At 42.5% G+C, this 47900-nt stretch carries 43 protein-coding genes, 1 tRNA gene and 3 pseudogenes; 34 read left to right on the forward strand and 13 right to left on the reverse strand.

Annotation, left to right across the window (positions count from 1 at the left end; all coding sequences use genetic code 11):
- The 3 genes and pseudogenes from PJF56_RS11095 to era form a co-directional block, all read right to left on the reverse strand.
- Nucleotides 1-291: pseudogene (locus PJF56_RS11095) on the reverse strand (Uma2 family endonuclease); the annotation flags it as partial.
- Nucleotides 292-334: 43 nt separating this feature from the next.
- A complete protein-coding gene (locus PJF56_RS11100) occupies nt 335-904 on the reverse strand; it encodes a Uma2 family endonuclease (RefSeq protein ID WP_283762735.1) in 570 nt (189 codons plus the stop codon).
- Between the two features lie 95 nt (nt 905-999).
- Nucleotides 1000-1977, reverse strand: a complete 978-nt coding sequence (gene era, locus PJF56_RS11105) for a GTPase Era (RefSeq protein ID WP_283762736.1) — start codon at nt 1975-1977, stop codon at nt 1000-1002.
- Nucleotides 1978-2121: 144 nt separating this feature from the next.
- On the opposite strand from era, the gene PJF56_RS11110 reads away from it, so the two are divergent.
- A complete protein-coding gene (locus PJF56_RS11110) occupies nt 2122-3198 on the forward strand; it encodes an ATP-dependent 6-phosphofructokinase (protein ID WP_283762737.1) in 1077 nt (358 codons plus the stop codon).
- Between the two features lie 44 nt (nt 3199-3242).
- On the opposite strand, the gene folK is transcribed toward PJF56_RS11110, so the two are convergent.
- From folK to fabG, 3 genes are all read right to left on the reverse strand, one after another.
- The gene (gene folK, locus PJF56_RS11115; RefSeq protein ID WP_283762738.1) at nt 3243-3626 is read right to left on the reverse strand and encodes a 2-amino-4-hydroxy-6-hydroxymethyldihydropteridine diphosphokinase; all 384 of its coding nucleotides are present in this window, start codon (nt 3624-3626) and stop codon (nt 3243-3245) included.
- A gap of 89 nt (nt 3627-3715) precedes the next feature.
- The gene (folB, locus tag PJF56_RS11120) at nt 3716-4180 is read right to left on the reverse strand and encodes a dihydroneopterin aldolase (protein WP_283762739.1); all 465 of its coding nucleotides are present in this window, start codon (nt 4178-4180) and stop codon (nt 3716-3718) included.
- 147 nt (nt 4181-4327) lie between these two features.
- Nucleotides 4328-5074: a 3-oxoacyl-[acyl-carrier-protein] reductase gene (gene fabG, locus PJF56_RS11125; protein ID WP_283762740.1), complete on the reverse strand. Its 747-nt coding sequence runs from the start codon at nt 5072-5074 to the stop codon at nt 4328-4330.
- Nucleotides 5075-5174: 100 nt separating this feature from the next.
- On the opposite strand from fabG, the gene trxA reads away from it, so the two are divergent.
- Nucleotides 5175-5492: a thioredoxin gene (gene trxA, locus PJF56_RS11130; protein WP_283762741.1), complete on the forward strand. Its 318-nt coding sequence runs from the start codon at nt 5175-5177 to the stop codon at nt 5490-5492.
- A 104-nt stretch (nt 5493-5596) separates the two neighbouring features.
- A tRNA-Gly gene (locus tag PJF56_RS11135) sits at nt 5597-5667 on the forward strand.
- A gap of 109 nt (nt 5668-5776) precedes the next feature.
- Here the strand turns inward: PJF56_RS11135 and PJF56_RS11140 are convergent.
- Nucleotides 5777-7849: an ABC1 kinase family protein gene (locus PJF56_RS11140; RefSeq protein ID WP_430540884.1), complete on the reverse strand. Its 2073-nt coding sequence runs from the start codon at nt 7847-7849 to the stop codon at nt 5777-5779.
- Between the two features lie 125 nt (nt 7850-7974).
- Between PJF56_RS11140 and recN the strand changes: the two genes are divergently transcribed.
- The 7 genes from recN (at nt 7975) to PJF56_RS11175 (ending at nt 16913) form a co-directional block, all read left to right on the forward strand.
- The gene (recN, locus tag PJF56_RS11145; protein WP_283762743.1) at nt 7975-9702 is read left to right on the forward strand and encodes a DNA repair protein RecN; all 1728 of its coding nucleotides are present in this window, start codon (nt 7975-7977) and stop codon (nt 9700-9702) included.
- A gap of 303 nt (nt 9703-10005) precedes the next feature.
- Nucleotides 10006-13134: an adenylate/guanylate cyclase domain-containing protein gene (locus PJF56_RS11150; protein ID WP_283762744.1), complete on the forward strand. Its 3129-nt coding sequence runs from the start codon at nt 10006-10008 to the stop codon at nt 13132-13134.
- Between the two features lie 222 nt (nt 13135-13356).
- A complete protein-coding gene (locus tag PJF56_RS11155; RefSeq protein WP_283762745.1) occupies nt 13357-13947 on the forward strand; it encodes a hypothetical protein in 591 nt (196 codons plus the stop codon).
- 67 nt (nt 13948-14014) lie between these two features.
- The gene (locus PJF56_RS11160) at nt 14015-14470 is read left to right on the forward strand and encodes an ABA4-like family protein (protein ID WP_283762746.1); all 456 of its coding nucleotides are present in this window, start codon (nt 14015-14017) and stop codon (nt 14468-14470) included.
- A 142-nt stretch (nt 14471-14612) separates the two neighbouring features.
- On the forward strand, nt 14613-14798 hold the full coding sequence (locus tag PJF56_RS11165; RefSeq protein WP_283762747.1) for a TLTLP motif-containing protein: 186 nt from the start codon (nt 14613-14615) through the stop codon (nt 14796-14798).
- Nucleotides 14799-14944: 146 nt separating this feature from the next.
- Nucleotides 14945-15457 (forward strand): inorganic diphosphatase, encoded by a 513-nt coding sequence (locus PJF56_RS11170; protein ID WP_283762748.1) that lies wholly within the window; start codon nt 14945-14947, stop codon nt 15455-15457.
- Nucleotides 15458-16007: 550 nt separating this feature from the next.
- On the forward strand, nt 16008-16913 hold the full coding sequence (locus PJF56_RS11175) for an MBL fold metallo-hydrolase (RefSeq protein WP_283762749.1): 906 nt from the start codon (nt 16008-16010) through the stop codon (nt 16911-16913).
- A gap of 17 nt (nt 16914-16930) precedes the next feature.
- Here PJF56_RS11175 and PJF56_RS11180 read toward each other — a convergent pair whose 3' ends face one another.
- The 4 genes from PJF56_RS11180 to PJF56_RS11195 form a co-directional block, all read right to left on the reverse strand.
- The gene (locus PJF56_RS11180; RefSeq protein WP_283762750.1) at nt 16931-17653 is read right to left on the reverse strand and encodes a lysophospholipid acyltransferase family protein; all 723 of its coding nucleotides are present in this window, start codon (nt 17651-17653) and stop codon (nt 16931-16933) included.
- A 121-nt stretch (nt 17654-17774) separates the two neighbouring features.
- Nucleotides 17775-18920: a DUF819 family protein gene (locus tag PJF56_RS11185; protein WP_283762751.1), complete on the reverse strand. Its 1146-nt coding sequence runs from the start codon at nt 18918-18920 to the stop codon at nt 17775-17777.
- 12 nt (nt 18921-18932) lie between these two features.
- Complete coding sequence (locus tag PJF56_RS11190) at nt 18933-19985, reverse strand: N-acetyltransferase DgcN family protein (protein ID WP_283762752.1); 1053 nt, start codon at nt 19983-19985, stop codon at nt 18933-18935.
- The gene (locus PJF56_RS11195; RefSeq protein ID WP_283762753.1) at nt 19975-21030 is read right to left on the reverse strand and encodes a dipeptide epimerase; all 1056 of its coding nucleotides are present in this window, start codon (nt 21028-21030) and stop codon (nt 19975-19977) included. The genes PJF56_RS11190 and PJF56_RS11195 overlap by 11 nt, the downstream gene beginning before the upstream one ends.
- Nucleotides 21031-21205: 175 nt before the next feature.
- Here PJF56_RS11195 and PJF56_RS11200 point away from each other — a divergent pair, with 175 nt between their 5' ends.
- From PJF56_RS11200 to PJF56_RS11215, 4 genes are all read left to right on the forward strand, one after another.
- Nucleotides 21206-22036, forward strand: coding sequence for an ABC transporter permease (locus PJF56_RS11200; protein WP_283762754.1), 831 nt, complete (start codon nt 21206-21208; stop codon nt 22034-22036).
- A 21-nt stretch (nt 22037-22057) separates the two neighbouring features.
- Nucleotides 22058-23362, forward strand: coding sequence for an ABC transporter ATP-binding protein (locus PJF56_RS11205; protein ID WP_283762755.1), 1305 nt, complete (start codon nt 22058-22060; stop codon nt 23360-23362).
- A 93-nt stretch (nt 23363-23455) separates the two neighbouring features.
- On the forward strand, nt 23456-24127 hold the full coding sequence (locus PJF56_RS11210) for a class I SAM-dependent methyltransferase (protein ID WP_283762756.1): 672 nt from the start codon (nt 23456-23458) through the stop codon (nt 24125-24127).
- A 12-nt stretch (nt 24128-24139) separates the two neighbouring features.
- On the forward strand, nt 24140-24451 hold the full coding sequence (locus PJF56_RS11215; protein WP_283762778.1) for a glycosyltransferase: 312 nt from the start codon (nt 24140-24142) through the stop codon (nt 24449-24451).
- A 9-nt stretch (nt 24452-24460) separates the two neighbouring features.
- Here the strand turns inward: PJF56_RS11215 and PJF56_RS11220 are convergent, their stop codons facing one another.
- Nucleotides 24461-25447, reverse strand: coding sequence for a glycosyltransferase family 2 protein (locus tag PJF56_RS11220; protein ID WP_283762757.1), 987 nt, complete (start codon nt 25445-25447; stop codon nt 24461-24463).
- Between the two features lie 91 nt (nt 25448-25538).
- Here PJF56_RS11220 and PJF56_RS11225 point away from each other — a divergent pair, with 91 nt between their 5' ends.
- The 15 genes from PJF56_RS11225 to PJF56_RS11295 all read left to right on the forward strand — a co-directional run bounded on the left by PJF56_RS11225 (nt 25539) and on the right by PJF56_RS11295 (nt 42740).
- Nucleotides 25539-26402 (forward strand): FkbM family methyltransferase, encoded by an 864-nt coding sequence (locus PJF56_RS11225; RefSeq protein ID WP_283762758.1) that lies wholly within the window; start codon nt 25539-25541, stop codon nt 26400-26402.
- A gap of 256 nt (nt 26403-26658) precedes the next feature.
- Nucleotides 26659-27645 carry a glycosyltransferase family 4 protein gene (locus PJF56_RS11230; protein WP_283762759.1) on the forward strand — a complete coding sequence of 329 codons (987 nt, stop codon included), beginning with the start codon at nt 26659-26661 and terminating at the stop codon, nt 27643-27645.
- Nucleotides 27638-28579, forward strand: coding sequence for a hypothetical protein (locus tag PJF56_RS11235; RefSeq protein ID WP_283762760.1), 942 nt, complete (start codon nt 27638-27640; stop codon nt 28577-28579). The genes PJF56_RS11230 and PJF56_RS11235 overlap by 8 nt, the downstream gene beginning before the upstream one ends.
- A gap of 17 nt (nt 28580-28596) precedes the next feature.
- A complete protein-coding gene (locus PJF56_RS11240) occupies nt 28597-29466 on the forward strand; it encodes a glycosyltransferase family 2 protein (protein ID WP_283762761.1) in 870 nt (289 codons plus the stop codon).
- Between the two features lie 49 nt (nt 29467-29515).
- Nucleotides 29516-30514, forward strand: a complete 999-nt coding sequence (locus PJF56_RS11245; protein ID WP_283762762.1) for a glycosyltransferase family 2 protein — start codon at nt 29516-29518, stop codon at nt 30512-30514.
- Nucleotides 30507-31625 carry a glycosyltransferase gene (locus tag PJF56_RS11250; RefSeq protein ID WP_283762763.1) on the forward strand — a complete coding sequence of 373 codons (1119 nt, stop codon included), beginning with the start codon at nt 30507-30509 and terminating at the stop codon, nt 31623-31625. The genes PJF56_RS11245 and PJF56_RS11250 overlap by 8 nt, the downstream gene beginning before the upstream one ends.
- The gene (locus PJF56_RS11255) at nt 31618-32847 is read left to right on the forward strand and encodes a glycosyltransferase family 4 protein (protein WP_283762764.1); all 1230 of its coding nucleotides are present in this window, start codon (nt 31618-31620) and stop codon (nt 32845-32847) included. The genes PJF56_RS11250 and PJF56_RS11255 overlap by 8 nt, the downstream gene beginning before the upstream one ends.
- A complete protein-coding gene (locus tag PJF56_RS11260) occupies nt 32844-34262 on the forward strand; it encodes a hypothetical protein (protein ID WP_283762765.1) in 1419 nt (472 codons plus the stop codon). Before PJF56_RS11255 ends, PJF56_RS11260 begins: the two co-directional genes overlap by 4 nt.
- A complete protein-coding gene (locus PJF56_RS11265; protein WP_283762766.1) occupies nt 34216-35478 on the forward strand; it encodes a glycosyltransferase family 4 protein in 1263 nt (420 codons plus the stop codon). The genes PJF56_RS11260 and PJF56_RS11265 overlap by 47 nt, the downstream gene beginning before the upstream one ends.
- 4 nt (nt 35479-35482) lie before the next feature.
- Nucleotides 35483-36496 (forward strand): glycosyltransferase, encoded by a 1014-nt coding sequence (locus tag PJF56_RS11270; protein ID WP_283762767.1) that lies wholly within the window; start codon nt 35483-35485, stop codon nt 36494-36496.
- Between the two features lie 46 nt (nt 36497-36542).
- Entirely contained in the window at nt 36543-37022 is a 480-nt protein-coding gene (locus PJF56_RS11275; RefSeq protein ID WP_283762768.1) for a GtrA family protein, read from the forward strand.
- A 73-nt stretch (nt 37023-37095) separates the two neighbouring features.
- Nucleotides 37096-38637 (forward strand): hypothetical protein, encoded by a 1542-nt coding sequence (locus PJF56_RS11280; protein ID WP_283762769.1) that lies wholly within the window; start codon nt 37096-37098, stop codon nt 38635-38637.
- 122 nt (nt 38638-38759) lie between these two features.
- Nucleotides 38760-40202, forward strand: a complete 1443-nt coding sequence (locus PJF56_RS11285; protein ID WP_283762770.1) for an ArnT family glycosyltransferase — start codon at nt 38760-38762, stop codon at nt 40200-40202.
- A 61-nt stretch (nt 40203-40263) separates the two neighbouring features.
- Nucleotides 40264-41577, forward strand: coding sequence for a glycosyltransferase (locus PJF56_RS11290; protein ID WP_283762771.1), 1314 nt, complete (start codon nt 40264-40266; stop codon nt 41575-41577).
- 95 nt (nt 41578-41672) lie between these two features.
- The gene (locus PJF56_RS11295) at nt 41673-42740 is read left to right on the forward strand and encodes an NAD-dependent epimerase/dehydratase family protein (protein WP_283762772.1); all 1068 of its coding nucleotides are present in this window, start codon (nt 41673-41675) and stop codon (nt 42738-42740) included.
- A gap of 41 nt (nt 42741-42781) precedes the next feature.
- Here the strand turns inward: PJF56_RS11295 and PJF56_RS11300 are convergent, their stop codons facing one another.
- Nucleotides 42782-43603 carry an FkbM family methyltransferase gene (locus PJF56_RS11300; RefSeq protein WP_283762773.1) on the reverse strand — a complete coding sequence of 274 codons (822 nt, stop codon included), beginning with the start codon at nt 43601-43603 and terminating at the stop codon, nt 42782-42784.
- Nucleotides 43604-43674: 71 nt separating this feature from the next.
- Here PJF56_RS11300 and PJF56_RS11305 point away from each other — a divergent pair, with 71 nt between their 5' ends.
- The 5 genes and pseudogenes from PJF56_RS11305 (at nt 43675) to PJF56_RS11325 (ending at nt 47613) form a co-directional block, all read left to right on the forward strand.
- Nucleotides 43675-43935, forward strand: a complete 261-nt coding sequence (locus PJF56_RS11305; RefSeq protein ID WP_283762774.1) for a hypothetical protein — start codon at nt 43675-43677, stop codon at nt 43933-43935.
- A 42-nt stretch (nt 43936-43977) separates the two neighbouring features.
- Nucleotides 43978-44211, forward strand: a pseudogene (locus tag PJF56_RS11310) (glycosyltransferase); the annotation flags it as partial.
- A 2-nt stretch (nt 44212-44213) separates the two neighbouring features.
- A pseudogene (locus PJF56_RS11315) lies at nt 44214-44798 on the forward strand (glycosyltransferase family 4 protein); the annotation flags it as partial.
- Between the two features lie 364 nt (nt 44799-45162).
- Nucleotides 45163-46848, forward strand: a complete 1686-nt coding sequence (gene bicA, locus PJF56_RS11320) for a bicarbonate transporter BicA (RefSeq protein WP_283762776.1) — start codon at nt 45163-45165, stop codon at nt 46846-46848.
- 153 nt (nt 46849-47001) lie between these two features.
- Nucleotides 47002-47613: a Uma2 family endonuclease gene (locus tag PJF56_RS11325; protein ID WP_283762777.1), complete on the forward strand. Its 612-nt coding sequence runs from the start codon at nt 47002-47004 to the stop codon at nt 47611-47613.
- Nucleotides 47614-47900: the final 287 nt, after the last annotated feature.

Below are 47900 nucleotides of genomic sequence, written 5' to 3' on the forward strand. Positions count from 1 at the left end.
GTCATACAGGTGAGGCACTCCCACGACAGCATACCAATCCGGTCGCTTGTACCATAGGGTATGTTCGGGGTCATAGTACAGGTTTAAGTCACCGGCAACGAGGATTTGTTCGGGGGGATAGGTTGGGGGCTGAAATGTGGCACTACAGAGTTCGGCTTGCCACACATGATACAGGTCAGGCAATCCAGAATCTCCTATTTCTTCACTAGGTAAATCGTACATGGTGGGGAGGCTTTCTTTTTCGGGGAAAGGAGGAGAAACCCGTTTGAAAGCAATTTCGGTGGGAGACATAGCAATCGAGTTTTAGGTTGGGTAGTTGTATTGTAATAATGACTTACAATTGAAGATCGTCATATAAATCGGCTAAGGGTATCTCACAAGGTAGAGAACTTAAGTTTACTGAATCTTCTCTACTTTTGTATTCTGAAAATATCCATTGATTAACTTGTGCTTTATAATAATGCTCAACCTTGAATTGAGATTGATCGATTAACAGATACTCTTGAAAACTGGGAATACTGCGATAGGCCGCAAATTTTTCATCCTTATCATAATTTTTAGTGGATTTCGAGAGAACTTCAGCAATCATCAAGGGATTAGTTACGGTATCCTTACGCCCCTCTTGTAGTTGCACCGGACGAGAAATCACCATCACATCCGGGTAAGTGTAGATTTTAAACTCTGGAATCCACAACCGTTGATCGGCAATAAAAATACCATAAGATTGCCCTCTTAAGGCAACTCTCAAGAACGCATTGAGAATACTCATCAATTCATTATGGTTAGGAGTTCCTCCAGTCATGGGAATGATTTCTCCACTGCGATATTCATGGCGTTCTTGCGAGTTGATTTCTAGATCTAAATAGGCTTCAGGTGTATAGAGTGTGGCTTGAGTGGGTGTCATTCTATCTCAATTTTGCTTAGGCAATAGAGCGATCTAGTTCTTAGTGTAGCGAGTTTCTAGGGGTAGAAGGGAATGGGCGATCGCCCGATCGCCCCTTAATCCTCTCCCACCTGATAGCCAAACTGAGACAGACGAGCGCGAGATTGTCGCCATTTGGGCCTGACTTTAACAAATAACTCCAGATAAACCTGACCTAAAATCAGTTTTTGCATCTGTTCCCGTGCCGCCGTACCAATACTTTTGAGCATCGATCCCTTTTTGCCAATCAGAATCGCTTTTTGGGAATCTCGTTCCACATTAATTGCCGCAAAAACGCGGGTAATTTTCGGCGTTTCCTCCACTCGTTCAATCTCTACAGCCACCGAATGGGGAACTTCTTGGCGAGTGAGCAGTAAGATTTGTTCCCGGATTAATTCGCCCATGATAAAGCGTTCCGGCTGGTCAGTGACCAAATCAGGGGGATAATAATAGGGGCCAGGGTCTAGATGATCTGCCAACAGAGTTTGTAGGGAATCTAACCCCTCACCCGTAAGAGCAGAAAATTTCAGCATTGGCCAGTGATAAGCTTGGCCCAGTTGCTCATAGGTTCGATCGATCGCCTCAAAATCATCCGGTTGTCGATCCGCTTTATTCAAACCAAGAATAATCGGTAGCGTCACATTCGAGAGCAGCTCGGCAATGTAGCGATCGCCCCCTCCCGCAGCCACCGAACTATCCACCACAAACAGCACCACATCCACCGATTTAATCGCCAATTTCGCATTCTCCACCAACACCTTCCCCAACTCATGGTGGGGTTTATGAATTCCAGGAGTATCCACAAAAATAAACTGGGCCCCTGAAGTCGTCAGAATTCCCCGTAAGCGGTTGCGTGTCGTTTGAGCCACCGGGGACGTAATCGCAATTTTTTGGCCCACCAACTGATTCATAATCGTGGACTTACCCACATTAGGACGGCCGATAATCCCCACAAACCCAGACTTAAAGCCAGGAGGGGGTTCGGGAATTAAATTCAAGGATGCAGGGGCAATATCGTTCAAAGCTTCAGATTCGGGATCGCGAGAATGGGTCATAGGGGATCGTAAGTCAGCAAATAACAAAGATTAAGTCAAGTTGACGTTATGGAACTTTCAGAGAATTTAAGTTTAATTTACTCCTGTAAGGGCCACTTAGGCCTTTATCTTCATTGAACTTAAAAGCTACAGGAGGACAAAGTTATGGGAAAACGCATTGGCATTTTAACCAGTGGCGGAGACTGTGCGGGTCTCAATGCGGCGATTCGAGCTGTGGTCTATCATGCCATAGGAACCTACGGTTATGAAGTCTTTGGAATTTATCAAGCCACATTAGGGTTATTGGAGAGGCCTCCAAGAGCCATCCAATTAACCCGCACCAACATTCGCGGGTTATTGCTCACCGGTGGAACCATGTTAGGAACCACCAACAAGGGAGACCCCTTTGGTTATCCCATGCCTGATGGTACTTTACTCGATCGCTCCCAAGAAATGATCGAAGGATATCACCAACTCGGTCTCGATGTCCTCTTAGTCATTGGTGGAGATGGATCTCTAGCCATTCTGCGTAAACTGGCCCAACAAGGGAATATGAACATTATCGGTATTCCCAAAACCATTGATAATGACATTGGCATCACCGAGCGCTCCATTGGCTTCCAAACGGCGGTTAATATTGCCACAGAAGCCCTAGACCGGCTCCAGTTTACCGCAGCCAGCCATAACCGGGTCTTGATTCTAGAAGTGATGGGCCGGGATGCGGGCCATATTGCCATCAGTGCTGGAATTGCTGGCGGTGCGGATGTAATCCTGATTCCCGAAATTCCCTACGATATCAATAAGGTTTGCGATCATATTGTCAAGCGTCGAGAGCTGGGTAAAAACTATTCTCTGGTGATTATCTCCGAAGCGGTGAAAACCATTGACGGTGGAGCCATCACCAACGTGGATGTTCTCGGAGAGCGTCGCTATGGAGGGATCGGCCATTATATTGCCGATAGCATTACCTCCAAAATTGGCGCAGAAACCAGGGTAACTGTATTAGGACATACCCAACGGGGAGGCATACCCGCAGCCACCGATCGCCTAGTCGCTTCTACGTTTGGAGTAGCAGCCGTCGATTTAGTGGCTGAGGGGAAGTACGATCACATGGTGACTTGGCAACATCGGCAAGTGGTCAGTGTACCCATTGAAAAGGCGATCGAACATTACCAAACGGTTGATTCTCAAGGCACTTTGGTGAAAACGGCTAGAGGTCTGGGAATTTGTTTGGGGGATTAATACCCAAAACAAGGGGCCTTCAGCCCCTTGTTCCATCATCATCACTAGATTAAATCGGGTATTAACTCTAAAACAGTGGTTTGCAAAAAATCACGCTGATAGAAATCAGGATCGACAATTTCCCGATTGAACACAATAATATCTAAATCGATACATCGAGGAGCATTCTTGTTTTCAGTTTTAACTCGCCCTAACTCAATTTCAATCTGCTTTAATTTACGATTTAAATCTTCCCGACTATCAGCAGTCTGAATCAAATAGGCTCCATTCACAAAGTCAGGCTGATCGGTCAAACCTAGAGGTTTCGTTTGATAAAATTTAGATTCCTTAATCAGCGTTTGCGTTTCTTGTAGTTTTTGTTTTGCTTTTGGAATATGGAAACTGGGGTCAATGTTGGAGCCAACCCCAATGGCTACTTCGTTAAGCATAATTGTTTAGTCAGCGAAGATAGAAAATACAGCGCTTTATTTAATAACAGAGCAAATCGCCGTATAGAAGAGACAAACGGGTATGACCCTCAAGAAAAGTTGCTGCGATGCGCTCGGAGTTTAACGGATACAGAATCGGAAAAGCGTAGAGCAAAAGGTTTATCAACTTTGACCTTAGTCCAAATGACTTTTGGATCTGCCATCACAATATCAATGATGGTTTGACCCATCCTTTCGATCAAACCATAGCTATGGTTTTCCACTTGTTCAATAATTTGCTTGGTAATCCACTTATAATTGACCGTATCTTCGATTTGGTCTGTTTCCGAAGGCTTTTTGGCATCAAATCCTATTTTAATGTTGATGACGACATCTTGTTTTTTTTCCCGTTCCCAATCATTAATCCCAATCAATGTTCTTAATCTTAGATTGGTGATTTTAATAACACCTAAACCGGGTTTAATCTGTTGGTTCTCCTTTGGTTGAATCTCTTGAGAGAACAAGGTATTGTGCTTGACTGACGACTCAGATGGTGTGTGGCTTACTGATTTCATTGTCCTGGAATGGAATCTTTTAACTTGATGTTAAATTTATTTTAACCTATGTACAGCAAGCTTGTCTATATCAATTCTTCTTGTTTTTCTGGTTAATATCACTTAACATAGGAGTGCAGGTATAATATGCACCCCTCAATCAGTAGGCTAGGCCATCACCATTCCCCCATCGACGTTAAAGACTTGACCGGTAATATAGGCGGCTGCGGGATCGGCAGCTAAGAAACGCACCATTCCTGCGACTTCCTCCGGTTGACCATAACGACCCAGGGGAATGAATTTGAGGATTTCATCAGCAGCTAGGTCTTTGGTCATGTCGGTGGCGATAAAGCCAGGCGCAACGGCGTTAGCCGTTACGCCGCGACTGGCAATTTCTTTGGCTACGGTTTTGGTAAATCCAATCACGCCAGCTTTAGCAGCGCTATAGTTGGCTTGACCGGGGTTTCCCATCAGGCCAGAGACTGAGGCGATGTTGATGATGCGGCCCTTGCGTTTTTTGAGCATGAGTTTACTGACGGCACGGGTACAAAGAAAGACTCCCGTTAAATTGAGGTTAATGACGGCTTGCCAATCTTCCGGTTTCATCCGTAGAAGTAAGCCATCTCTAGTAATACCGGCGTTATTGACCAGCACATCAATCTGTCCCCATTGATCTATAACGGCTTTCACTAGGGTATCCACGGCTTCGGCTTGGGAAACATCGGCTCCAAGGGCGATCGCCTCTCCTCCTTGGTCTTTAATTTGACTGACCACTTCTTCGGCTGCTGTCCTAGAGCTGGCATAATTGACGGCTACTTTTGCTCCTTCTGCGGCTAAAGAAAGGGCGATCGCCCGGCCAATTCCCCTAGAAGCCCCCGTCACTAGAGCCACTTGATCCTGGAGTAGATTTCCCATAAACGACTTCTCCTGCACTTTCTTAAGGTTTTATTGAGGTTAGACTGAGGGCATTTTGCCTTAGAATGGGGGAGATTGCCTAACTTTTGCAGAATTTAACATGGCCGTTAAAAAGCAATTCACCAGTTTTTCTGACCTCCTCACCCAATCCAATGTCCCCGTGTTGGTCGATTTCTACGCCACGTGGTGCGGCCCCTGTCAAATGATGGTTCCCATTTTGGAACAAGTACAAACTCAGATGGGTAAAGCCATCCAAGTGGTCAAAATTGACTCGGATAAATACCCCCAACTCGCTTCTGAGTACCAGGTAGAAGCCTTACCCACCCTGATTTTGTTTAAGCAGGGGAAACCCGTGGACAAAATTGAAGGCGCGATTAAAGCAGAACCCCTGATCGCCCGTCTCCAGACCCTCATTTAAGAGCAGTACAGAAATTTTGCCCAAGGTCTAGCTTTTCTCTAAAACTTGTGTTAGATTAATGAGAGTGGGTAATAAACGGTCATATCCGTTTATTTACTCAACTTGCGGGTATAGTTTAGTGGTAAAACCATAGCCTTCCAAGCTATTGATGGGGGTTCGATTCCCCCTACCCGCTTTAGTCTAGCATTCATGTCCGCGAAGCCCAAAGCACTACATCTAGGAATTCCAAGAGGGCGGGCATGTTGCCCGCTTCTCTTTTCCCATAAACCGGACTTGATATGATATTACGGTTCCATGGACACCACGGCCGCAGCCGGTAAAGCTAAGGGCAAAGAACCAGAGTTAGGAACGGAGGCGTACTTTTTTTCTGAAGCTCCATTGCCCGTATCTTCACTCAGTAACACTTCGCGAATAAACCGAGCAAGAACCCGTTGAGCCAATCCACTGGCAATTTGTTGTCCCATTTGTTGGGTTTCGGGTTTTAAGAGAACCTTGGGCAATAATGGGGCGATTTTCATGGGGTCAAACCCTTGAGTTTCTTGGACAATTTGTAAAATGCGTTGAAGATGTTCGAGGTTCTTCCGATCTTCAGGATTAGCGGGGGCTGGGGGTTTGACTGGCATTTGACCATTCATGCCAACGGTTTTTCGGAAGCGATCGCTAACCGTTTCAAACGTCGTGCGTCCCAAAGTGTCCACACTTTTAACAATTTCCTCGACGATGCGATCGCGGATAAAGCTGCCGCGCTCAGAAAAGAGAAAATCAATGGTTTGATTCAAGACCAAATCTAAATCATAATCTTGACTAGCGCGGGCATTTTTGAGCAGATTTTCTAAGCGATTCCAACGAAAGCTCCCATCTTTAAATAATAACTCCCTCAAGGAAGTTCGCAATTCTGGGGACTGATCCGTTAATAACCGTTTGGCCACATAGGGATAGGCTTTACTCAAGACCTTAAAATTGGGATTCACATTAATGGCAATCCCTTCTAAGGTGACTAGAGAGCGGATAATCAAGGCATAATAGGCAGGAACCCGGAAGGGGTAATCATACATCACCTGGGAGAGTTGATCGGTAATATTCTTAAAATTCAACTCAGCCACGGACGCGCCCAGAGCATCATTAAAAACCTGTGATAAAGCCGGAATAATGGGAGTTAAATCCGTATCTGGGGTGAGAAACTCTAACTTGACATAATCATGAGCTAATCCTGAAAAATCCCGATTGACTAAATGAACGATCGCCTCAATCAATCCATAGCGTTGATAGGGCTTCACTTCGCTCATCATGCCAAAGTCGAGGTAAACCAGCTTACCATCGCCAGAGGCCAGTAAATTACCCGGATGGGGATCGGCATGGAAAAACCCATGTTCGAGCAATTGCCGCAGGGAACATTCAACCCCCACTTCAATCAGATAGGAGGCATCTAAACCTTGCTGGCGAATTTTCTCTAAATCGGTTAGTTTTGTCCCCGTAATCCACTCCATGGTTAATACACGACGGTTGGTGTATTGCCAATAAATTCGGGGCACATAAATATCGGGTATATAGCCATATAACTGCTCAAACCGCTCCGCATTCCTGCCTTCGTGGGTATAATCCATTTCTTCATAAATGCGAGCGCCAAACTCATCGGCGATCGCCACGAGATCGCTACGGATGCGCCGATTCTTCTGTACCCAAGCCGCTAAAGAGCGGAGAATATATAAATCTAGAGAAATTCTTTCGCGTAAATCGGGACGTTGGACTTTAATAGCCACCGTTTCCCCCGATTTGAGCTTACCCTTGTAAACCTGACCCAAAGAAGCCGCCGCCACCGGTTTAGAGCTAATTTCAGCATAAACAAATTCCGGGCGATCGCCTAACTCCTCCTCAATAAACTGATACGCCACCTCATTGGGAAACGGGGGCAGTTGGTCTTGAAGTCGGGTTAACTCCTCTAAAAACAGGGGAGGCAGCAGATCCGGCCGAGTCGATAAAGCCTGTCCCACCTTAATATAGGCAGGCCCCAAGCGCGTTAAAATTTCCCGCAAATGAACCGCTCGCCGTCGCTGCTTTTTTTCCGCAGCTCCCCCGGTTCGTTTATCCCACCATAACCCCACCAGCAATCCCAAAAATGACCAGACCAACTCAATCATCCGTCCCCACACTTCCCAGGGACGGGAACGGTAAAAGTCCATCAACTCCACTGGATCGTAATGGATGTCAGGGGGTTCCACGGCTGAATCATTCGGTAGGATCGTCTCATCTGACATCGGACTAAAATGTGCAGAAGAAGAATAAGCGGGACTTCCAGAGTCCTGGACTGTTGACAACCCCTGTTGATGGGAAGATGAAGATGGCATATTGACATTCATGACTTGAGGTGGGCTAGATCTATTACTGATTGTAAAGTAATTTTAACAATTCCCCCCCTCAACCCGCTCGATCAATTTGATTTAGGTTCCCTCGATCAAGTGCTTTTCTGGTAAATAAGCCGTCTATGTTAATCTCCCTAAAAATCGAGAACTTTGCCCTCATCGATCGCCTAGAATTGGACTTTGGCAGAGGATTAACCGTCCTCACCGGGGAAACCGGAGCCGGAAAATCCATCATTCTAGATGCCCTCGATGCTGCTCTGGGCGGAAAATTAAACTCTAAAGCGATTCGCTCTGGAGCATCACGCGGGATCATTGAAGCCACCTTTACCCTCTCCCCTTTGGTGCTGGAATGGTTGATAGCCCAAGAAATTGAGCCAATGGAAGACCAGACGGTAACTTGTAGTCGAGAGATTCAAATTTACCAGGGGAGTTGGCGATCGCGATCGCGCTTAAATGGCTTAGTCGTCAACCGTACCCAAATGGCCAGCTTGCGGGAATTATTAGCCAGTCTCACCGCTCAAGGACAGACGGTACAATTGGGCAATTCTGAGCGGCAACGGGAATGGCTCGATCTCTATGGAGGAGCATCCCTATTAACCCTTCAACACCAGGTCACAGCAGCCTATCAAAAAGCCGAAACGATGCGATCGCGGCTTAATCGACAACGTAACGATGAACAATCTCGCCTGCAACGGATTGACCTCTTAGAATATCAACTGAGCGAATTCAATCAGGCCCAGTTAACCACCGCCGATGAATTAACCGAACTCCAACAAGAAAGTCAACGGCTCTCCCACAGCGTCGAACTGCAACAGAAAAGTTATCAAATCTATCAAGCCTTGTATCAAGGCGATCGCGCCCTAGCCGCCGCCGATCTGCTCGGAGAAGCCAAAGATCTCCTCAATGACATCCTGCCCTACGATCGCCAACTGCAACCGATCCTAGACTTAGTAAATGAAGCCCTCGTGCAAGTCGAAGAAGCCGGGCGACAAATCAATACCTATGGCGATCATCTCGAAACCGATCCCGAACGCCTGGAAATAGTCGAATCTCGGATCGTTGAACTCAAGCAAATCTGCCGTAAATACGGGCCATCCCTCTCCGAGAGCCTCACCTACTGGCATAGCATTCAAGCAGAACTTCAAGACCTCACCGCCAGCAGTGAATCCCTAGAACAACTAGAAAAAGACTATCAACAAGCCCTAGACCAATTAAAAACATTATGTAATCAGCTACACTTACAACGGCAAAAGGCAGCCGCTAAACTAGAAGCGCGTTTGGTCAAGGAACTCAAACCCCTAGCCATGGACAAAGTGCAATTCAAAGTCGCTCTCACCCCCATCAGTATAACCGCCACAGGTAGCGATCGCATCACCTTTGGCATCAGTACCAACCCCGGAGAACCCATCCAACCCCTAGCCAGCACCGCCTCTGGAGGCGAAATGAGCCGCTTTTTGTTAGCTCTAACCGCCTGTTTTTCCCAGATTAACCCGGTGGATACCCTCGTATTTGACGAAATCGATGCCGGTGTATCCGGACGAGTCGCAGAGGCGATCGCCGACAAACTCTATCAACTCTCCCAACATCACCAGATTCTCTGTGTCACCCACCAACCCCTGATCGCTGCTCTAGCCGATCGCCATCTCCAAGTGCGCAAAGAAACCATCCACGAAGCCACCGACAACCTGCATCGAACCGTCGTTCGCGTCCGCTCCCTAGATAGAGAACAACGCTCTCAAGAACTCGCCCAACTCACCGGAGGCAACTCCGCCCTCGAAGCCCTATCCTTTGCCCAATCCTTACTGGTGCAAGCCCAAAAAAAACGCCAACTCCATCATCAGCCCTCCTAAACCCACCCAATGTTCCCATGGAAAGCAACCCTCCAACCATTTTTCGGTACACTAAAAAAAACAGTCCAGCGCCAAGGGCAAAGCCAAAACCAGCCCTCGGATCGCCAGTCCCCATGGCTGCAACATCCAATTGTGATTAAAATTAGGCTATCCTAACTCTTGAATCTTCCAGCTTTCTCCTTTAAGATCCACCTAACCTAGGGTGTCGTTATCTTAGCTCTGCTTATAATTAAAAAATTGTGCCGTTAGGCCCTTGCGTTTTCCACCAAACCAAGACATAAAACTTCTATATCGGTGACATCTATGGCAACATCATCTTCCAACTCTCCCCTTGTGGACACCACCGCCACCACAATCGATATTGATGCAGTGAATTCCGATGGATCGTCCTCCCATACCGTATCGTCAACAGTCATAGATGTAGACGGAAATGCCACCGAACCAGCTCCCCCAGAACCCAACACCGCTCCTCCCAGAGGCGGAGGATTAGTAACGACGGGAGGAGGAGGCGATTTCTCCAGTTTTCTAGCGCCCCTAAAAAAAGACACCTTCAAGCAAGTCGTTAGCGACGTAGAAGACAAGCTCAAAGTCGTTAATCAAACCCTATCGATGTTGGACAACCTCTTGGATAACCAAGGGTTTGATGCCATCCTCGATGAAATGCTGCGATCGATTACCCTGAAAACCGGGGAACTGCTCAACGCCGATCGCACCAGTATCTTTCTGTTTGATGAAGAAAAAAATGAACTCTTCACCATCGTTGCCAAAGACGAAAAAGGCAACGCCCTAGAAATTCGCATTCCCGCCGATAAAGGCATCGCCGGAGAAGTCGCCACCTTTCGCAAAGTCGTCAACATTCCCTACGACTTCTATGACGATCCGCGATCGACCACCGCCAAAGCCTTCGACAAAAAAAATGGCTATCGCACCTACACCATGATCGCCATGCCCCTGGAAAACGAAGAAACCGGGGACTTAGTCGCTGTCGTGCAACTGATCAATAAACTCCAAGTCAACGCCGATCGCGAAGCCGACTTAGACGAGAAAATCGACCTCAACGGCTTCACCGAAGACGACGAACAAGTCTTCAAAGAATTTGCCCCCTCCATTCGCCTAATCCTCGAATCCTCCAAATCCTTCTACGCCGCCACCCAACGGCAAAGAGCAGCCTCTGCTCTCATGAACGCCGTTAACTCCCTCAGTAAAAGCAGCCTCGATCTAGAAGACACCCTCAAAAAAGTCATGGATCAGGCCAAAGAACTCATGAACGCCGATCGCTCGACCCTGTGGCTCCTAGACGAAGAAAAAGGAGAACTGTGGACAAAAATTCCCATTGGTAGCAACCTCACCGAAATTCGCATTCCCAGAAGCGCCGGATTTGCCGGTATGGTAGCCGAATCCGGAGAACCCCTCCTCATCCCCTTTGACCTCTACAACGACCCCCGTTCCGAAACCTCCAAAAAAACAGACCAGAAAACCGGGTATCGCACCTGTAGTATGCTCTGTATGCCCGTCTTTAACGCCGACGATCAACTCATTGGCGTAACCCAACTGATCAACAAGAAAAAACAAGGCGAATATCCCGACTACAACCCCGAAAACTGGCCCGAAGCTCCAGAGCAATGGAAATCGAGCTTCAATCGCAATGACCTAGAATTCATGCGAGCCTTCAACATTCAAGCCGGAGTCGCCCTCCAAAACGCCAAACTCTTCGATCAAGTCAAACAGCAGCAAAAAATGCAGGAAGACATCCTGCGGAGCTTAACCAACGGCGTGATCTCCACCAATAAAAAAGGCTATATCATTGCCGCAAACGAATGTGCCAAGGAAATTTTAGGACTCGATAAAACCGAACTAGAAGGGCAATTACTCGCGCCCCTAATTCGGATCAAAGAAGGAGACTTTAACAAATGGTTTGAAGCCGCCCTGGCCCCCAAAGAACCCAAAGATCGCCAGCAATTTTATCCCGATCAAACCCTCATTCTTTCCGGAGAAGATGGAGAAGACATCGAACAGAGCGTCAACCTCTCCATTAATTCCATGAATGATGCCATTGATGGCACTAAAATCAATGGTGCATTAGTGGTCATGGAAGACATCAGCGACGAAAAACAAGTCAAGAGCCTCATGTATCGCTACATGACCCCAGAAGTGGCAGAATCCCTACTCGCCAGTGGCGATACCGGACTCGGTGGCAAACGCAAAGAAGTTTCCGTCCTGTTTAGCGACATTCGCAGCTACACCACCTTAACGGAGAAATTACAAGCCGAAGAAGTGGTAGCCATGCTCAACAGCTACTTTGAGGAAATGGTCGATTCCGTCTTCCGCTACGGTGGAACCCTAGATAAATACATCGGCGACGCTCTAATGGCCGTGTTTGGCTCTCCAGCTCCTTTAGAAGATCATGGCTGGTGCGCCATGCAAACTGCTGTGGAAATGCGCTATCGCCTAGAAGAATACAACGAGAAGCGCAAAGAACAAGGGTTAATGGAAATTAGCATTGGCATTGGCATTCACTCCGATGTCGTCGTCAGTGGTAACATCGGCTCCTCCAAACGAATGGAATTAACCTCCATCGGTGACGGGGTGAATTTGGCTTCCCGGTTGGAAGGAACCAGTAAACAATATGGAACCGACATCGTAATTAGCGAAAGAACGTATACGAATTATGCCGATCGCGTCTATGTGCGAGAACTCGATAATATTACCGTAAAAGGCAAGAGTAAACCCGTCACCATTTATGAGTTATTGGGCATTCGAGAAGGGACATCTGTGGTCGGTCGTCCCTTGACAGACAGGCAAGAAGCCATCAGAACTCATTATGAGCAGGGACGCAAACACTATTTACAACCGGCCCATGATAAATTGTCTTACAACGAAATCCTAGCGGTCTTGGAGCAGTTAGAAGAGTTATCCGACTCGGAGTTGAAGAAAATTTCCTATGATGAAACTCAGATGATCTCGAAGATGCTGGCCCAGGTTGACCGGGAAGCATTGATCGAGATTTTAGGGGAAGCCACCCTGAAACGGATGCTCGATGTCGAAGACCTCAGCCGCAAAACCGTCACCGATAGCTACTGGCAAACCACTTTACCGGAAAAGGTGAGTGAGCTTACGCCCCGTCAGGTGAAGAAATTGCTGCAAGCCAAAGTGGGCCAGTTTGCTGGAGCAGAAGAAACTCGGCAAATGTTAGCCGAAGAAGCTCAGGAAATGACTTCTGCCCAATTGCGTAAATTTATTGATTTGGCTCGTAAACCCTTTGCTGCTAAGGCCAAAGAGTCCTTTAAACAGGCTCAAGAGGATTTCCAAAAGGTGCTGGAAGTCGATCCGAAGAATAAAGCGGCTCAATTGCATATTCAACGTTGTATGCTTTATGAGGATAATCCTCCGGATGAAACCTGGGATGGGGTGTGGAAACTAACAGAAAAATAGATCGCAATGGATGGGGCTGGAGACAGGCTTAACCTTACTTAAACATAGGTCGCTTGACCGCGATCGCCATTCTGGTTTAGATTGGTAAGAGTGGGTACTCTCAGAACATGGGTGTAAGGGTAAACCCCCCGATCGAGGTCACTTACATCCGTGGAACTCTGGCTTCATCATTCTCATCACTAAAAAATTGATTCAAGATTAAATTAACAGCAAATTGGGTTTATGAACGATGTGAATTGGCAGTTGAAATATCACGATTGGATTGGTAAAGTCCGTCTCTTCTTAAGACAAACGGCCCAAGCCTACTTATCAGATACACCAAGACTGCCAGAAACCCTTGCCCAGCAAATTGTGCCATTGTCGCAAAAAGCGCAAGAAATCAAGAACGATTACCAAGATGACTCCGGTAATCTTCCCGAAGGAGACCCGGATCTGTTGTGGCTTGACCAAGTTTCTCAGTTTTTGCGAGAGTTATCGAGTGTCTATCTCTCCGATCAACCCTCCTTGCCTCAAAATCTGTTCGACCTATCCAGCCGAGCGCGGCAATTGGCGAAAGAGGCTCAACGGATACAAGACAACGGCTCTAGCTCAAATGCGGCCCATGCTCCGACCGGGGAAACGTCCAGTTCAGACCTCAACGAGGATGGGGATTCTCCTCTTCCCCCTGCGGCCAATCATGACCTGACAATTGAAGACCTGCAAAAAAAAATTAAAATTCAGTGGGCCAATAGCCAGAACCCCAATGCTCCCGAATGGCAACAGTTAATCGTGCTATTGGATGTGGCGAAAGGACTATACCGAAATTTAGTTTAATCCTTCGTTAAACCGATCGCCCAGAGCCAGGACGGTATAATAGCCTCTACAGGATTATCTTAGGTTCATGATGCTCGATTGGTTATTTAACGGCGCAAACCTCTTTGTGCTGCCCTTCTGGACATTGATGATTGTCTTACCCAATTGGGGGGGCACTCGATGGGTAATGAAGTCATTCCTTCCCTTTGTGGCTCTAGTCGCTCTGTATATCTATCTCCTAGTTGGCACAATTGATGGAGAATCGGCGGCTGCTTTAGCCAATCCCCAATTAGCCGATTTAGCTCGGTTATTTGCCAATCCCCAGGCAACAGCAACCGGTTGGGTGCATTTCCTGGTGATGGACTTATTTGTGGGACGCTGGATTTATTGGGAAGGACAACGGACTGGAGTTTGGACAGTTCACTCCCTGATCCTCTGTTTGTTTGCCGGCCCCATCGGCCTGCTCTCCCATATCCTGACCCAAACCCTCAGAGAACGATTCTTAACCCAATCTTCAGAATCAACGACTCCAGAAATGAGTTAACTAAAGATTAACTAAAGATATTGTTGGTTTCACAACAATATCGCGATCGCAGATCGGTAAAATAGAAGGGAGGGGTCGAACAACTCCCCCCTCCCGATTCAATTCTTGTTTTGTTCAATAGAGGTCATTAAACCCCTTCCGTATGGAATCAGAGAGCGAGTCTGGAACTAGGGCCGAACCCCAAAAACCTAGGTTGGCAGATGTGATTGGCACATTCATTGCCTTATTAACCTTGACCTTACCCCTGTGGGCGATCGCCTACTATTCTTCAGGTAATGTCAACATTGTACCCGGAGTGAGTTACCCCCTACCCCAAGCCAGAGAATGACCCCTACCGACTGAAATTATCCCTCAATTGAGAACCCCCAATTCAGACTCAAGAGTTGGGAATAGTGACCATCTTCCCCTAAAATTTGATTCGGGGAACGGACGATCCATCCTCTCCCCTTCCGTAATGCCATTTGGAGAAGAATCTTGGATTTATCACTCATTCCCGCTCAACCCAAACCGGGCTTATTAAACGTATTGATCGAAATCACAGCCGGAAGCCAGAATAAGTACGAATATGATAAGGATTTACAAGCCTTTGCCCTAGACCGAGTATTGTATTCCTCTGTCCACTATCCCTATGATTATGGATTTATTCCCAATACCCTAGCCGATGATGGAGACCCCCTCGATGGCATGGTGATGATGGATGAACCCACATTTCCAGGCTGTGTGATTGCAGCACGGGCCATTGGGATGCTAGAAATGATTGATGGCGGCGATCGCGATGAAAAAATTCTCTGCGTTCCCGATAAAGACCCCCGCTATAGCAATGTCAAATCACTCAAAGACGTTGCTCCCCATAAACTCGATGAAATTGCCGAATTCTTCAAGACTTATAAAAATCTGGAGAAGAAAGCCGTGGAAATTCTCGGTTGGCAAGATGTTGATCGAGTCTTACCCTTAGTCGAGCAATGTGTCAAAGCAGGGGCTAAATAACCAGCCCCGTTCAGCTTAGGGACATTCAGTTGTCCCCCCAACAGACGTGACTCCAATCAAAGGATAACAACCCCGTTGAGTCACGTCTGGCCATCCCAGAATCCAAGCCTCCCCCTCTGAAAAAATCAATTAAGGTAAAATCAGAACATCTAGGTCACCTGAACATCACCTTGAACATTTACAACCCTCAAACGTCCCCACCCTTAAGGGATGCCAACCATCCAGAATAACCCATTAGGGAGTAACCTAGATTTAGGGTGCAACAAGTCTCGATCGCATAGACTCGTAAACAAGCGGTATTTATCAGCATTGCTCAGACAACAGGAGACCAATCAAAGAAATGGTTCTAGGGAATGGTGGGAAATCTAGCTCAGATCGAGTTAAGATGACCCAATAGACTCTATTTACATTTCTCTCTCCTCTTGTACCTCCCTGTGAATCTCACTAGGAAACCTGAAAAGCAATGGCTAGGCTAGATATTAAGATAAGTTCAGATCTAGCCATTTACCAAAACAATACTCAGCTAAACCCAGGCTAAATTTAGCGAAAGATGTCACAATCCGATCCCTCAGTTCCTGTTGTCAAACCCGCATCCAGTCCGGATGATACGGAATCCTTTGTTCCGTCTCCCTTAACCCTTAAATTCTGGGGGGTTCGAGGTGATATACCTACACCCGGCGAACAAACCATCCGTTATGGTGGCAATACGTCCTGTGTCACTTTAGAAACCTCTAAAAATCTGTTGATTTTTGATGCTGGCACAGGGGTTCGAGTTTTAGGCAAATACCTCTTAAGTCGGATGCCTGTGGAAGCCCATTTATTCCTCTCCCATTGTCAGTGGGATCGGATTCAGGGATTTCCCTTTTTTGTTCCCGCCTTTATCCCCATCAATCGATTTTATGTTTATGGCTCTTCAGCCGTCAACGGGGACTCTATGGGACAGCGCCTCAAGGAACAAATGCAACCGCCTAACTTTCCTGTGCCCATTGACATTATGGGATCGGAGCTGAACTTTCGCGATATCGATCCGGGGGAGGTGCTGAAGTTAGAATCAATGGACATCCATACCTATTGTTTAAATCCGATTAATCAAACCTTGGGCTATCGGGTTCACACTCAAAATCATAGTGTGGTCTACGCTACGGATATTGAGGCCAATACAGATGAACTCGATCCCCACTTGATTAATTTGGCAAAAGAAGCGGATGTACTTATTTACGATACTCATACCTGGACGATTGATGAACAAGGGGCGAAGGGCAATCCTCAACCGAAAGATTGGAATTGGAAAAGTGGTATTGAGGTGGCGAAAAAAGCTGGAGTCAAGCAGTTGGTGATGTTTCACCACGATCCGGGTTATACGGATGATTCTTTGGATCGGATTGAACGACAAATCCAGGCGGTGTTTCCCCAGGGAAAATTAGCCCGTGAAGGGATGGAAATCGCGATCGATTAAAAATTAAAAATTAAAAGTTAAAAATGTATATCTGATAAGGCTTGGAAGAGGTCGGTGGTGAGCTGTTGGGCATCGGTTTTGAGGTGGCCGGATGCGTAAGGCGCAACCTCTAAGGGAGCGCCAATATTAATGGTAACGGAGCAGCCTTTTTGGGGGAAGGGTTGGTCGTAAGTGAGGTTGATGGGTAGGATTTTGATTGGGTTTTGGGGGGAGTTGGTTTGAGCTTGGAGAGCTAGACGGGCTAAACCGGGTTTGAGGGGATGTACTTGGTGATCGCGGTAAATATTGCCTTCAGGAAAAATCACTAAGGCTTCTCGATGGGCTAAGAGTTCTAATCCATGGCGTAGGGAGGAAATGGCCGGTTGTTGGGGATTAATGGCAAATCCGCCTAAGCGACGAATAAACCACCCTTGAATGCCGCGCATTTCATTAGCAGAGACCATAAACCGCAAATGTCGCCCGGTAATATCGTTGCCGAGAGCATAGGGAACCATCAAACAATCCCAGCGAGAGCGATGGGTAGGGGCAAGAATTACGGGTGAACCATCGGTGGGGAAATGCTCTCGTCCTTGGACTTCAATGGAGCGAAAATAGGAAGGTAAGAGCAGATGTCGAGCGAAGGGATAAACTAGGGGGGTTAACCAAGGAGAAATGGAGGATGCCGTTGGAGGGGTGGCGATCGCCTTTTCTTGTCCCTGTACGGGTAACTTGAATTCCCATTTCGATAATTGAGCTAACATCAGAACTGCTCCTCTAACAATGCTTCTTGATGTTTACTTTAATCAGCGTTTTCGGGAGGATTGGCACTGATGATGACAGTTTGTCTGTTGTCACTCTGGGGTAACGGGTGATTGTGGATTTCTAAGAGAGTAAATTTCCCAGAATTAGGCTAATGGGGTTGGCGAGAATGGAGCCAACTGTACCGCAAATAATGGCAGGGACGATCAGGGTTTCCCAGCGTTGAGCGACAGCCATGGCGACTCCTAGGGTGGCGCTGCCAATGCTAGAGTTGGAGGCAATGAGAATGTCGGCCCATTCAATGTTGAGGAGTTTGCCCGCAATCAGGATTATGGCGAGGTGAGCGAGGAGAATGATACCGGCGAATTGCAGCAGTAGGGGGTTGAGGGCTAGAAGTTCGGGGATGCTGGTGGTGGCTCCGAGGGTGGAGAAGAAGAGGAGGATCAGAAGTGCCCCAAATTCTTCGATTCCGGCCAGGCGATCGCTGGTGGTGGCAAAAACTTGAGTCAGAATAATCACAATAATGGTGGTGAAGAAGAGTTCACTACCGGGTAAGCGGATAGCAGCCGCGATCGCATAGCCCAATAGAGCAGAAATCCCACTAGCGGCGAGGGCGAGGGCTAAATCAAAGCGGGTGGGAGCGGTTTGTTTGAGGATGGTGGGGACGGGAGCGCTGCCAAAGCGAATCCCCCAATCTTCTTGATGGGGCGTAAAGAAGCTGCGAATGCCAGGAATAATGGAGATGACGAGCCAAAAGAGAATAAAGAGACTGGTGAGGAGGCGATCGATGACGTTGAGGGTTTCCAGGGAGATCGACCCTTGAAAGTCTAGGGCAGAGGCGATATCGGCCGCATTGAGGGAATTACCGATATATTGAGCGACAAAGATAGCGGCCAGTTTTCCCCCTTCTGCTCCCAAGGGAAGGAGGATGAAGCCAACAATTGCGCCTAAAATTGTGCCACCGATGCCACAGGCTAAGAGGAGGAGGGTGGCTTTAGCATGGGTGGGCAGTTCCCGTAAGTCTATCTGGGAGAGAATGAGGGGAATGGCGAGGGTGATGCCGTAGGTGGTAATAGCTGGATAGAGGGGGGCGCTGCTGGGAATGAGTCCCAGATGGCTACAGAGACTCGCGAGACAGAGAACCAGGAGGGCAGCTAGGGGGGGGGTTCCTCGGCGGGTTTGTTCTGTCCAATAGCCGAATGCACAGAGGGTGAGCAGGATAGCTCCTAGAATGAGATTGGCGTTGGGAACAATGAAGGTATCAATCATCCAGAGGTTGGGTTAGAGAACGGCATCTAGGAGGCGATTGGCATTATAGCGGATGGGGTCGGTGCAGGGAAGTCCGGTGAGGTTTTGGATCTCGGCGATCGCGCGATCGGCTTCTTCTTTACTAAATTTATGGGTATTGAGGGCGATCGCCTTCACCCGTACCGGTTCAGTAGCACCTGCGACACTCGCCACCTGCTCGTAAAGCTCAATCACCTCCGGAAGCGGCGGAATAGCCACTTGAGGAACATGACGGATATGGGTTTGTCCCCAACGATGTACCAAAATTAAAGCCGTGGGTTGAGAGCCACGAATCAACGGTAAAGTAGCCGTAGAACCCGGATGCAGCAGCGAGCCTTGACCTTCAATATGAACAATATCAGCCTCCGCGCCATAGGTTAACACCTGCTGTTCTATGGCTCCCGCCGCAAAATCCACCCGTACCGCATCCAGGGGAACTCCTTTACCGGAAATCATAATTCCCGCTTGTCCCGTGCCGATAAAATGGGATTTCAAGCCCCGTTGTTGGGACGCTCGATGCAATTCTAAGCTGGTGGACATCTTACCAATGGACATATCTGTACCCACCGTCAGCACCCGGATATTGGTTAACTCTCGCGCTTTAGCACTGCCAATGGTTAAATGTTTCGGTTCTTGGCGAATATCCCAAATCATTTGCCCCGGTTTCAGAAACGATTGAAATTGCGGCGCAAGGGGGGTATGGAGTCCGTTAACGACAGAAAGTCCGGCTTCAACTGCTTGCTGAATGTCGTTCACCCAAGGTTCCGGTAGAGCGCCACCGGATGGAGCGATACCGATCGCTAATACTTCTGGCTGATAGGTTAAGGCTTCGCTTATGTTGGCCACAATGGGGAGATTACGACTTATTCCCGTTAATTGTTGTAGGGATAATCCCCCACTCTCTTCATCGATTAAAACCACAATCTCCGCCTCACTGTAGCGAATTAGGGACAGTCCCGTTTTTCCAGTCCCTCCCTGAAGTCCCCCATGGAGCAAAATCGCCACCCGACGGTTACGAGTCAGTAAAGGGGAAAAATCAACCGTCATGTCGCGTTACTCCTAAACCAGGTTGAGTATTGAGCATCAGCCGAGAGTTTTCTAGGGTAGCTCCCCTAAAGGGATCATCGATCAAGTTGAGATGGCTATCTAAGTCCAGATAATCCACCAGGGGGGCTAAATGAGCGGCCGCTGTATTGGCTAGACTGCTATCTGAGTAACACCCTAACATCACTTGTAAACCACAAGCGCGGGCCGTGTGGATCATGGCCATGGCTTCACTAAGTCCCCCAGCTTTCATCAGTTTGATGTTAATGCCGTGGATGGAATTGGCCAAGGGAGGAATATCGGCGCGGGTGTAACAGCTTTCGTCTACGAAGATGGGTAGGGGCGATTTTTCGTAGAGTTGAGCTAAATCTTTTTCTTCCCCAGGAGCTAGGGGTTGCTCAATGTACTCAATCCCCCATTCTTTGAGGGTCTGAGCCATGGTAATCGCTTGGTTTAAGTTCCATCCCCCATTCGCGTCCACATAGACCTTACAGCCTTCAGGAGCTACCTGTAGAAGGGCATTGACCATGGCGCGATCGGCTTCTATGCCTTCTGGACTCCCCAGTTTGACCTTGAGATAGCGAACCGGGGTCAGATCTAGCCAATGACGGAGCCGTTCTTGAGCTGCTTCTGGGGTACTAATGCCGATGGTAACAGAGGTTGGCGGAGTTTGCTGGCGATCGAATCCCCACAGTTGCCATAAAGGAAGACTAACCGATTTTCCCAGCCAATCATAAAGCGCCATATCTAGTGCCGCTTGAGCCGCAGAAGGTAGAGAAATCCCGGATTTAGCGAGAGTTGCTTGGATATTTTGCCGCTCTAGGGGACTGAAGGGTTGGAGAATCGGTACAATTTGCTCTAAAGCTGCTACAATCTCTCCAGTTGTCTGGCTTTTGCCTCCCGTGGAGAAGGGAGTGGCTTCTCCCCATCCCGTGATTCCATCGTGTTCCACCCTCACCCAGATATTAGTATTGTGGGTATTGCTGCCCCTGCTAATCTTCAGGGCAAAGCGCTTGTGGACAGTAAAAGGGGTAATCTGGATCTGCATCAGTGGGTACACTCAAGTTTTTTTGAGATTAGTCTGGAAACGGAGATTCGACCACTGTATACAGAGGAGACAGGATAAGGCAGTTGGGAAATTTTTACCAAGTTGTGCTACTGTCTACGGTGGATTACTGTTTTATCTTCCAAGGTTGATTTTTTCTAGAGCCATAGGCGATCGTATGAGTTATTCCAGTCAAACGGAAATTGTAATAGAAGCCGGAAGAACAGAGCGGGAATATTGGAAAGACCTGTGGCGCTACCGCGAGTTGTTCTACTTCTTGGCATGGCGAGATATATTGGTTCGGTACAAGCAAACGGCGATCGGGGTTTCTTGGGCTTTAATTCGACCCTTCTTAACCATGGTTGTGTTTACCATCGTCTTTGGTAAATTAGCCGGACTCCCTTCAGACGGAGCGCCTTACCCCATCCTCGTCTTTTCAGCCATGCTCCCCTGGCAATTCTTCGCCAGCGCCTTGTCTGAATGTAGCAATAGCCTCATTGGAAACGCCAATTTAATCTCCAAAATATATTTCCCTCGCCTTATTGTTCCTACCAGTGCAGTTATTGTCAGCTTTGTAGATTTTATGATTTCTGGAATAATTTTGCTGGGACTAATGGCTTGGTACAATTTCATTCCCACCTGGAAAATATTATTATTACCACTGTTTATATTGATTGCCTTCGCTGCGGCTATGGGGGCAGGCTTATGGTTAGCTTCTTTGAACGTTCAGTATAGAGATTTTCGCTATGTAGTTCCTTTTCTTGTCCAATTCGGGTTATATATTTCTCCTGTAGGTTTTAGTAGTAGCGTTGTACCCGATCAATGGCGTTTAATCTATTCATTAAATCCAATGGTGGGAGTTATTGATGGGTTTCGCTGGGCTATTTTAGGCAATGCCCAACTTTATCTCCCTGGTTTCGTCGTGTCCGTGATTCTAGTGGGATACCTTTGTATCGGCGGTGTCTGGTATTTCCGCAAAATGGAACGTACTTTTGCTGATGTTATTTAATGAGGGAGAGGAGTTTGAATCGTGTCTGAACCCATAATCCGAGTTGAGAACTTAGGTAAGAAATATTTAATCCGCCATCAGCAACAAGAACCCTATACTGCTCTTAGAGACGTGATTACCAATGGGGTGAAATCCTTGGGACGTATTCTAGTGAATGGAACAGGGGAAAAGCTGGAAAACCCCTCACGGGAAGAGTTCTGGGCTTTGAAAGATGTGTCATTTGAGATTAATAGAGGCGATCGCGTTGGTATAATCGGTCGCAATGGTGCAGGAAAATCTACTTTACTAAAGATTTTGAGCCGTATCACTGAACCCACAACAGGGAGAATTAATATTAAGGGGAGAGTGGCTAGTTTATTGGAAGTTGGCACTGGATTTCATCCAGAGCTGACAGGGCGAGAGAACATCTACCTCAATGGCGCTATTTTAGGGATGGGTAAGGTAGAAATTAAGAAAAATTTTGATGAAATCGTAGCGTTTGCAGAAGTAGAGAAGTTTTTAGATACACCTGTAAAAAGATATTCATCTGGGATGTATGTTAGGTTAGCATTCGCAGTAGCGGCTCATTTGGAACCTGAAATATTGCTAGTTGATGAAGTTTTATCTGTTGGAGATCTAGCTTTTCAGGAAAAGTGTTTAGGGAAAATGGAAGATGTGACTTCTAGCGGAAAAACAGTTGTTTTTATCAGTCATAATATGGAAAGTATTAAGCGCTTATGCTCTGTTGGGGTATACCTTAATTCAGGACTGATTAATAAAATAGGAGATATAGAGAGTGTCAGTCGTCTATACATCAATGACAACGAAGTCAATGACATGAAAAATAATGACAGCTCTATTATTACAATAGCTAATAATAATGTTATAGATAATGATTATTTTTTCGTGATTAGTGTTGAAATCTTAGAGTTAGATGGAAATCCAAAAGAAAAAGTTTTTACTTGGGATAAAGTTATATTCAGAATCAAATTTCACTCTCCAGTCAATTTGAATAATGGCTCTGTTATTTTTCAATTGTCTACTCTAGCAGGAACAGTCATTAGTTTATGTTCAACTCAACCCGATCAATCCAAAATAGTTAACTTTAAAAAAGGCATCAATCAAGTTGATTGTGTTTTTGAAAAGTTGCTGTTGAGTTCCGGAAAGTATGTAATAGGTGTAGGACTAGCTATCCCTAATGCAGAGTGGCTGTTTAGAAAATTCGATGCTGGAGTTTTATATGTTTATCCTAAAGATGTTTTCCAATCAGGTCTTGCCCCTGAGAGTTCTCGCTACCTTATTCCTCAAGAATGTAGTTGGCGAGTTGACAACTACATAAGTTCATGATGGTTCAAAGTAAGTTATCTAGGTTTATAACTACAAAGTCATAAATATTTTAACAAAGTCATAAATATTTTAACCACACAGGAGAATACAATAATGAGAAAAGTAGATTGGACTAAAGCTTATCAATATCTTCAGTTTAGAATAATGAATAGTGCTTTAATGTTAGCAACTATAAAAACTTATTCTCGAATAAAGCGGACATTTTTTAAACCCGAATTTCCTAAAGATGCCCATGAGATAAATCTACACTTAGGTTGTGGTTGCATAAACCATCCGAAATTTATAAATATTGATATTATCCCCCTTCCACATATACATTATGTGCAACAGATAGATGATCTTTCAATTTTCAAAGACAGCAGTGTTGACTTAATCTATGCATCCCATTGTCTTGAGCATTTTTCTCATCTTAAAGTTTATGATGTGCTACAAGAGTGGTTTCGAGTTCTTAAAAAAAATGGAATCTTAAGACTTTCAGTTCCAGACTTTGATTGTTTATTAAAAATATACCATGATAATGATTGTGATGTTCAATATATTCTTGGCCCACTCATGGGAGCTCAGGATTATGAATACAATTTTCATTACACAGTGTTTAATGAAAAGAGCTTAAAAGATTTGCTTCTCGAAACTGGATTTAAAACAGTAGATTGTTGGAAGCCAGGATCTTGTGAACTTACAACATTTAATGATTGTTCAGATTTTCATTTACTTGTTAAAGACACTTACTATTCTGTTAGTCTTAATCTTGAAGCTAGGAAATAAATAATTTGGAAAATTTTCTATGGTTATGTTTACCATAGTCTTTCATTATATGAAGGTTTTGGCATTCCACCTCTAGAAGCCATGTCCTGTGGAACCCCCGTCATAGCCTCAAACTGCTCTAGCATTCCTGAAGTGGTTGGGGATGCAGGATTACTTTTTAATCCTAGAGAGATTAGGGAGTTAGCCGATCTGCTAATCCTGTTACTTGAGAGTCCCGGAGAACGCGATCGTCTGATTGAAAAAGGCTACCAGAGGACAAAACGCTTTAGTTGGGATCGGACAGCAGCAGAGACAATGAATGTTTATCGTTCAGTTAGTCAGTAGACCCAACTATTATTCACCAGAAGTTAGCATTCTATTTGCACTATCAACAAGGTTCTGTAAATAGCCATTAGCAATAGGTTCAGAATATTCATCATAAAGTTTTTTGATATTGACTAACGCTTGTTCTTTGATTTTATCCTTATTAAATAAAGCCATACCACCAATATCTAATTCCCTGACAAATGAACAAGAATACAACCCCACCTTATATCCCGCCAGCCAAGCTCGAATTCCTGCTTCATCATCATCAAATTGAAAGGGGGCGTAATTTTGATTAATACCACCAATCTCTAAAAACTCTTTCCTTCTCAAAAACGTGGGGGCCCTATTAACGGCCATCGTAAACATAAAGGGTAAATTGGATGTCGGTTCTCGATAACAAGGAGTATTATAAACCTGAACTTTGTGCAATCCAGGACATTGGACAATATTCCCAACTCGTTCGTATTCTTGTGGTTGACTTGAGGTTACCGGATCGGGTATCATAATGTCTAAACCATCTCGACCACCAAGCATGATTAAATCTGGAAAAATAGTAAACAAAGTCAAGGCTTGTTCAATCCATTTATTGTTTGGAGGAGGTAAATCATCGTCCTGTAATAAACAAACAAACTCTCCTTTAGCCATTCTCATCGCGCGATCGTAAGTTATAACTTCAAATAAATCATTACACCGAAGCAAGAAATCATTAGGCCGATTTAGATGAGACACCCAATCTTCATAAGAACCATCAATGGAACCATCATCAATAATAATAATTTCTTCTGCTCCACTTTTTCTCAGGCGATCGATAAGGTTTTTAATGTTATTTCTTTTATTAAAAAATTGTACAATGATAGACACTTTAGGCTCGTTGTTATAAACCAAATTAGATACAGTATCTCTTGATGCCTGGATTTTCTGTTGTAAAATTTGATTTCCTTTGCTCCTAGAACGTTGCGACCAGTTCCTTAGTAGTTCAAGATACTTGCCTGAGATTCTATTGATTAAATTCATCTTCGCCTTTGTAGTTACTAGAGTGAAATATCTAAAATAATATCATAAACAAGCGCCATAGTTGAAAAGATTTAAGTAAAATAAAGATCCTATGAATATTAAACAAAAAATTGCTCAAATACTTCTCCAAACTTTAAACAAAGTAATGGGTGATGACCAAGCCTTAGAGTTGATGAAATATTGGCTACGTCGTTTGCCGACTAAGTATGCCTTTCCAATTACTTGGGTGTGTCTAAATGAGTTTACCTTGGACAGTACATCAGAGTCGAAATGGGAGTCTGGAGTCCTGCGTGATTTTCCTAATGTACAAGTCAATGTCAACCCCAAATGTCTGGGAAGTCGTTTTTTTTCGCTATGTGGGTATTTTGAAGATGATTTAACTCAAAAAATACTAAATTCTAATTATAGTGGATTGCTGGTTGATATTGGAGCAAATTTTGGTTATTATTCAATTTTGTGGTTACAAAAAAATAATAGCCGTGTAATTGCAGTAGAACCAGTTACAGAGTATATTGAGTTACTGGAACAGAATTTAAGTCCTTATGAATCTAGATATAAAATCTTCAAGGGTTGTGTAGGAGATTATCAGGGAAAGGCGTTGCTAGATACTTGTGGAGATCCGACCATGGTGAGTCGGGTTGTACCTGATGATGGATCGGGAAAGATGCGAGAAGTTCCGATGATCGCGCTGACCCCACTCCTGGAAAAGTATAATGAAGATCGCATAGAAGTTTTAAAAGTAGATGCTGAAGGTTACGATGTAAAAATTCTTAATAACTGTAAACCCTTATTTGAGGCAAAGAAAATTAAGACTGTTTTTTGGGAAAGCGCAGCCGGTTCAGAATATTTAGGTAATGTGGAAGCAGAGAAAGAAATAATCCTATTTCTGGAACGTCTTGGATACCGTCGAATTATGTCTGGAGGCATAGTAGGATATGAACTTCCAGCAGCTTAAGGAAGAGGATAATCAAATAAGCAAATCTCTTAACATCCTGATGGTCAGTCATATGCCTTGGGATCGAAATTTGGGTGGGCCCAGAGTACAAATTGAGTTAGCTGATGAATTTAAACTCTTAGGTCACCAAGTCGAATTTTTTGGATATAATGATGCTTTTCCCGATCGACAATCATCAAGATTATCTCGGTTAACTCAACCTTCTTTTGCCCTGAAAGCAAGGAATTTTATCAAGGATAATTCTCATCGATTTGATATGATTGATGCCCACCAAGGCAATATTCCTTTTTCTAAAGAGGAATTAGGTTTTAAAGGAGCATTGGTTGTTCGTTCAGCAGGCTTATACCCTTTACTAGAAGAATATTTGAAGTTGGAAAAAGTAAAATGGCCGCAACAAAACAAAAAAAGAACATTAATAGACTCTCTTCGTCATTCCTGGCATCAAATTAAACGCCGAAAAGAGCGTCCTTATTATTGGAAGAGTTTAGAAGTTAGCGATCTTATTTTATTGCCTAATTCAGATGAGTTAGCATATGCAGATGAGCATCTTGGTTTAGGTAACAAAAGTGTATTTTTTCCCCATGGGCTGTCCCGGAAAAGACAGCAAGCTTTTGCTGAGGCGATCGCTCCTGCTCTCATTAGACAATCTAGACACACCGTTGCCTTCATTGGATATTGGTGTCTACGCAAAGGAGCGGGTGACTGGGCAGAAATAATTCAACGTACCCGATCGCAAGTTCCAGAGGTAAAATTTCTATTTCTGGGAACTGGCCTCAGTTCTGAGCAGATCCTGGAAGATCTCAATTTACAAGCTAGTGAAGGACTGGAAATTGTCCCTAGTTATGAGAGCGATCGCCTTCCAGGACTGCTTTCAGAAGTCACATTGGGGGCTTTTCCTAGTTATATGGAAGGCTTTGGGTTGGGAGTTCTCGAAAAGTTAGCCTCTGGATTACCAATCGTAGCTTATGATATTCCCGGGCCACGAGAAATGTTACGTCCAGTAGACAAAACGTTAATGGTTCCTGTGGGTGATGTGGAGGGATTTTCCAATCGGTTAATCCAATTGTTAAAACTAGAGGAAAGTCAATATACTCAGCTTTCTCGCAGTTGTATTCAAGTAGCCCAAACATTTGATTGGCATGAAATAGCTAAAAAACATATAGAAGCTTATGGTAAAACTCTGATTTCAACCCAGAAACACAAGAAAAAAAATATTAATCAATCACAAACAGATTATGAATAAAGTTATAAATTTTGGTTATTATACAGTGGGAATTTTATTGGAGTTTTTCCAATACATTTGGAGTCAAATACAGCTACGGTTGTTTTACCAGAAATGGAGAGTGACTAATTTTTTATCTGATTATGATTTTGTGAACCTTGAAAAACCCAAGTTATTGGTTGCTATAACTCATGTGACTTCTACGGAGGAATCTAAATGTGCAGAGAAAGGTAAAGAAAAAACAGATAAACTGACTCAAACCATAGAAGGAATATTCAGAAGTTTTTCTGGTTGTGAATTAAAAATTCTGATCAATACTATTACCGATCGACATATTACTCAATTTCTTCCAGATTACCAAAAAAACAAGATTGAAGTTATTGAGCAAGTAGAGATAGATCCCATGCTGGTGGGATTTAGATCTCAGGATGAATTTATTAAGAGAGAAGAGCAATTTGATTGGTTTTTATATCTGGAAGATGATATTATTATCTATGATAGTACTTTTCTCAATAAAATACAATGCTTTAATGCCAATAGTGGTAGTCTTAAAAAGATTTTGCTTCCCCACAGATATGAAATGCTAGAAGGCAAGAAAACTTATATTGATTTTAGTTACGATCCATCGGACAACACTGCTTTTATGAACTGGAATAAGTTGTCAATTCTGGAAATAGGAGAATTGAAGTTCTGTGAATTTGGAAATCCCCATGCCGGTTTGTACTGTTTGTCTAAGGAGCAGCTTAAGATCTGGAGAAAATCTGGTCGTTTTTGGAAAGAAAAAGATATAATGGTAGGGCCATTAGAAAGTGCTGCAACTTGTTGCTTGTTTGAATGTTTTTCGTTATATAAACCCCATCCTTGTAATCTACAATTTCTTGAAGTGCAGCACTGGGATACAAAATATTCTCTGGCCATGAAAACTTTAAGTTGGAAAAGTGATACTAGAGGATAACTGGGGTTGAGAGTGTAATGTCTACTGAAGAAGTTAAGATCAGCGTCGCTTTAATTACTCGCAACCGGCCAGACTCACTGGATCGTTGTTTGGCAAGTGTGCGATCGCAGAGTCTCCAACCCTATGAGATTGTTGTTTCTGATGACTCAGATGATGAATTTATGGAGCCAACCGAGGTGATCGCCAAAACATGGGACTGTCAATATATTCGCGGCCCTCGTCGCGGTCTACAAGCGAATCGGAACTGTGCCCATGCTGCTTGTACGGGAACACATATTCGGACAATGGATGACGATCATCAATTTCCAGAAGACCACTTCAAAACCGTTCAAGAAGTAGTAGAGACTGACCCTAGCAGTGTTTGGCTTATTGGAGAATATAGCACTTCCCCAACTGAGTCCTCTCAAATTCAATTGCCTGGAGAAGTACAACCTCGTGGATTCCGCAAGCCGATTGTTAACTTCGATCGATGCTTTGCGATCAGTGATGGTTCAGCTATTTATCCTAAATCTATCATTGATAAACATAAATTTATAGAAAAATATCAGTATGCTGGTGAATTGGAATTTGGCGCTCGTTTACAAGCCTTGGGGTATCGGATTCGGTATTCGCCAAAAACCTATGTTATTCATGCTGGTGGGGTTTCTCATAATAGTAAAATAGTGAAAAATAGTTCCTTTATTGGTTCATATTTAACCTATGCTGTTTACCAAAAACACCTATGTAAATCTCTGGAATGTCTTAGTTATTTCTTCAGTTTATCTGTAATTGGGTCGTTTAAACGAGAGCAAGATAATTTTAATATTTGGGATTTTTGGACAACTTTGAAAGAAGGACAATATTATGGGGAGCTATTTCGATTAAAAAAATACGATCGGATAATTTAGGGCAACATACCAATGAATCTATGCCTGTTCTCAGAACTAATGAAAAAGAATGAAAAAGTCACCCTTAGTTAGTATTATTATCCCTACCTATAATTATGGTCTATTTATTAGTGAAGCTATTGATAGTGTTTTCTCATCGAGTCTCTCTAAAGAAGAATTAGAAATTATTGTAGTCGATGATGGGTCAACTGATGATACGGCAGATAGAATCAGAGCTTACCAAAACGATCTCATCTATATCCAGCAAAATAATAGTGGTAAAGCAAAAGCCACTAAGGTAGGTATCGATCGCGCCACGGGAAAATATCTGTTTAACTTAGATGCTGACGATTTATTTCTACCCGAAAAACTGGAAAAAGTAGTGAATTGCTTTGAATCGGATCGCGATCTTGTCCATGTTTCCCATCCTGCCATTTACTGGGATGTTAATAACGACAAAAAAGAAATTGAGCCAATTCCAGACTGGATAAAAAATACAAAACTGAGTGGTAAAGAGGTGCTAAGATATTTCTACCGGCATCAAATCTTGTTTGGTGGAGGGTCAACCTTTGCCACTCGTACCGAAATTGCGAAACAAATGCCGATTCCTCGGTCTGTGGATATGTATATTGATGAACATTTAGTTCTGTTTGCTCTTGAGGATAAATATTGCTATTTCATTAATGAACCTCTTTCTGTTTGGCGGATTCATGGACATAATTTTTCTGTTGGCAAATCGCAATCTGAAAAGGCGATCGCCAAACTCAAACGGAGTCAATTGAGTATGGAGGCTGTATTGCAGACGTTAGAAGCAGAAGCTTTCGATCCAGAAATCGTTGCCCTGTATACCTTGAAAACGAAAGTGTCAATCGCCTCTATTAAAGAACAGCTTGGAGAAAAGACGGTTAATGATACTATAGATATATGGAAATATCTATGGCAAAACTTTAGCCGAGATCCACAGATGTGGAAACTGATGCAAACTTATAATGTTCTGAATCGGACTTTACCAACCCCGATGATTAATGGACTGAGAAACCTAAAATCTAAACTTTCGCGTCATGGATAATCAGAGCGATCGCCAAAACCACCACATCATAATACTACTTGGCCAGCAACAAGCCATGGCTGATGGCGTGTTTGACTATACAGAAAAACTAGAGCAAACTTTGCTGCAAAGAGGGGTTGAGTGCGATCGCATCTCCATGCAGTGGCAAGAATGGGGATGGTTCAAAGCACTGCAATGGCTGTGGACAGAAAGTGAACAATGGCGCGATCGCTGGGTGATTGCCCAATTTACCACATCGGCTTGGTCAACCTTAGCATTACCCGTCATGTTTGTGGTTGTGGTGAGATTGCTCAAAATCAGAAGAGTGAAAACCGCAATCATGTTTCATGAAGTTCAAGGGTATCCTGGAGAACAGCTCAAATACAAAATCCGGCGATCGGTACAACTATGGACAATTCGCACAGCCATGAAATTAGCCGATCACTCGATTTTTAATGTCAAACTAGAGCAATTAACCTGGCTCCCCATTGCCTCATCTCCAGCAACATTTATTCCCGTGGGTTCCAATATGCCGGAACCAGACTTAATGGCAGTCAAGTCCAAGAAAGCACCTTCTCAAAGGGAGACCAAGACGGTGGCGGTATTTGGGATGACCAGTGTAGAAATTACTCGAGATGAAGTAGAGGCGATCGCCTCGGCAATATCCCAAACCGCTAAACACATTGACTCATTGCGTCTCGTTACTTTAGGAAGAGGCTCAAAAGATGCTGAAACAGACCTTAGAGAATCCCTAAAAGAAGCTAACGTGGAAATTTCTGTGTTAGGGTTACTAGATCCAGAAAAAATTACTCAAGCTCTGATGGGAGCAGACGTGATGTTATTTGTACGGGGGGAAATTTGCTCTCGGAAAACAACCGCGATCGCCGCGATCGCCTGCGGAATTCCCATTGTTGCTTATGAAGGTAAAGAAACGGCTCATCCGATCCCAGAAGCTGGAGTGCTTCTGGTTCCCCAGGGGGACTATGAAGCTCTGGCTGAGAACTTAATCCGAGTCCTCAAAGACGACCAACTCTGGTTAGATCTTCACCACCGTAATATAGAAGCTTATCAGAAGTACTTCTCGTGGGATATGATTGCAAAACGCTTTATTGAAGAACTCACCAATGAGTGAACGTAAATATCGTCTCCTTCTAGTTTCCTCTCAACCGATCCAAAATCCAGCTTCTCTCAGGTTGATGGCGAAACATCCCAAGCTAGAAATATTGGTAGCTTACTGTAGTCTACCTAACGACAGCAAAATCCAAGCCAGCTCCCTAAAGCAGAATCCCGAATATCTGACCAAAGTGCTGTTTGATATTCCTTTGCTGGAAGGATACCCTTGGTCTTATGTTCCCAATCGCTCCCCAGTCCCTAGCTTAAATAAAACCTTTGGTTTAATCAATCCAGGTTTAATTAAGTTGGTGCAAAAATGTGACGTTTGTCTAGTTTATGGTTATGCTTATATCAGCTTTTGGTTGGCGATCGCGGCTGCTAAAATAGCCAGAAAACCCTTGCTCCTATCCACAGATGCAACCTATCTCGATCCCCCAGATGGAATAGGGGGAAATTGGAAAATTCCGATTAAGAAAAAAGCCCTCCCCTACCTCTATAATCACATCGCTGATGCTGTACTCGTCCTTTCCAGTGCATCTAAAACCTTCACCCACTCTCTGGGAGTGCCAGAGTCTCGGATTTTCTTAACTCCCTATGTAGTCGATAACGATTATATTGCTGAAATCGCTAAACAAACTTCACGCCAACAAGTTCGAGCAGAATTAGATATTCCAGAAGATGCAGTCATAGCTGTCTTTTGCGCCAAATTTATTCCTCGAAAACGACCCCAGGATGTGATAGAAGCCTTTGCTAAAGCCAATGTCCCCAACACTTATCTAGTAATGATTGGAGATGGCCCTCTCAAAGCCGATCTTACCTCTCAAGCACAGCACTTGGGTATTGAATCCAAAATCCGGTTTACAGGCTTGGTTCAGTATTCTCGACTGCCATCCCTATATGCCTCCAGTAATGTGTTAGCATTCTCCTCAGAATACGAACCCTATGGATTGCCTGTCAATGAAGCCATGATTTGTGGTATTCCTGTCGTCGTTAGCGATCGCATTGGTGCAGGATACGATCTGGTCGAAGAAGGTGTAACCGGTTTTACTTATCCTTGTGGTAATATTGATGCTCTTGCTACCCTTTTCCAAACCTTACTCGGAAACCCCAAACAGCTCCAAATCATGGGAAAAGCCGCCAGAGAAAGAATTAGAACTTGGTCTCCTCAACAGCATGTTGAGAGTTTAGTAAAAGCTGTAGAAGCAGTTGTTGTACCGCCTTCACTTCCTTTCAATCGATGAAACTCCTAATCGCTCTAATTGTTGCCACTGTCATTTCTTATATTTCATGTTTGGACTGGCGGCGTTCTGTCAAAACCGTTTTCTTCCTAGTTGTTTTTGAAGGTGTATTACGGAAATGGATTCTTCCTCAAGCCAGCGAAATCATATACTTTCTGAAAGATATGGTCTTATTTGGAGCTTACTTTCAGTATTATATTCTTTCCAAAAGCCAAAATAAATTTCCAAAAGCCAAAACACCCATTATCAACATCTTGCTATTTTTAGCTTTTTCTTGGTGTTGTTTCCAAGGTCTTAATCCTAGCTTAGGGTCTCCGATAGTAGGAATATGGGGAATTAAAAACTACTTTTTCTATATCCCCTTAATGTGGATGTTACCCAATCTCTTTCGTACAGAAGAAGAACTCTTTACATTTATTAAAACTCAACTTGTCATTTTTATCCCAGTCGGTATTCTAGGAATTGTACAATTTGTCAGCCCTGCTTCCAGTCCTCTAAATCAATATGCACCAGGATTAGAGCAAGTAGGTGGAGTTGCGAGATTTGGAGTCAGTGGTGCAGTTAGAATTACAGGAGCTTTTTCTTTCGTTAATACCTATGTTGCTTATCTTCTAGTATGTTGTGGATTTATCATTCCCATCTTAGAAACGGAACAATCTCAAAAAGATCGGAATATTTCTATCTTGCAAGCGATTCTACTTATTGCCAACTCTTTCATGACGGGTTCTCGTACTATTATTCTTGCTGGTCTATTATTTATTATAGGATATTTTGGACTGAAAATTGTCACACAATTTGCAAAAACCATGCGTTTAATCCAATTGTTTTTACCTCCTATTATTTTGGCTTTCGTTTCAGCATCAATTGTTTTTGCTGATAAAATAAACACGATATTGGATAGAATACTATTTAGTAAAGATGTGGCTCTTCGTATTAAACTTCTGTTTACAGAACCGTTTCATAACATTGGAATTAAAGGTTGGGATGGATTTGGATCAGGAGCAACTCATCAAGCTACTGGTGTCCTACGCAGTGTTTTAGGATTACCTGGAGGTGAACCCATTCCTGTTGGATACGAATCGGAAATGGGTCGCATCTTGTTGGAGATTGGGCCCATAGGTTTTCTCTTATGGTATGGATTAAAACTAGCTATTCTGATTGCTCTGTTTCAACTCATCTGGAAACTTAAACGACCTTTTTTAAAAAATTTAGCCCTAGCAGCATTTCTAATTCATTTAATTTGGTTTCCCAATCAGCATGTTTTTCACATCACCTTCTCTGTATACTATGGTTTTTTGAGTGGGTTTCTTTACCTGCTTCCCCAGATAGAAGCATCAGAGCAGTTACAACAACAGCAACTTTTATATTTATATGACCAAGATGCATATATCCCTAGTTCACCCTACCGGGAATCCTAATTCCCGTCAAGCAGCACAAGCTCTAGTAGAAGCAGGTTTTCTCAAAGAAATAATTACCACTATTGCCTATAATCCAAATTCAGAACTCTCGAATTATTTTCATAAACTGCCAATCAATCTCAGAAAAATTGTTACAAAAGAACTGGGACGACGTACTTGGGTTCCCCCGGATTCTTCTATCAGTATCCGCAATCATCCCTGGAAAGAATTGATCCGCATTGCTTTAGTCAAAACGGGTATACCTCGATATTTTAGAATTAATAATCAAAGATTAACAGACTGGATTTATTGCTCACTCGATCTTCACGTTGCTGGAGATCACCTAGAGGGACTTAATGCAATCTATGCTTATGAAGATGGTGCTGCAAAGACCTTTGAAGTTGCTAAACAACAGGGGATTCTCTGTCTCTATGATTTACCCATTCTCTTCTATCGTATGAGTCGGAAAATTCAACTAGAGGAAGCACAACGTTTTCCTGAACTTGCCTCTGCATTACAAGCAGCAAAAGAACCGGCTTGGAAGTTAGAACGTAAAGAAAAAGAAGTACAACTTGCCGACCATATTTTTGTCGCATCTTCTGTTACACGACGTTCATTAGTTGATTTTGGTATAGACTCCTCAAAAATCAGCGTTATTCCTTACGGAGCGCCTTTAGAATATTTCTATCCCCAGCCTAAAACTCACTCAGGATTTCGTGCTTTATATGTTGGTCGTCTAGAACCTCGAAAAGGAATTCATTATCTATTACAAGCATGGAAATGCCTCAAACTTTCCTCAGCAGAACTATGGTTAGTGGGTATTAACGAGTTTCCAGAAGGCTGGCTCGATCGCTATAGCGATCTCTTTCGTTATATTCCATCCATTCCCCATACCCAATTACAGGAATATTACAATAGTGCAGATGTATTCGTTTTCCCATCTCTAGTGGATGGATTTGGCTTAGTTATACTAGAAGCGATGGCTTGTGGTATACCTGTAATTACAACACCCAATACAGCAGGCCCTGATATCATTACGGATGGTGTAGAAGGGTTTATTGTCCCCATTCGCGATACTGAAGCGATTCAAGACAAATTAGACTGGTGTTATCATCATCCTCTAGAATTATCTCAGATGGGAAAAGCAGCCAGAAAAAAAGCCGAACAACTCACCTGGTCTAAATATCGGCAAGAGCTACGAAAACAAATTAATAGTTTATTCAATAATTTACAATAATCTTATGAAGACCCAGTTTCCACCCTATACCAAAACCCTAACATCTTATCCGATTGCGATCCTGATTCCAGTTTTTAATGATTGGGAAGCATTAAGACTATTGATCCACTATATTGATCGCACTTTGGTGGATTTGTACCCAGATCATAAGAATATGGATATTGTTGTTGTTGATGATGCTTCTGTCTCAGGATTTCCAGATAATATGAATTCTGAAGCATTTGATTATATTAATAACATCTATCTTTTAGAGCTTCGTCGTAATATGGGACACCAAAGGGCGATTGCGATCGGTTTAGCCTACGTTGAAGAACACTTACCCTGTCAAGCTGTTTTAATTATGGATGGTGATGGAGAAGACGATCCAAAGGACATTGCAAGATTAATTGACAAATATGAAGCAGAAGAACATAAAAAAATTATATTTGCTCGTCGTAGCAAACGTTCCGAACAGCAGTCTTTTAAATTCTTTTATGGAGTCTATAAGCTATTATATAGAATGTTAACCGGTCAACGGATTCAATTTGGCAACTTCAGTATTATTCCTCGGAAAATATTGTCTCGACTTGTTGTTGTTTCTGAAATTTGGAATCATTACGCTTCTGGAGTCTTAAAATCTAGAATCCCGTATGCAGAAATATATACGACTCGAGGTCACCGTTTGGCAGGCAAACCTCAAATGAATATAGTTTCATTAGTTACCCATGGATTAAGTTCAATTTCAGTATATGCTGAAGTTGTTGGTACAAGACTATTAATTTCGACTTCAGCAATTACCTTGTCTAGCATGATGGCGATTGCTATAATTGTCTTCATGCGCTTAGGAACTAACCTTGCAATTCCTGGATGGGCTTCATCTATGGTAGGCATATTTTTTATTATTCTCATGCAGGCAGTAATGTTTTCTTTGATTTTGAGTATTTTGGTTTTGTCAAGTAGAAATAATTTTAACTTTGTCCCTAACCGTGATTATAAGTATTTTGTACTAAAGTTCTCCACTCTGATTTCAAAGAAGTAACTGAATTGGCTCGTTTTTTAAGTTATGGAAATAGAGGAATGAAAATATGACCCGGAAATATATATATAGCCCTTCTGCATATAGCCGAAAAACTAATAGGTTGATTTCTCACTTCTCTAACTACCCCATTTATTTTTTGGTCGGTGTCTTTAATACACTCTTTACAATTGGACTACGGCATATTCTTGGTTTAAGTCTCGATCGTCAAGGTGGATTTGCTTATATTGTGTCTATGCTACTGTCGTCTTGTATTGGAATTTTAGTGAGTTTTATAGCCCATAAAAAAATTACATTTCCCAATCGCAATCAGCTATCTGTAACCCAAGAACTAAAGCAGTTAGGATTATTTTTTATCAATCAATCAACAGGAATGATTTTAGCTATCCTGTTCTCGGTAATGTTAGTAAGCTTGATGACAGTGTTCCCATTCGATCTTGGCAACGCTAAAACCCTAGCTTTTGCTTTTTCCAGCTTCTTGGTCTCTTTCATAACGTACATCTTAAATAAGAAAATAGTATTCAAGTAATTCCAGAGGACATGAAATGGGAAAATTAGGATCAAAACTGGAAATCTATCATATCAAGTATTTGTAATAGCAAATGAAAACACAAATGACTCAAAACAGTAACCAAAACAAATTGGAAATTCTAGAAGCGATTGCAGTTATTGTGATACTTGCCATCATTCACTTATTCTTATGGTGGAAATATTTACCGATTGCTCACATTGATCTAAATTTTTATACTGAACCAGCTTTGATGCTTGCTAGACATGGCATTCTTTCTGGCCCAGGTTCTCAGCATCTAGATATTACCTATGCAAAGGGTATTTATTTCTATCCACCTGGTTACGCTCTAATAGTAGCTGGTTGGATCAAACTCTTTGGATTTAGTATCCGCTCTCTGCTTGCCTATACAAATCTCATTCATATGCTATATTTATGTGCGCTATGGATACTGATGCGAAAACGATTTAATTGCACAAAACTAGCTACTTCATTAGTCTTGATTTCTGCTTTTCCGATGTTTAATCACGGACGGCCTGATGTAACTGCACTATTTATAAGTACATTGGCTTGGATAATAGTTCCTCACCAGTTTAAGCTCCCTAGAATGATTTACAGCGCCATTCTGATGGGATTGGCCATTTTGGTCTCGCTACCTTTTGGCATTAGTTCTGCTGCAACAGTCATTACTTTTTATCTTGTTTCTCCCCACTTGCGTTTATCTCAAAGATTTAAGGGAGTAATAATTTTGATTAGTATCATGACATTAACAATTCTAAGTATCTGGGGTTTTGTCTTTACCTGGCAAAATGCTTGGATATTTGGTCCGGAACAGTTTATGGTTAATTTGGCAAATCGAGGCCAAAATCTAAATCAAATTGTTTTGCCTCCTCTACTATACAGTTTGGCGTTCATTATAGTGCCTTTAGGGTTTATGATACTTATTCCTCTAGGATTTACGTTATATTGGTATCGTTGTTCATTAAGTAGCCCTTTGGTGCAAGTTTCACTGTCTTATCTAACTGGATTTACAACCTGGTTTTTTCTAAGTAAAGGACCTCTGATGATGATGTATCATTTTAGTTTTATTGCCCGTCCTGTTTTTCAGGGTGTATTAGCATCATTTCGTAAGCCAATCCGCTTTATAGCAATAGGGCTTCTAGTTGCATTCACTATGATTAACTTTTACTATGAAAAAGATGAATTTCTTTTACTAGCCAGCGATTCCTCAGAAGCCTATTCAATGTTAGAATCTATCTTAGTAGATATACAGCCTGATAAAATCGCAGCAATTGATAGCCATCTTTTTCCGATTTTATATAGAGAAGGAAAGACCATCAATTACGAAATTTTTCATACAAATTCATGGAAAAGTTACTATGACGCGACATCGCCTAAAACTCTCGATTTACTTTTCAAGAATGAAGCTATGCCACTGAAACCGTTGATCCCTGACATCATAGTTGTTTCTGAAATCACTTTATATTTCGGCGATACTAGCAGCCTTTCTGGTTTTAGGAACGTAACTGATGAGGAGGTGGTAATACCGGAGCTGAGTTTATTAGGACACACTATTAAGTTTCCTCAAAATCCTCTTCGGGCTTACATTTTTGAGAGAATTGTAGAAGAAGAGTAAAAATTATGGACACCTCTATTTATTCAAATTCTGAAGCCAATTAGAATGTATCTTTGCCGTTTCTTTTTTGAGGTACATTTGTATTATTATATCTCCAACTCCTCATCAATCCCATGAATCACATGAAAATAATCAAAAAGCATTCTTATACTATTGCAATTATCCTAATTACTTCTTTCTGGCTATTTTATTATTATTTGGGCTATCCTCTCCCCCATATTGACGATCTATTTTTTATAGGAGCAGCCATTAATGTTGCGAAAAATGGCGAGTTTTTTAATCCATACATTATTGAGTGGGCAGAGCCTGTAGTCGATAGATTTTATGTTCAACCTCCATTTCATTCCATCACTTTGGCAGGGTGGCTGAAAATTTTTGGAATAAGTACTCAAAGCTTGCTTTTATTTCAATGTTTTTGCTATTTTATATTTTCAATATTCACAGCATTGATTTTAAAAAATTATGGTTTTCATCCAATTACAGCTATTTGTACAACGATATGTTTTGCCACTTGGATGAGCATAGCTGGATTGCGTCAAGATGCTCTTTCCATGGCATACTTAGCAATAGGTTTGTGGCTACTAACTAAAGACATTAAATGTAGGTACTTTTTTGGATTTTCTTTTTTGGGCTTCTCTATATTATCTTCAATAGTTAGTATGGTCTATGCTCTTCCTTTTTCAATAGCTATAGTTACATACAATAGTTGGCGAAAGAAAAACACAATAAAATCTAAATATAGTAAATATATCATCCAAAGAATATACATATTGTTAACCTCAATGGTTTTTGTTTTTATTTTATTTTTGACTTCCATAAACTTTGAATTCTATCGCTTTATATCAGACATAGCCTGGCACGCTTCTTGGAGAAGAAACTCAATAGAACTAAGTCATCTAATAAATGTATTGACTTATGGCTATCGTGAAATTACTGATGCTCCACTATATATATTTTATATTTTTTTAGTTTGTACCATTGTAGTCAAGAGGAACTACTGGCAACCAAAGGCAGTATTAATTACATTGACAATCACAATTGCTTTAATTTTAAATTTGGTTTTGTATGACAGAACTTTATTTGAAAATTTCACTTTCTTTTGCTGGTTAGGGGTTATATTAATTATATCTGCCATTCCAGCCAGTCATAGAACTCGTATTACCTTTACTATTGTAGCAATCATAATTTTTACCCTTAACCAAAGTTGGAATATTATAAACATCATAGGCAAACAAACTCCCAAAACTGAAGATAGCTACGGACAAATTAGACAGTTTGTCCAAGAAAATCCCCATAGAAAATATTTAATTGATGAATGGGGGGCAAGATTGATCTTCGACTATAATTTACCACCCAATACTATAGATTGGAACTTTTCAAGATATTATACAGGAATTGCTAATCCTCAATCAATTACAGAAAAATATTCTGATGAAGTGTGGATAATCTCCAAGGCAAAAGGATATTCACTTGAAGGCTTACCAGACTATCCTAGAGTAGAGCTATTTGGTTACACTTTTGACAGTATTCCTAGTCAACCAGATGATGTTATTATAATTGACTAGAAGCTTGAATATGAATCTATAATGTCTTGTTGTTAAATTATAAAGTTAAACCGTGTTGATTATGTTAAAAAAACTAATACAAAAGCGTATATTTAAATTCCTCTTAGGTGGTGGTGTAGCAGCATCTGTCAATTTGCTGTTAATATTTATCCTGATTGAACGACTGGGATTTAATACTCCTTTCCTTCGCAATCTGGCAAACACACTATCAATTGAGTTTTCTTTATTACTTAGTTTCTTCATCTATCGCATCTGGGTTTGGCCTGGGGGAAGTTGGAAGATCCGAGAAGTTTTATTTAAGCAAATTCCCCTGTATCATTTATCGGCAGGATTAGCTGTCATTACTAGAATATTTTTTCTATTCCCACTTTTAGACTGGTTAGGAGTTACTTATCAAATAAATACGCTAATTGGCGTGTTATTAAGTGCTGCTATCAACTATGTAATTACTGATAAGTTTGTATTTCAATTTAAAACTCAATCGCCAGATTATCTCAATAATTCAAAACAGTTAGACCTCGGGTATCCAGAAGGATTAGAACCTGCGTTGGCACTAGAAAGGCAAAAAACTCAGAAAATAGTTTCATCTTCATCACATTTAACGAAAACAGGTGTTTTTGTCGATTTACTGTCAATTGTTATACCCGCTTACAATGAAGAAGGGAGTATTGGAGAGACTCTTCAATCTATAAGTGAGCGTCTAGAGACTAAAAACATTAATTATGAAATATTAGTTGTTAATGATAATAGTCGCGATCGCACAGAAGAAATATTAAAGCATATCAGTAGGCAAAATCATAAAATTCGTTATATGAATAACTATTACCCTAATGGGTTTGGTTTTGCAGTGCGTTGTGGTCTAGAAAATTTTCAAGGTGATGCTGTAGTAATTGTTATGGGAGATAGCTCAGATAACCCAGAAGATATTATAAGCTATTATTATAAACTTCAGGAAGGTTATGAATGCGTATTTGGATCTCGTTTTATGAAAGGCAGTCAAATTATTGATTATCCAACTCATAAGTTGATTGTTAATCGGATGGCAAACTTTTTTGTGAAAATGTTATTTTCACTAGATTATAATGATACTACCAATGCTTTTAAAGCCTATCGTAGAGAAGTTATTGAAGGGATTTTTCCTTTATTATCTCATCACTTTAACTTGACCGTAGAGATGCCTTTAAAAGCGATTGCTAGAGGATATACTTACACAACAATTCCAATTACTTGGAGAAATAGAAAAACGGGAGTTTCTAAGTTAAAGATTAAGGAAATGGGCAGTCGCTACTTGTTTATTGTACTTTATGTGTTTCTTGAAAAACAACTATCTAGAGGAGATTATATACGTAAAAAAAATTCTAAAATTTTACATTAGGATCTTTGACTTTTGTTGTATTACGCTTGATTTTTCTAAATGTTTTTGAAAATAGTATTTTTCTCAATTAAAGTAACGATGAGGTTTAAATGTACATGACATATCAAATATTGATATTAGGTGGAGCTGGCTTTATCGGAAGTTCTCTATCTATTGGATTAAAAAAAAATTATCCAAGTTGGAAAGTTATTTGTTTGGATAACTTGCGTCGTCGTGGTTCTGAATTAAATCTTCCTAGATTAAGATCTATGGATATTCAGTTTATTCATGGTGATATTCGTTCTGAATCTGATTTAGATCCCAAAGTACTCAAGGTAGATACGATAATTGATTGTTCTGCTGAACCATCTGTCTTGGCAGGATTTTCGTCTCCTCAATATGTACTTCAAACAAACTTAGTAGGGACAATTAATATTTTAGAGTTAGCGAGAAAAACTGATTCTCGTTTATTATTTTTATCTACCAGTCGTGTTTACCCAATTCCTACTTTAAAATCCATTAAGCTACAAGAGCTACCAACTCGTTTTAGTATTCCCCCTAATCAAAATATACCTGGAATTTCCCCGAAGGGAATTTCAGAAGAATGTTCTCTAGTTGGTTACCGTTCCCTTTATGGGAGTACCAAGCTCAGTTCTGAATTGTTGATTGAAGAATATAGACAAGCTTATGGTATTCAAGCCATTATCAACAGGTGTGGAGTCATTACAGGGCCTTGGCAAATGGGAAAAGTAGATCAAGGCGTTTTTGTGCTTTGGGTTGCGGCTCATTACTTTGGAAAAACACTAAACTATATTGGCTATGGGGGTACAGGTAAACAAGTTAGAGATCTATTGCATATAGATGATTTACTCCGCCTAATTGATATTCAGCTACAACAGTTTGGAGAACTCGATGGTGGAGTTTTCAATGTGGGTGGTGGAATGAGAAATACTTTATCCTTAGTTGAAACAACTAGAATCTGTGAAATGATTACAGGAAAATCTATACCAATTAATCCTGTTATGCAAGAACGACAAGGTGATATTCCTGCGTTTATTACAAATTGTACTAAAGTTACCCAAAGAACTCTATGGGAACCTAAAATCAGTTCAGAAGAAGCTTTGCAAGATATTTATCAGTGGATTTCTCAACATAATGTTATGCTTGAGCCTTTCTTATCTTGAGTTGGATCATTGGCACAAATATAAAGGCTCAAAAATAACATTTAATTGGGTAAAAAGAGTCCGTTCGTCCATATGGGAAATTGAAAGTCACGACTTTTCAGAGGGTTAAAAAGCTTGCCTTGGCGATCGAATAGATAGCAAGAATATCCAAACTGGGATAAATAATTTCTAATAGATTGATGGTTTTCAGTGCCCATTTCTACATAAATTGATCGTATTTTTTGCTTTTCTAAGAGTTTAGTAGCTCCTTTAAGAGCAGGAATTTCATAGCCTTCTACATCCAACTTCCACAAGTCAACATATTCAATTTGACGTTCGGCTAATTTATCTTGCAAGCATACGATATCAATGGGACTACCTTCAGTTTCTGAGACTTGAGACCAATAACCATGAACGCCGTCAACTTCTGGAGTCTTAAGATATAATTGAGTAGTGGTAGAGCCTAGACCTTGTCGGATTAATTCAACGGGAAGTCTGGGATTAACTTCTAAACATTCTTTTAGCCAGTCTCCTTGTTCTTCTCCTGGTTCAAACGCCAATAGTTTCCCTTTTGGTATATATTGAGCAATATACAAGAGAATTTGACCAATGTTTGCACCTGAATCTACAATAATGCCGTTAGGAGGAAGAAATTGGCGGGCCCAGTTTAGAAAGGATGGCCCCTCATATTTTCCGTAAGCAATCCATCGATGTACTGGGTTAGTTAAATCGAGTTTCCAAGGAATACCAGCAGCGGTTTGTACCCAACAAATACCATGTTGAGTTAATTGATGCCCGAAAAGCTGTTCGCACAGTCCTAGTTTATAGGGAAAATCGAAGGGTTGTAACCAAGTTAAAGGAAAGGGTAGGGAGATTAATTGCATGTAGTTAATTTAAGGATACTTTTTCAAAAATAGTTGATGGTCTTGAAAATTAGTGTTACTTGAGTAAATCATTGATATCTAAGTCTAACACAACTAAGGGTTGTGATTTGTGGTTTCCCAATATGTTTGGGTTTAAGGGAGGCATTCAAGTTTATTCTGCCTTTTTACTACAAGTTTTACAGAATTTGTATCCCGATCGCCACTATCAGGTATACGTTAAACATGATACTCAATCTTCCCCCGATCTAGGTCATTGGTATCAAACGGATTTCCATGTTACAGGTAAGATTCCCCTCTCCTGGCGAACCCCTGCTTTTGCCACTCAGATTTGACTCTCTGGACTCTGGCATTCTCCAGAGTGGGTGATGACAACTCATTTGAATTTTACACCTGTCGCATACTGGCTGAAGCGGTTGAAAGGCATTCCCTACTGGACGATCGCTCATGGAGTCGAAGCCTGGAACATTGATCGCCCCAGAATTGAAAACGCGATCCAATCTCTCGATTTGAGCGCTCACGTTACCCTAACCGGCTTTATTCCTGACGAAGAACTCTGCGACCACTATAATCTATGTGATGTCTTCGCAATGCCCAGTAAAGGAGACGGAATGTCATCCCCTATGGCGCTCCCCTAGATTATTTTCATCCCCAACCCAAGAAAGATAGTTGCTTCCGCGCTCTCTATGTCGGGCGTGTAGAACCTAGAAAAGGAATTCATTATCTTTTAAAAGCTTGGAAAAACTTAAATTTATCCGATGCAGAATTATGCTTAATCGGTATCAATGAATTTCCCTCTGGCTGGCTGGATCAATATCAAGACCTGTTTCGATATATTCCTCCCGTTCCCCACTATTCTCTGAATCAATATTACAGTTCTGCTAGTGTTTTTGTCTTTCCCTCGTTAGTTGAGGGATTTGGCTTAGTCCTACTCGAAGCTATGGCCTGTGGTATTCCTGTGATTACCACACCTAATACGGCGGGCCCTGATATCATTATGGATGGAGTGGAAGGATTCATTGTCCCCATTCGGGATACTGAAGCTCTTCAAGAGAAACTGGACTGGTGTTACGACCATCCTCTAGAATTATCGCAGATGGGAAAAGCAGCGAGAAAAAAAGCGGAACAACTCACTTGGTCTCAATATCGGAAAGAGCTACAAAAACACATTTATAGTTTATTCAATACTCTCAAATAATCTGTCGTAATAATTCTTTTATATGGTAGACTTGACCACGATAGAGTTTCAAGTTGCTCCTCCTGTTGCTAAACCGCTTAAGCCGGAGTAGCCTACAACAATCTATTATTCAAGTATAAATCGTGACCAAGAAGATGCGAGTTTTCTGATCTCGACTGAGCTTGATCGTTACGATATCTGAAACCATACCCATTCTCGACAGTTAATCATGTCTGTGTTCGTAAGTGTTTTTCAGTCTCAGTGGCAGCTAATTTGTCCACCGTGAAACGTGGTAAGTCTCTTCAATGAATGCTCAAACTTAGACGGTTTCAGGGCGATCGCGACGATTCATTCAGCATCATACTTTGATTAAGGAAAACAGTTCATGAAAATTACCAATACCATCCACTTCCGAAACCTCAAAGGAGATATTTTCGGGGGACTCACTGCCGCCGTAGTCGCCTTACCCATGGCTCTGGCTTTCGGAATTGCCTCCGGTGCTGGGGCTTCTGCCGGATTATGGGGGGCGATACTGATTGGATTTTTCGCCTCTTTATTTGGTGGCACTCCTAGCCTGATCTCCGAACCTACCGGCCCGATGACCGTCATTATCACGGCAGTTATCGCTGAATTAATGGCCAACAATCCAGATAGTCCAGAAACTGGTTTAGCCATGGCCTTTACTGTGGTGATGATGGCGGGAGTCTTTCAAATTCTCTTCGGTGTCCTGAGATTAGGGAAGTATATTACAATGCTTCCTTATAACGTCATTTCGGGATTTATGACCGGAATTGGCGTGATTCTAATTTTTATGCAAATTTCCCCTTTTATCGGTCAAGAAACTCCTGCGGGTGGAGTGATTGGCGTAATTAAGGCATTTCCTGATTTAATTACTAATATCAGTCCCTGGGAAACCTTCTTAGGGTGGATGACTCTAGGGATTTTGTTCTTTTATCCCACACAACTGAAAAAACTCATGCCGCCTCAACTGGTGGCTTTGGTGATTGGCACGGCCATTTCTTTGCTTTTCTTTCGAGATATAGAAATCCGCACGATCGCCACTATTGGAGAAATTACCCCCGGTTTGCCCCAACTGCACATGCCCACCTTTACCCCAGGCACATTGCGGTTAATGTTTGTCAATGCCATGGTTTTAGGCATGGTGGGTTCCATTGATTGCCTCTTAACTTGTTTAGTGTCTGACAGTTTGACCCGGACGGAACATAAATCCAATAAGGAGTTAATCGGTCAAGGGATCGCCAATTTAATTACCGGTTTATCCGGCGGAATTGCCGGTTCTGGGGCAACCACAGCCACTGTGGTCAGCATTCAAGCGGGTGGACGCACGGCTTTAGCGGGAATTAGCCGCGCCTTAGCCTTACTGATTGTTGTCTTATGGGCAGCTCCTTTAACTTCAGGAATTCCCTTGGCTGTGTTAGCCGGAATTGTCTTAAAAGTGGGGATTGATATTATTGATTGGGGCTTCTTGAAACGGGTTCACAAAATTTCTTGGAAGGCGGCCGGAATTGTTTATAGTGTGGTTCTGCTGACGGTATTTGTGGATTTAATGGTGGCGGTAGCGGTGGGAGTTTTTATCGCCAATATTTTAACCATTGAACGTCTGGATGAACTGCAATCTCAGTCAGTGAAAGCGATTACGGATGCCGACGATCAAATCGTAATGACTGAGGAGGAAAAAGTCATTTTAGATAAGGCCAATGGTCGGGTTTTGCTGTTCCATTTGAGCGGGCCGATGATTTTTGGGGTAGCGAAAGCAATTTCTAGAGAACATGGTGCGATTGGTAATTATGATGTGTTGATTGTGGATTTGAGTGAAGTGCCTATTCTGGGTGTGACTTCTTCGTTGGCGATTGAAAATGCGATTCAAGAGGCGATCGATGATGGACGCGATGTGATCGTGGTTGGGGCAACCGGAAAGGTGAAACGTCGGCTAGAAAAGCTCGGCATTGCTGGTTTAATTCCTGGCCATCACTGGATGGGCGATCGCCTAACCGCACTGAAGGAAGGGTTACAAATGGTGCAGCAAAAACAAGGCTCTCAGATTGGCTGAATCCTAGGGGTTGGCAATGAACAATGAACAATGAACAATGAACAACTGATCTGGGTTGGTATCCTAGGGGTTGGCCTGTGTTAGGGCAAGAATTGAAAGAACAAGCTTGATCGCCTTAAAATAGCTGAATAGAACCCAATCGGAGCGATCGCCATGGGACAGATACTGACCTTAGAAGATCCGGACACTCTACCACTGGAGTTACCCAAAAGCCTGAAACTCTATGTCACTCAAGAACAATTTGCCGCCCTAGCAGTAAGTAATAAAGTCTTACAACTTGAAAGAACTGCACAAGGAGAGTTGATTGTGAATCCACCCACAGGTTGGGAAACTGGAAAAACCAATTTTAGCATCATCGGACAATTGCATCGCTGGTATGAAGAGAATCAACAGGGGGAAGGATTTGATTGTTCGACGGGATTTATTTTACCCAATGGTGCAATTCTCTCTCCCGATGCAGCTTGGATCAGTCAAGAGCGTTGGGATAGACTGACGGAGGAACAAAGGGGAACATTCCCCCAGATTTGCCCGGATTTTGTGGTGGAATTGCGTTCAAAGTCGGATACACTCAAGTCCCTACAAGAGAAAATGCAAGAGTATATAGACAATGGGGCAAGATTAGGTTGGTTAATCGATCCTAAAAATCGGACAGTGGAAGTTTATCGAGTGGGTTTAGAGGTAGAAGTATTGTCCAACCCGGCTGAGTTATCCGGTGAAGAAGTGTTGCCAGGTTTTGTGTTAGATTTGGGCCGTGTTTGGGGGTGATACACAGAGGCTTTGAGTATACAAAATGTTAGCAAGACTATACAATAGTATACAGCGCTTTTCGATGTTATGAGGTACAGTTATCGAAATTTTAAGGGTTGAGTGCCTTCCCATGAAAAGCCTGAAAAATGGGGATTACAGCGCTTCGCGCTGTATTGAGGTACAATCTAAGGTGAAGAGATTTGATGGGTATTAAGAGGTAATGAAAGCATATTCAGTAGATTTACGAGAAAAAATAGTCAAAGCTCATTTAATCGAAAAGAACTCCATTAGACAAGTAGCAGGGA

The sequence above is a fragment of the Roseofilum halophilum BLCC-M91 genome, assembly GCF_030068445.1.
Lineage (GTDB): Bacteria > Cyanobacteriota > Cyanobacteriia > Cyanobacteriales > Desertifilaceae > Roseofilum > Roseofilum halophilum.

Coding starts and splice junctions, on each gene's coding strand:
- PJF56_RS11175 (WP_283762749.1), top strand. CDS start 16,008: ATGTCACAATCCGATCCCTCAGTTCCTGTTGTCAAACCCGCATCCAGT.
- PJF56_RS11270 (WP_283762767.1), top strand. CDS start 35,483: ATGAAGACCCAGTTTCCACCCTATACCAAAACCCTAACATCTTATCCG.
- PJF56_RS11280 (WP_283762769.1), top strand. CDS start 37,096: ATGAAAACACAAATGACTCAAAACAGTAACCAAAACAAATTGGAAATT.
- PJF56_RS11190 (WP_283762752.1), bottom strand. CDS start 19,985: ATGACGGTTGATTTTTCCCCTTTACTGACTCGTAACCGTCGGGTGGCG.
- PJF56_RS11140 (WP_430540884.1), bottom strand. CDS start 7,849: ATGAATGTCAATATGCCATCTTCATCTTCCCATCAACAGGGGTTGTCA.
- PJF56_RS11185 (WP_283762751.1), bottom strand. CDS start 18,920: ATGATTGATACCTTCATTGTTCCCAACGCCAATCTCATTCTAGGAGCT.
- PJF56_RS11255 (WP_283762764.1), top strand. CDS start 31,618: ATGAGTGAACGTAAATATCGTCTCCTTCTAGTTTCCTCTCAACCGATC.
- PJF56_RS11295 (WP_283762772.1), top strand. CDS start 41,673: ATGACATATCAAATATTGATATTAGGTGGAGCTGGCTTTATCGGAAGT.
- fabG (WP_283762740.1), bottom strand. CDS start 5,074: ATGGGAAATCTACTCCAGGATCAAGTGGCTCTAGTGACGGGGGCTTCT.
- PJF56_RS11260 (WP_283762765.1), top strand. CDS start 32,844: ATGAAACTCCTAATCGCTCTAATTGTTGCCACTGTCATTTCTTATATT.
- PJF56_RS11165 (WP_283762747.1), top strand. CDS start 14,613: ATGGAATCAGAGAGCGAGTCTGGAACTAGGGCCGAACCCCAAAAACCT.
- PJF56_RS11200 (WP_283762754.1), top strand. CDS start 21,206: ATGAGTTATTCCAGTCAAACGGAAATTGTAATAGAAGCCGGAAGAACA.
- trxA (WP_283762741.1), top strand. CDS start 5,175: ATGGCCGTTAAAAAGCAATTCACCAGTTTTTCTGACCTCCTCACCCAA.
- PJF56_RS11265 (WP_283762766.1), top strand. CDS start 34,216: ATGACCAAGATGCATATATCCCTAGTTCACCCTACCGGGAATCCTAAT.
- PJF56_RS11225 (WP_283762758.1), top strand. CDS start 25,539: ATGAATATTAAACAAAAAATTGCTCAAATACTTCTCCAAACTTTAAAC.
- PJF56_RS11250 (WP_283762763.1), top strand. CDS start 30,507: ATGGATAATCAGAGCGATCGCCAAAACCACCACATCATAATACTACTT.
- PJF56_RS11240 (WP_283762761.1), top strand. CDS start 28,597: ATGTCTACTGAAGAAGTTAAGATCAGCGTCGCTTTAATTACTCGCAAC.
- PJF56_RS11150 (WP_283762744.1), top strand. CDS start 10,006: ATGGCAACATCATCTTCCAACTCTCCCCTTGTGGACACCACCGCCACC.
- PJF56_RS11325 (WP_283762777.1), top strand. CDS start 47,002: ATGGGACAGATACTGACCTTAGAAGATCCGGACACTCTACCACTGGAG.
- bicA (WP_283762776.1), top strand. CDS start 45,163: ATGAAAATTACCAATACCATCCACTTCCGAAACCTCAAAGGAGATATT.
- recN (WP_283762743.1), top strand. CDS start 7,975: ATGTTAATCTCCCTAAAAATCGAGAACTTTGCCCTCATCGATCGCCTA.
- PJF56_RS11220 (WP_283762757.1), bottom strand. CDS start 25,447: ATGAATTTAATCAATAGAATCTCAGGCAAGTATCTTGAACTACTAAGG.
- PJF56_RS11245 (WP_283762762.1), top strand. CDS start 29,516: ATGAAAAAGTCACCCTTAGTTAGTATTATTATCCCTACCTATAATTAT.
- PJF56_RS11100 (WP_283762735.1), bottom strand. CDS start 904: ATGACACCCACTCAAGCCACACTCTATACACCTGAAGCCTATTTAGAT.
- PJF56_RS11110 (WP_283762737.1), top strand. CDS start 2,122: ATGGGAAAACGCATTGGCATTTTAACCAGTGGCGGAGACTGTGCGGGT.
- PJF56_RS11155 (WP_283762745.1), top strand. CDS start 13,357: ATGAACGATGTGAATTGGCAGTTGAAATATCACGATTGGATTGGTAAA.
- PJF56_RS11300 (WP_283762773.1), bottom strand. CDS start 43,603: ATGCAATTAATCTCCCTACCCTTTCCTTTAACTTGGTTACAACCCTTC.
- PJF56_RS11230 (WP_283762759.1), top strand. CDS start 26,659: ATGATTGATGCCCACCAAGGCAATATTCCTTTTTCTAAAGAGGAATTA.
- era (WP_283762736.1), bottom strand. CDS start 1,977: ATGACCCATTCTCGCGATCCCGAATCTGAAGCTTTGAACGATATTGCC.
- folB (WP_283762739.1), bottom strand. CDS start 4,180: ATGAAATCAGTAAGCCACACACCATCTGAGTCGTCAGTCAAGCACAAT.
- PJF56_RS11195 (WP_283762753.1), bottom strand. CDS start 21,030: ATGCAGATCCAGATTACCCCTTTTACTGTCCACAAGCGCTTTGCCCTG.
- PJF56_RS11160 (WP_283762746.1), top strand. CDS start 14,015: ATGATGCTCGATTGGTTATTTAACGGCGCAAACCTCTTTGTGCTGCCC.
- folK (WP_283762738.1), bottom strand. CDS start 3,626: ATGCTTAACGAAGTAGCCATTGGGGTTGGCTCCAACATTGACCCCAGT.
- PJF56_RS11285 (WP_283762770.1), top strand. CDS start 38,760: ATGAAAATAATCAAAAAGCATTCTTATACTATTGCAATTATCCTAATT.
- PJF56_RS11290 (WP_283762771.1), top strand. CDS start 40,264: ATGTTAAAAAAACTAATACAAAAGCGTATATTTAAATTCCTCTTAGGT.
- PJF56_RS11210 (WP_283762756.1), top strand. CDS start 23,456: ATGAGAAAAGTAGATTGGACTAAAGCTTATCAATATCTTCAGTTTAGA.
- PJF56_RS11235 (WP_283762760.1), top strand. CDS start 27,638: ATGAATAAAGTTATAAATTTTGGTTATTATACAGTGGGAATTTTATTG.
- PJF56_RS11275 (WP_283762768.1), top strand. CDS start 36,543: ATGACCCGGAAATATATATATAGCCCTTCTGCATATAGCCGAAAAACT.
- PJF56_RS11180 (WP_283762750.1), bottom strand. CDS start 17,653: ATGTTAGCTCAATTATCGAAATGGGAATTCAAGTTACCCGTACAGGGA.